The following is a 57,671-nucleotide window of genomic DNA, read 5'->3' as shown; positions in this document are numbered from 1 at the left end:
TGTTCGACGCGGTGGACGCCATTCCGTGGGCCGGTGCGCGCGAGTACGCGACCATCTCCAACATCAGCGATTACGCCCTGCACGCCGGTCATGCCGATTGCGGGCAGCAGACGCTGCTGCTGATCGCCCTGTTGCGCTTGAACGGTGTTCCCGCGCGCTGGCAGTCCGGCATGGTCTATTCGGATGATGCGGTCGGCTACAACAATCTGCACGACTGGGGCGCGGTGTATCTGGCGCCGTATGGCTGGGTGCCGATGGATGTCACCACCGGGCGGCTGGACAGCCCGCAGCCGGCGTTGCGCGATTTCTATCTGGGCGGGCTGGATGCCTATCGCATCGCCTTCAACGACGACTACGGCCAGCCGCTGGTGCCAGCCAAGCAGCACGTCCGCTCGGACACGGTCGACTCCCAGCGCGGTGAGGCCGAGTGGTCCAGCGGCAACCTGTACTTCGATCAATGGAATTACGACGTCCAGTCGCACGTGGTGCCACTGGAGGTAAAGCGGTAAACGGCGGTATCCACGATTCCACATCTGCAGGAGAGAGCAGGGAATGAATGCAAAGCGATTGAAGCGTGCGGCGTTGTACGCCGCACTCGGCGTGTGTCTGGGCAGCCTGGTGCCGATGGGCGTTTCGGCACAGAACGTCAGTGGTGCCGTGGCCGGCCGTGCGACTGCCGGTGACCAGGTGACGGTCGTCAGCAACGGCACCGGCCTGACCCGTACGGTCACGGCCAGTGCCGATGGCAGCTACCGCCTGGGCCAGTTGCCGGTCGGTGATTACCAGCTGCAGCTCAGCCGTGATGGCCAGACGCTGGGCGAGCCGTTCGCGGTGAGCGTGGCGGTCGGCGGCACCACCACGGTCAACCTGGCCAGCAGCGGCGATGTGGTCAACCTCGATGCGCTGCAGGTGATCGGTGCCCGCGTGGTCAACCGCGTGGATGTGTATTCCACCGAGACCTCGTTCAACGTCAACCGCCAGGAGCTGTCGCGCCTGCCGGTGGCGCAGGATCTATCGGCGGTGGCATTGCTGGCACCCGGCGTGGTCGGCGGCAATTCCTCGTTCGGTGGCCTGTCCTTCGCTGGTTCCTCGGTGGCTGAGAACGCGGTCTTCATCAACGGCCTGAACGTCACCGACATGTACACCCGTCGTGGCTTCTCCAGCGCGCCGTTCGGCTTCTTCAACGAATTCCAAGTCAAGACCGGTGGCTACTCGGTCGAATTCGGGCGCTCCACCGGCGGCGTGATCAACGCGGTGACACGCTCGGGCACCAACGAGTTCCAGGGGGGCGTGGAAGTCACTGCCGAACCGAGCGCGCTGCGCTCCAGCCCGCGTGATCACTTCCACCGCGACGGCACGCCGCATTCCTATGCCAGCCGCGACAACAGCTCGTTCCTGAAGACCAACGTCTGGGGTTCCGGCCCAATCATCAAGGACAAGCTGTTCCTGTTCGCGATGTATGAAGATCGCGACGACACCGGCCACAACACGTCCTCCGATGCGCTGACCTGGTTCAAGAACAAGAGCGACAACGGCTTCTGGGGCGCCAAGCTGGACTGGAACATCAACGACAACCACAGCCTGGCGCTGCTGGCGTTCTCCGATGAGGGCGAGATCACCAACGGCTCGTACAACTACGATTGGGATGACGATCAGATCGGTGCGTGGGGCGGCGATTCGATCACCGAGACCGGTGGCAAGAACTGGTCGGCGACCTATACCGGTCACTTCGGCGAGAACTTCACCGCGCGTGCCATGGTCGGCGAAAACAACCAGCGCGCCTTCACCAACTCCTCGCTGGATGAAGCGTGCAGCCCGGTATTCACCGATGCCAGCTACGCGTCACGTCTGGGCAAGCTCAACGGCCTGCGCCCGGGCTGCCACCCCACCGGCGCCGCCGTTGCCGAACGCGACGACACGCGTGAGGTCGCGCGGTTGGACTTCGAATGGCAGCTGGGCACGCACCTGCTGCGCTTCGGTGTTGACCGCGAGCTGATGACCACCGAACAATCCACGCGTTACCCGGGGCCGACCCAGCTCAGCTACACCGCCTACGTCGCCCGGCCCGGCGATGAAGTGTGGGATGGCGCCAACGCCTATGTGCCGGCCGGTGTGACCGAAATGCTGCGCGCACGCAACCGCGTGTCCGGCGGCACCTTCGAGACGGAGGCCAACGCGTTCTACCTGGAAGACATCTGGAACATCACCCCGAACCTGATGTTGAACCTCGGCGTGCGCTGGGACCGCTTCGAGAACCGCACCGCCGATGGCGACGCCTTCATCAAGATGGACGACCTGATCGCGCCGCGCTTCGGCTTCTCGTGGGACATGAAGGGCGACGGCAGCACCAAGCTGTTCGGCAACGCCGGCCGCTATTACCTGCCGGTGACCAACAACATCAACGTCAACTTCGCCGGCGGCCTCACCGACGAGTACTCCTACTACGTGCTCAACGGCTGGCAGCAGCAGGCCAACCCGGTCACCGGCGCGCCGTACATGGCCCCGGTCATCGGCCAGCAGATCGGCCCGGTCGATACCCGCATGAACACCGGCGCGGCCGACCTGCGCCAGAGCGTGGACAAGGACTTGAAGGCGGTCTACCAGGACGAGTACATCCTCGGTTTCCAGACCATGATCAACCAGGCCTGGTCGTGGGGCGTCAACGCGACCTACCGCAAGATGGACCGCGCGCTGGATGACATGCGCATCAACCACACCCCGTGCGGCCCGACGGGCACCACCCTGTGGCCGATCGCCAACCCGGGCGAGAGCCTGACGATCTGGGGCGACTCCAGCATCGGCTGCACCACCGAGGGCTGGATCACCATCGACACCGCCAAGGATGGCTACCGCAAGGGCGGCAGTCTGGAGGTGGTGGGCTATTCCAAGCCCAAGCGCACCTACAAGGCGCTGGAATTCCAGATCGACCGCGCGTGGGATGAGAAGTGGCTGTTCAACGCGTCCTACCTGTGGTCGCGCAGCGATGGCAACTTCGAAGGTCCGGTCAATTCGGATACCAACTACGGCGACACCGGCATGGTCCAGCACTGGGATCATCCGTCCAACAACCAGCGCTATGGCCCGTTGTTCAACGACTTCCGCCATCAGTTCAAGTTCCGCGCCGCCTACGCGCTGAACGAGCAGTGGTCGTTCGGCACCACGCTGCAGGTGGTGTCCGGTGGCCCGATCACCGCCTTCGGCGTGATGTGGCCCAACGACACCGTGGCCGGCGGCAGCACCTCCAGTGAAGGCAGTGGCGGCGGTACCGGCTGGCTGTGCGTGGCCAACTGCTCGGGTGCGTACAACCAGCGCCAGTTCGAGTACAGCCCGCGCGGCGCCTTCGGTCGCCTGCCGTGGACCTGGACCATGGGCGCCAACGTCACCTGGCGGCTGCCGGTGGAGGGCATCGACCTGAGCGCGCGCCTGTCGGTCTACAACCTGTTCAACAACCAGACCGTCATCAACGTGCACCAGCGTTATGAAGCCCAGCCGGGCCAGGTGCGTGAGAACACCTTCAACACCGGCACCCGCTGGCAGGCCCCGCGGTACACGCAGTTGATGGTGACCTGGAACTTCTGATCCGGCCCGCACGGGGCAGGTGCCGACGAGGAGTCGGCACCTGCCTTTACCGCCATGCCGCGTGCACGCGCGCAACCGACCGCGGAATGGCACCTGTCTCCACCGCCATCCGGTAGGTACCGACCGTTGGTCGGTACAGCTTTCAACCGGCGGCCAAAGAAGCACGCCCTCCGGTCATGACGAGGGAACCCATGCCGTCACGCGCTCCAACACACAGTCGATCCCGCCTTCTCACGCTTGGCCTGGCCTGCACCCTGGCCATCGCCGCCAGCGCACGGGCAGCCCAGCCCACCGACACCTTCAATCGCCTGCTCGATCAGACGGTCGCCCACGAACACCTGCCGGGCATCGCCATGGCCGTCGTCGACGATGGCAATCCCGTCTTCATGGGCACCCGCGGCGAGCGCCGCGCCGGGCAGGGCGAGGCCATCAACCCGGATACCCTGTTCAAGATCGCCTCCAACAGCAAGGCGATGACCGCCGCGCTGCTCGCCCGGCTGGTCGACCGCGGTCTCCTGCGCTGGGACGATCCAGTCATCAAGTACCTGCCGCAGTTCCGCATGCATGACCCGTGGGTCACCCAGCAGATGCAGGTCCGCGATCTGCTGATCCACAACAGCGGCCTGGGCCTGGGCGCGGGCGATCTGATGCTGTGGCCCGAGCCGAACCGCTTCACCCGCCAGGACATCATCGCCGGGTTGGCCCATCTCAAGCCGGTCACCAGCTTCCGCAGCGGCTATGCCTACGACAACCTGATGTATGTGGTCGCCGGTGAAGTCGCCGCCGCAGCCGGGGGCAAACCTTACGATCAATTGCTGCGCGAGGAAGTCTTCTCGCCGCTGGGCATGGATCGCTGCCAGGTCGGCGCGTGGTCGGTCGTGGCGGTCGGCAACGTTGCCCAGCCGCACACGTGGAAGGACGGCCGCAACGTGGTGCGCGGTGCCGATGGTGACACCAGCACCGATCTGACCTCGATGGCCGCCGGTGGCATCCGCTGCAGCCTGCGCGACATGACCCGCTGGATGCAGGTGCTGCTCGATCCGGCGCTCGTGCCCGGTTGGCTGAGCACGGCGCAGCGCCGCGCGCTCTGGACCGCGCACATGCCGATGCCGCTGGGCGAGCGCCAACGTCGCTGGGACAACGCACATGTGTCCGCCTACGGCTACGGCTGGCGCGTGTCGGACATGGACGGCCAGTGGAAGGTGGCCCACACCGGCACGCTGTCCGGGATGTATTCCTCGCTCGCGCTGTTGCCGGACCGCAAGGTCGGTGTGGTGATCCTGATCAACAGCGACGCCGAGGATGCACGCACCGCGCTGATGCAGGCCGCGTTGAAGACCTACACCGCACCCGACGACTCGGCCGACGTGAGTCATTATCTGGCCCTGCTGGACCAGGAGCGCACCGGCCGCCGCGATGCCGGGCAGGTGCGCCCGGATACCGGCGCGCGCCGACCCGCCTCGCTTCGCACCACCGCCGACGCGCACGGCCGTTATCGCGATCCGTGGCTGGGCGAGGCGCTGCTGTGCCCGGAACAGGGACGCCTGCGTTTCACTGTCGCCAAGTCGCCCCTGCTGCGCGGCCAGGTCATGCAGCTCGGTGGGCGCTGGCTGGTGCAGTGGGATACGCTCGGGGCCGATGCCGAGCCTTGGTTGCAGCTGCAGCCAGGCGCGACGCCCGCCCTGACCTTGGCCGCGATCGATCCGGAGATCGACTTCAGTTATGACTACCAGGACCTGCACTTCACCCGCACCGGCGATTGCCCGTAGCGCGCTGCTGCTGGCACTGCTGGCACTGCTGGCCGGCAGTGCCCACGCGGCAGCGCCAGCGGTGACGATCTCGCCCGCCCGCGACATGGCCGAGGCCGGACTGGTCGACATCCGCATGCTGACACCGGCGATCGAACAGGACATCCGCTACGCCGGCCCCGACAACTTCACCGGCCAGCGCGTGCCCGGCTATGACGCGCCCAAATGCTATCTGCTCGCCCCGGTGGCGACCGCACTCGCACAGGTGGAGGCCGACCTGCGGGCAGAGGGCTACGCGCTGCGTCTCTACGATTGCTACCGCCCGGCTCACGCGGTGACGGCCTTCGTCGCCTGGGCGCATGATCCCAATGAGCAGTCGCGCAAGGCCCTGCAGTACCCGGACATCGACAAGCCGGCCCTGCTCGGTGACTACATCGCCGAGACCTCCGGCCACAGCCGGGCTGCGACGGTCGATCTGAGCCTGCTCGATTGCCGCGACGGCCCCTGCGCGCCCGTGGACATGGGCACCGACTTCGATTTCTTCGGCCCGCGCGCGCATACCGATGCGCCGGAGATCAGCGAGGCCCAGCGCAGCCACCGCCAGCACCTGCGCCAGGCGATGGCACGGCATGGCTTTGCCAATTACCCGATGGAGTGGTGGCATTTCACCCTGCAGCCCGAGCCGGCGCCGACCACCGCCTACGACGTGCCGGTCCGCTGAGGCGCACCGCTACACTGTGCGCTGACCGCCGGATCGGACCACGATGAACCTGCCGCTGCACTTTGGATTGCTGGGAACGCTGGAGGCAGGGCTGATCGCGCTGTTGGTCGGGCTGCTGGTGTATGCGCTGTGGCATCGTCTGTGTCGCTGGGCAGGCTGGACCGACGGCCATGCGATCGGCTGGGCCTGCGTGATCGCGGTGGTGGCCTCGGCCGGCATCGATGCGTGGAATCTCTTCTATATGGGCATGATGCGGCTCGAGTCGCCGCTGTATGCGCGGTTGTTCCTCGCCGGTATCCATGATCCGAACGAGCTCGGCTCGCGCGTAGTGCTCGAGGTGGCCGGTGCGATCGGCGGTGTTGCACTGGGGTGGCTTTTGTTCAGTTCCCGCTCAGGCGAAAAAAACAGCAACACCGCGTGAGATTGCGTTCGCATCCGGTTAAATTCCCGGTCAATGAATGGGCGTATTACCAACCGCTCACCTGTGGCTAACCACTGCGGTAATGCACGCGTTCGCGCAGGTGGTTAAGGCCGCGTGCGCAGCGCGGTTGAGGGGCAATATCGATTCACAAACGGGGTGGCAGTGTGGGGCCGTGCGGAAACAACAGGCCGCGCAATACCTACCAAGGAGACCACCCCAATGACTATTCGCAACCGCAAGCCCCTGATCGCCCTGATCGTCGCCGCAGGCAGTGTGCTGGCCATTCCGGCGATGGCCCAGTCGGCACAGCAGAGTGCCGCGCAGGCGCAGAATCAGGCCGCTCAGGCACAGCAGGCGGCAGCGCAGGCGGGCGACGCAGCAGATACCGCTGCCAACGCCGCAGCACAGGCCTCCGCGCAGGCCGGTGGTGGCGGTGGCCAGACGTGGGCCAGCGTCGATACCGACGGCAACGGCACCATCAGCAAGGCCGAGGCACAGGTGAACGCGGGCCTCGCCCAGGTGTTCGACCAGGCCGACACCAACAAGGACGGCGAGCTCTCGCCGGACGAATACAAGGCGTACGTGGCCGCCCAGCAGGGCAAGCCGGCCGGCAACGGTGCCCAGCAGAGCAAGTAAGGACCGGGGACACCGGTAGCGCAGTGAGGGGGAGAGGGCGGCTTCGGCCGCCCTTTCTTTATGGGCCGCCGGGGTGGGGCCGCTGGGCCGCTGTTGGTATCCTTGGCCGATGATGACTTCCCTGCCCACGCCGCAAGGCGCTATCGGCCTGGTTGGTTTTGACGGTGATGACACGCTGTGGAAGAGCGAGGATTTCTACCGCAAGGCCGAGCAGGACTACCTGGATATCCTGTCGCGCTACATCGACGTGCACGACACGCAGACCGCGCGCCACCTGCTGGAAGTGCAGCAGCGCAATCTTGGCGTGTTCGGCTATGGCGTGAAGGGCATGACCCTGTCGATGGTGGAAGCCGCCATCGAGATCACCAACCAGACCATCAGCGCCCGCGATCTGCAGCAGATGCTGGACATCGGCCACGACACCCTGCGCCACCCGGTCGAGCTGATCGACGGCGTGCGTGAGTCGGTCACCGAGATCGCCCGCGACTACCCGGTCGTGCTGATCACCAAGGGCGACCTGTTCCATCAGGAGGCCAAGATCAAGGTGGCCAACCTGCGCGACCTGTTCCCGCGCATCGAGATCGTCTCCGAGAAAGACCCGGAAACCTATGCCCGCGTGCTGGAAGAGTTCGATCTGCCGATCAAGCGCTTCGTGATGGTCGGCAATTCGCTGCGCTCGGATATCGAGCCGGTGATCACCCTCGGTGGCTGGGGTATCCACACCCCGTACGCAGTGACCTGGGCGCACGAGACCCAGCACGGCGTGGCCGATGACGAACCGCGCATGGTCGACGCACCGACCGCCTTCGACTGGCCGCAGGCCCTGCGGACCATCGAAGCCAAGGCCGCACAGGCCGGATGATGCGTGCCGGCCTGCTCGCGCTGCTGCTGATGCTGCCCTGGGCAGCCATGGCCGAGCAGACCCCGGAGAAGTCCGCCGCCTACGTGGTGGACACGGGCGATGCCTGGGTCGACACCCAGTTGCAGGACATCAACCACTACGCAGAGCGCTACCCGGACAGCTTTCTGGATGAAGTCTCGCGCTATGCCGGCGTCTCGCGCGGCTACATCGCTGCGCTCATGCACACCCACGGCTGGCAGGCCGGCGACATCTACTTCGCCTGCTTCTGGGCGCATGTGATCGAACGTTCCTGCCGCGAGAGCGTGCAGACGTGGTCGCGCACGGTACCGGAGGACGGTGAGGCCAAACGCTGGGAAGCGGTAGTGGCCCAGCTGCCGGTCACGCCGACCAATCTGCACTGGCGCGCCTTGCGCCACGCCATCGTCGCCAGCCATGACCACTGGGACCGCCCGGTGACGCTGGACGCGACGTTGCAGCGCCAGCTCGGCAACCGCGAGCAGCGCCAGCGCGCGGCGAGCAGTCCCACGTCGCCCGCGCGCTGAGGGACTTCTTTGTTGCTGTGCAGATCGCGGTAACCCCTGCCCTCGGCGACAATGCAGCGCTTGCTGCACCTTCCCCCGTGATCCGTTGCCGAGTACGTCATGAGCACCGACCGTTTCGTTTCACCCGACGATATCCGCAGCCTGTTCGCCCAGGCGATGTCCACCATGTACCGCACCGAGGTGCCGCTGTACGGCACGCTGGTCGACCTGGTGGCCGAGATCAACGATGCCGTGCTGACCGCCCATCCGGCGCTGGCCGAGCAGTTGGACCGCACTGACGAGCGCGCCAGGCTGGACCAGGAACGCCACGGTGCGATCCGGGTCGGCACGGCCGAAGAACTGGCCACGCTGGGCCGCCTGTTCGCGCTGATGGGCATGTACCCGATCGGCTACTACGACCTCTCGGTGGCCGGCGTGCCGGTGCATTCCACCGCCTTCCGCCCGCGCACCGCGCAGGCGCTGGCGCGCAATCCATTCCGCGTGTTCACCTCGCTGCTGCGGCTGGAGCTGATCGAGAACGCCGCGCTGCGCGAGCAGTCCGCTGCCATTCTTGCCGAGCGCCGCATCTTCACCGACACCGCGCTGGCCTTGATCGCGCAGGCCGAACGCGACGGCGGCCTCGACGAAGCCGATGCGCGCCGCTTCGTCATCGAGGCGCTGGAGACGTTCCGTTGGCATGGCGACGCCACGGTGTCACTCGATACCTATCACGCGCTGCATGACGCGCACCGGCTGATCGCCGATGTGGTCAGCTTCCGCGGCCCGCACATCAATCACCTGACCCCGCGCACGCTGGACATCGACGCTGCGCAGGACGGCATGCTGGCCCGTGGCATCGACGCCAAGGCGGTGATCGAAGGCCCGCCACCGCGCCGCTGCCCGATCCTGCTGCGCCAGACCAGCTTCAAGGCGCTGGAAGAAAGCGTGCACTTCCCGTCAGGGGATGCTGGCGATCCCGGCACGCACACCGCGCGCTTCGGTGAGATCGAACAGCGGGGCCTCGCGCTGACGCCCAAGGGCCGCGCGCTGTATGACCAGTTGCTTGCGCAGGCGCGCGACAGCGGTGGCGCCGGCAGCACCGGCCAGGATTACCCGACACGCCTGGCCGCGGCCTTCACCGCCTTCCCGGACGACCACGACACCCTGCGCCGCGAGGGCCTGGGGTACTACCGCTACGCACTGACCGACGCCGGTCGTGCCAACCCGGGTGCGGTGGGTGATCTCCCGGCCGAAGCGCTGATCGCCGCCGGTCTGGCCAGCGCCGACCCGATCGTCTACGAGGATTTCCTGCCGGTCAGCGCCGCGGGCATCTTCCAGTCCAACCTCGGCGGCGACGAACAGCGTGCCTACGCCGCACATGCCAACCGCGATGCCTTCGAGCAGGCGTTGGGCATGACGGTGGAGGACGAGTTCACGATCTACGCGCGGCTGCAGGCCGAATCGCTGGCAAGCCTGCGGAGCCGCTGACGGCCCGGATCGCTGACTACTCACGGACCGTCCTACGGGTAGTGCCGGCCGCTGGCCGGCTCTTCATATACCAAACGCGCATCCGGGCTTGCGGACGGTAATGCGTGGAGCCGGCCAGCGGCCGGCACTACCAGGAAACAGAACGCCCCGGTCCGTGCATCGCAACACGGAAACAGAACGCCCCGGTAGGTACCGACCGTTGGTCGGTACCGTGCAGCATCAGGCCTTCATCGTCCCGGTATCCAGCCACCGCTGGTGCCACGACAGCGCTTCGGGCAGCAGATGCGGGGTGTGCTTGCCATAGCTCTCGCGGCTGGCACGGTCGAAATAGTCATTCAACTGATCGCGGAAATCCGGATGCGCGCAGTTGTCGATGACCACCCGCGCTCGCTTGCGCGGGGTCAGGCCGCGCAGATCGGCCAGGCCCTGTTCGGTGACGATCACCGACACATCGTGTTCGGTGTGATCCACGTGGCTGACCATCGGCACGATCGCCGAGATGCTGCCGTTCTTCGCCGTCGAAGGACTCAGGAACGCGGACAGGAAACCGTTGCGCGCGAAGTCGCCCGAGCCGCCGATGCCGTTCATGATCCGGCTGCCCATCACGTGGGTCGAGTTGACGTTGCCGTACAGGTCGGCCTCGATCATGCCGTTCATGCCGATGCAGCCCAGGCGCCGCACCAGCTCCGGATGGTTCGAGATTTCCTGCGTGCGCATGATGATGCGCTCGCGGTAGAAATCGATGTGTTCCTTGAAGGTCTCGTTCGCCTGCGGGCTCAGTGCGAAGCCGGTGCAGGAGGCGTAACTCAGCACGCCATCGCGCAGCAGATCGAGCATGCCGTCCTGGATCACCTCGGTGAACGCGCTCAGATCGCGGAAGCCGCTCTTGGCCAGCCCGGCCAACACCGCGTTGGGAATGTTGCCCACGCCGCTCTGCAGCGGCAGCAGGTTGGCCGGCAGGCGGCCCCTGGCCACTTCGTGCTTGAGGAATTCGATCAGGTACTGCGCGATCTGCTCGCTGGTCGTGTCGATCGGGCTGAACGGACTGTTGCGGTCCGGGCCGTTGGTCCGCACCACGGCGACGATCTTGTCCGGGTCGCAGCGCAGCGCGGTCTCACCGATGCGGTCGTTGGCGTGCACCAGCGGGATCGGCTTGCGGTGCGGCGGCAGCGCGGTGCCGTAGTAGATGTCATGCATGCCGTCCACGCCGGCCGGCTGCCATTCGTTGACCTCGACGATCACCTTCTTGGCCAGGTCCAGCCAGGTCTTGTTGTTGCCCACCGAGGTGGAGGGCACCAGCGAGCCGTCCTCGCGGATCGCCGAGACCTCGATCACCGCGGTATCGATATCGCCGTAGAAGCCGAACCACACGTGCTGGGCGACATGGCTGAGGTGGATGTCGATGTAATCCAGCTTGCCCTCGTTGATGCGGTTGCGCGCATCCGGGTCGCTCTGGAAGGGCATGCGCATCGCGATGCCATCGGCCTTGGCCAGCGCGCCATCCAGCTCCGGCGCGGTCGAGGCGCCGGTCATCAGGCTGATCTGGAACGGCAGGCCCTGGGCGTGCACCGTTTCGATGCGCTGCGCCAGCGCGACCGGCACCGCCTTGGGATAACCTGAACCGGTAAAGCCGCTCATGGCGACGGTTTCACCCGGCTGGATCAGGGCGGCGGCGGCTTCGGCGGAGACAACGCGGTCACGCAGACGCGCGTTTGCAATGCGATCGACAGACATGACGACAACGTTTTTGGGGGGATCTCCATTATCGGCGATCCACGCAGGGGCAGGGGTTCTACCTTGGTGGGATGGCGTTTTCACATCTGCGCCTCCCTGTTCAGGTTTGCGGCCTACTTCTGTACCCGCAAGTATTGTTTTGCAGTGCAGCGTGCAAGTTCGTCGCCGACCCTAGAAGATCGACCTGCATCCCGACGTGGGGGAGGGAGCAGAGCCCGCTGGCAGTTCGCTGCAAGCGGGCTTTTTTATGTCCGCCGTTCGGGCAAAGCACGCCGCTCCGCTCCGCCTGATGCCTCGCTACGCGTCCGTTGGTTCCCGCGCGTCACCGGCATGGCGCCTGGCCGGGAAACACCACGCCGCGATGCCACATAATCCCCTCATGCCGATTTCCGACCTCGCCGCGCCCGCGCGCGTCCCCGACGCCCTTGTTCCCCTGGTTGATCGCGCCCTGGCGCGCTTGGCCCTGTCACTGACCGATGGAGGCCACTGGCCGCCTCCCGGGCCCGTGCTGGACACCCTGCGCGCGCTGGCCGTCACCAGCGATTTCGCCATCGACACCCTGTGCCGCCAGCCGGCGCTGTTGTCGCATCTCACTCAGGAGGGCTGCCCACCGCTGCCCCTACCGGAACTGGATCCACTGCAGCCCAGCGAATGGCAGCAGCGCCTGCGCCGCTACCGCACCGCCGCCTCCACCCGCCTGATCTGGCGCGACCTGACCGGGCAGGATGACGTGCCTGCCACGCTTGCCGGTGCCACCCGCTTGGCGGAGGAGTGCCTGCAGCTGGCTCTCTCCGCGCTGGAGCAGGAATTCACCGGCCGGCATGGCGTGGTCCGTGCGGCGGACGGCAGCGCGCAGCAGCTGGTCGTGTTCGGGCTGGGCAAGTTGGGCGGTGGTGAACTCAATTTCAGTTCGGACGTGGACCTGGTCTACGCCTACCCGCAGGGCGGTGAATCCGATGGCGCACGCCCGCTCGCGGCCGAGGAGTATTTCGCACGCCTTGGCCAGCGCCTCGCGCGGTTGCTCGATGACACCACCGTGGATGGCTTCAGCCACCGCGTCGATCTGCGCCTGCGTCCCTTCGGCAATGCCGGGCGCGTGGCGCTGTCGTTCGCCGGCATGGACCAGTACTTCCAGCGCGAAGGCCGTGACTGGGAACGCTATGCCTGGCTGAAGGCGCGTGCCGTCGCCGGTGATATCGCCGCGGGCGAAGCGTGGCTGCAGACCCTGCGCCCGTTCGTCTACCGCCGCTATCTGGATTTCACCGCGCTCGATGGGCTGCGCGAGATGAAGGCCGCGATCACCGCCGAGGTCTCGCGCCGCGAGATGCACGATGACATCAAGCGTGGCCCCGGCGGCATCCGCGAAATCGAATTCCTCGCGCAGGCCCTTCAGCTGATCCGCGGCGGCCGCGAAGCCCCACTGCGCGAGCGTCGTCTGCTGCACGCGCTGCCGGCGCTGGTCGCCTCCGGCCAGATGGCCGAGCAGGACGGCGCCGACCTGCTGCATGCCTACGGGTTCCTGCGTCGCCTGGAAAACCGCCTGCAGATGCTGCGCGATGCACAGACGCATGCGTTGCCCACCGACACCACTGACCGCCTGCGCATCGCCAGCGGACTCGGTTACGACGACTGGGACGCGCTGGTTGCCGCGCTGGATGTGCAGCGCGAGCGCGTCAGCACCGAGTTCGCCGCACTGCTCGCACCGCGCCGTGGCCAGGCCGCGCCGGATGCACTGGCCAGCTACTGGCGCGGCCTGCCCGACAACGGCAGCGCCGAGGTACTGGCCGAGGCCGGCTTCTTCGATGCCGGCAGCGCCGATCAATCGCTGCGTGATTTCGCGCAGAGCTCCGGGGTGAAGTCCTTGTCCGATGCCGCGCGTGCGCGCCTGGACCGCGTCCTGCCGGCGCTGCTGCACGCCGCCACGCGCTCACCGCAGCCGGATGCCGCGCTCAAGCGCGTACTCGGCCTGCTGCAGGCGATCCTGCGCCGGACCAGTTATCTCGCCCTGCTCGACGAACAGCCCAGCGCATTGGCACGCCTGGTCGACGTACTTGCACGCAGCGCATTGCTTGCCGAGCGCCTGGCGGCGTATCCGCTGCTGCTCGATGAACTGCTCGACGTGCGTGTCTCCGGCCCGATGCCGGATGCGGCGGGCATGCAGGCCGAGTGCGCTGTCGCGCTGACGATCGATGATCCCGAAGCCGCGCTGCGCCTGCTCAACGAGACCCGGCTGGCGCTGAGCTTCCGGATGGCGATGGCCACGCTGGATGGTCGCCAGCGCGCGGTCGATACCACCCGTCAACTGGCCGAGCTTGCACAGGCGGTGGTGGTCACGGTGCTCGCGCTGGTGCAGGCCGACATGCAGCGCCAGCACGGCGGCATTCCCGGCGGGCGTTTCGCGATCATCGGTTACGGCAGCCTGGGCGGACTGGAGCTGGGCTTCGGCTCGGACCTGGATCTGGTCTTCCTGCACGATCACCCGGCCGATCAGGACAGCAGCGACGGCCCACGCCCGCTGGATCCCGGCCGTTGGTACGCGCGCCTGGCGCAGAAGGTGATGGCGATGCTCGGCGCGGTCACCGCCGCCGGCCGCCTGTACGACATCGACGTGCGTCTGCGCCCGGACGGTGGCAAGGGCGCGCTGGTGTCCTCACTGGCCAGCTACACCGAATACCAGCGCGAACGCGCCTGGACCTGGGAGCACCAGGCACTGGTGCGTGCCCGCGCCATCGCCGGCGATGACTCGCTGTTGGCCGACTTCGAACGGGTGCGCGCGCAGACGCTGGCGCGCCCGCGCGACAACGCCGTGCTCTACACCGACGTGCTGAAGATGCGGGCGCGCATGCGTGCCGAGCTGGACCGCAGCGACGCCGCACGGCTCGATCTCAAGCAGGGCGCAGGTGGCATTGTCGATCTCGAATTCCTGCTGCAGACCGGCGTGCTCGACAGCGCCGTTACGCACCCGCAGGTGGTGCAACCGCGCGATACTCCCAGCCTGATCGATGTGCTGGCCGACATCGCCTGGCTGCCCGGCGGCACTCGCGATGGCCTGCACGAGGCGCACGCGGCGCTGCTGGATGTGGGCCTGGCCTGCACGCTGGACCGCCGCCCGCGCCTGGCGCCACCGACCCCTGCATTGGAAGCGGCACGCGCGATGATCACGGCGGCAAGCGATGCGGCGGGGTTGCCGTTCCAGGTGCGGATCGACGTCGTCAGCTGACGGCGGTTTGCACAGTTATGGACCTCGCACCGCTCTGGCATGGGTAGTGCCGGCCGCTGGCCGGCTCCCATGAACTCTGCTGAGCCGGCCAGCGGCCGGCACTACCCATCGTGATGCCCGACCGATAGCGATACCCGGCCGATAGCGATGCCCGACCCAGGGCGATACCCGACCGCCAGCGCTACACCGGACGATCGGCGCCCGATGTCACACCGCGCGCGGTGCCATCTTCCACAGCAGCGCGCGGAACGGCGCCAGCAGGAACACGCCGATCGTCAGCTTCACCGCCAGATCGCCCAGCGCCCAGCTCACCCACGGCAGGCTGGAACCGGCGAAGGCGATGCTCCAGAAAATCGTCGTATCCAGCGTCGCGCTGCAGGTGGTCGCCACCATCGGCGCGCGCCACCAGTGCCCGCGGCGCAGCCGGTCGAACACGGTGATATCCAGCAGCTGCGCAGCGATGAAGGCCAGGCACGAGGCCACCGCGATCCGCGGCGTGGCGATCCAGATCGACAGCAGCACCGCCAACGCGAACCCGGCCCAGGCCACCCGCCGCGCCGCCGCTGGCCCAAAGCGGCGGTTGATCAGGTTGCTGACCAGGAACGCCACCGGGTAGCTGAAGGCACCCCAGGTCAGCCAATCGTTGATCGGGTACTGCACCAGCACGTTCGAGCCCAGCACCACCGCGCCCATGGCCAGCACTGCCAGCAACAGCGAGCGCGGGGTCAACGGGGCAAAGGCGATGGCAGGACGCGCGGACATGGCGAGCCGGGGAAGTCGGGGGAAGCGGCGGATTATCCGGGCTTGTCCGGCCGAGGGCCAGCCCGGGACGGTTCAGTCAGAAGCGTTCGCTCATGCTGGTAGCCGCCGCATCCTGGGTCGGCAAGAACGCCAGCGCGGCGCCTTTGGCATCGGCCACCATCCAGCCCGCGCCGGCCGGGGTTGGGGTGAACGCCAGCACATCGCCCACCTTCACCCCTGCCGCCGGGTTGTCGGTGCGCGCCGGCCAGGCCACCACGGCCGGGGCATCCGGAGCCTGCGGGTTCTTCAGCTCCACCTGGTAGCTGCCGTCGGGCTGGTGCGCCACGCGCTCCACGGTGAGCGGCGGTAGCGGGCCGGCCTTCTGCCGCTTCGCGGCCCTGGCGGTCAGGTTGTGCGGCATGGAGGCGTCATGCAGTTCGCTGACCCCCAACGCGCTGAGCCAGACCGGTGCGGTGATCACCGCCAGGCTCACCACCGAGGTGGTGAGGACGCTGCTGGTGACCGGCGAGGCATTGCTGAGGTTCTGGGCGCTGACCGGCAGGCTGGTCGCGAGCAAGGCCAGCGCCAGCAGTGGCGCAACGGCAGGACGGGATATCCGGTTCATTCAATAGCTCCGTGAGACGGTGGACAGCAAGGGGTTACCAACGTGCACTCGGCTGCGCCGCCGCCGCATCGATGGGCAGGAAGGCCAAGGCCGTGCCCTCGGCCGTGGTCACGGTCCAACCGGCGCCGCCCTGGGTGGGTGTCAGCGCCAGTACGTCGCCCACCGCCACCGCGGCTGCCGGGTTGTCCTCGCGCGCAGGCCAGGCAATCACGGCCAGCGCGTCCGGTTCCTGCGGGTTCTGCAGGGCCATTTCGATGCCGCCTTCGGGCGTGCGTTCCACCTTCTCCACGGTGAGCGGCGGCAGCGGCCCGGCTTTGCCACGTGCGTCCTTGGCCGCGCGGCTGCGTCGGGCCGAAGCGTCGCTGGCATTGCTCAGGCCGGCTGAAACCAGCCACACCGGTGCGGTGACGACCACCACGCTCACCACCGAGGTGACGATGACGCTGCTGGTCACCGGGTGATTGATGCCTACCACCTGCGCGGGCGCGGGCAGGCTGGCCGCACACACGGCAATGGCCAGCAGCGGTGAAACGACTCTGCGCGAAACACGTGTCATCGAAGATCCTTCTGATGTCTCAACATAGGTCCGCAGTATGCCCGCTGGCACGCTGCCCGCCGCTGACTCACGGTTTGGGGGCGGTAATGCCTTTCACCGGCACATGCGGCACGACCAGCTCCTGCTGCAGGCTGCTGCGCAGTTGCAGGAAATCAAAGATCGACTCCACCGTCACCACCGAATAGTTGCCGGAAATACGCTCGCTGGCCGGGTGGTCGGTAACGGCTGCATTGGGCACGAAGAAGCGCGCGCCGAGCCGCTTGGCCACGCCGATGTGCAGCGTGCTGGGTGTATACATGTGCCGCTGCAGCCATTGCTGCGCCTGGGTACGGTTGACGATCAGAGTGCGCTCTTCCACCTGCGCCATCGCCGCGCCCAGTACTTCCAGAATCCACTGGTTGGAATTCTGGTACTCGGTGCGGAACGGATACGCCACCACGCTGTAGCGCGCTTCATGCAGCGCCTTTGCCTGGATCGCCGGCTGGGTGAGCATCGCCTTGAGTGCATCGCGCAGCGCAGGCGTCGGCACGCCGATGCGCAGGTCGGTGTGGCTGGACGTCTCGCCGATGAAGGTGGCCACGCCCTCGCGGAACAAGTGCGACTCGGCGGTCTTGCACGGATTGAGCAGGTGCACCGCGCGCCACTGCCCATCGTCTTCGCGGAGCAGGAAGGCCAGATGGCTGTGGCGCAGGCCGTACTTGCTCAGGTCCTGGCCACCGCGGGCGATCAGCACTACGTCCACGCCATCGAGTGCGTCCAACGCGTCGGTGGTGGCCAGGGCCACATCGAACATGGAGGCCAACGCAGCCGGCGTGGGATAGCGTTCGGTGCACTGCGGTTCGGCGTGTGCAGTCAGCGCAGCGCCCAGCAGGACACCACACAGCAGAACGGGGCGCAGGCGCTTGATCAGTGCAGCGAAGGGTACGTCCATGTCACACAGTCTCCGGCGGCACCGGCCGCGGCCGCATCATAACGCTGTGCGATGCCGTCAGGCCTGAATCCCCAACCGCGCACGTACTTCATCAGCAACGCGCGTGGTCTCGCGCAGCGGCTCGATGCGGCCCTGCGTCTGCCAGTCCAGCCACCGCGTCTGCAACCGGCCGCGTTCGCGCAGCGCGTGCTGGAAGTGCGCGAGTCGCCCGTGCGCCTGGTCGGCCAGGGCCACGGCGACCGGCATGCGCGTGGCACACGCTTCAGAGAGCAGGTTCACCGAATCCGGCGAGACCACCACGCGGTTGGCCCAGCCGAGCAGCCCGGCATACGGGTTCACGCCGTCGCCGCCATCGCCCCAGATCACATTCGGCACCTCGGCAAACGCGCTGCGCAGCGCGCCGACCAAGGCCGGTGGGGTACGTCGCGAGGTGGTGGCCAGCAGGCTGCCGCCTTCCTCGCGCAGCTGGGCAGCGAGCTGCTGGAACACCTGCACCATGTCCGGCTCATGCCACGGGGCATGCGGGGTCGGCCCGCCGACCAGCAGCGCGGTGCGTGGGCCGGGCAGGGCGCTGAACGCTGCAAAGGCGGCACGGCCGCAGGCCAGCCAGTCATCGTTGACCGGATTGAGGCTGCCGAGCAGGGTGAGCACGTTGCTGCCGCGCAGCCGGTCATGCTCAGGCACCACCAGCAGGTCCCACTGGCGCGGGTTGAGGCGAGGGTCGAGGATCTGGACGACTTTCGTGCCACGGCGGCGCAGTTCGCGCAGGGCGCCGGCCGCTTGGCGGCCACAGCCGACGGCCAGCTCAGGGGCGTCGGCGGCCAGGGCTGCAAAGGCGTCACCGTAGCCATTGGCGGCGCCCGGCAACCACCGCGGGGCCAGCCAGCGCCAGGGCGCGCGCGGGGTGAGCACCAGCGGACGATGCGCCCCCAGCTTCAATGCCGTGGCCAGGGCCACCGCCTGCCGCACATTGCCGGCACGGCCGTCAGTGATCGTCCAGGGCGGACTCCATCGTTTCACGTATGGCATTAATTCGTTTCAGTCAGGCTGGGTGTTGCAACTGTCGCGACACTCTACACTGCCAGCCTTCGCCGATCGCGCTGTCGCCCTGCCACGGTAGCCGATGCGCGAACGATTCCCCTTATTTCCGGAGGCTTCATGTCCCACGTCTTTGACGATGCTGCGCTCGATCAGTTGTTCCGTACCGCCCGCACCCAGAACGCCTTCCTTGATAAGCCGGTCGACGACAGCCAGCTCAAGGCGCTGTACGAGCTGCTGAAGTGGGGGCCGACCGCCGCCAACGGCAGCCCGGCGCGCTTCGTGTTCGTGAAATCCCCCGAAGCCAAGGCCAAGCTCGCCCCGGCCCTGTCCGAAGGCAACCACGACAAGACCCTGGCCGCCCCGGTCACGGTGATCGTCGCCTTCGACGAAGACTTCCACGAGAAGCTGCCGTTCCTGTTCCCGCACACCGATGCCAAGGCGTGGTTCGACGGCCCGCGTGAAGGCCGCACCGAAGGCGCATTCCGCAATGGCAGCCTGCAGGGCGCCTACCTGATCCTGGCCGCGCGCGCGCTGGGTCTGGATGCCGGCCCGATGTCCGGCTTCGACAACGCCAAGGTCGACGAAGCCTTCTTCAAGGGCACCGCGATCAAGTCGAATTTCCTCGTCAACCTGGGGTACGGTGACGCCTCGGGCCTGTTCCCGCGGCTGCCTCGCCTGTCCTTCGACGAAGCCGCCCGCATCGCATAAGCGTTACCGCCGGATCGTGGCCCGTCCGTGCGGATGGGCTGCATGACCTTTGCTTCTTTTCCCTTCGATTCGAGAGAGACCTGACATGACCATGACCCGCAAACTGCTGCTGCCGCTCGCCCTGACCCTGGCCATCGCCGCCTGCTCCAAGCCGGCCGACGAAGCCGCTGCTCCGGCCGCTGACGCGCCGGCCGCCACCGAAACCGCCGCCCCGGCTGCGGACGCCGCCGCTGCCGCCCCGGCCGCCGATGCGATCCAGATCGCCTCGGGCACCTACAAGCTCGACCCGACCCACACCGACGTGCTGGTCCAGTGGAGCCACTTCGGCTTCTCGCACCCGACCGCGCATTTCGGCAGCGCCGAAGGCACACTGGTGTATGACGCCGCTGACGTGACCAAGTCCACCGTGGAAGTGAAGCTGCCGCTGACCGGCCTGAACAGCTTCACCGCCAAGTTCGACGAGCACCTGAAGAGCGCCGATTTCTTCGACGCCGCCAAGTTCCCGGCCGCCACCTTCAAGAGCACCAAGGTGGAAGCCAACGGCACCAACAAGCTGACCGTCACCGGCGACCTGACCATCAAGGACATCACCAAGCCGGTGACCCTGGATGTCACCATCAACGGCGGCGGCGAGCACCCGATGGCCAAGGTGCCGGCGGCGGGCTTCGATGCCACCACCACCATCAAGCGCAGCGATTTCGGCGTCGGCGCGTACGCCCCGAACGTCAGCGATGAAGTGAACATCCGCATCACCACCGAGGCGACTGGCGAAAAGCCGGCTGCCTGAGTTTCTCCTCACTCGTCGTGAGAAGGCAGAAAGCCCGCCAATTGGCGGGCTTTCTTTTTGTGCGACCGCCGATCGACACACGGTAGTGCCGGCCGCTGGCCGGCAACCAGGAATCCCGCCGAAGCGCAGCCACGCATGGCATGGCTCTACCATTGACGGGAGCGGGGTAGATCCACGCCATGCGTGGATATCAGCGCGATCAACCCGCCGCCACCTGCGCGCTCACCTTGCCCAGCCACAGCGTGGTGAAATCGGTCGGCGTGCGCCGTGCCGGCGCGGTCAAGCCGCTCTCACGCAGGAACGCATGGGTGGCCTGCGCAAAGGCCTGGCGGGCCAGCAGCGCGGCCTGCTTCACCGAGGCCTGCTGCTTGCGCAGCTGCACGATCTGCAGGCTCGGCTTACCGGGCATCGCGTACTTCTGGTAACGGCGAAGCTCATCGGCGACCAGGTCGATATCGATGTTCGCCTGCACCAGTGCCGCCTGCGCGCGGGCCAATGGCACCAGCGCGGTGCGCAGCTGGGCGATGTTCTCGCCCACGGAAGGCGCCAGCGCCGCCAGGGCGGCATCCAGCGCGGGATCGGCCCGCTCGGCGCGGTCGATCAGATCGGTCAGTGCCGAAAGAGGAGAGGCTTGCATGAAAGGCACCGGCACAAAACGCGATTGTCGCATTCGCGGCCGGTGCCCGTCGCGGGCTCAGTCGTCGTGGTGTTCGCTGCCGTGGGCCTTCCAGTAGCCGGTGGAGCGGATCCAGTCCTTCGGCACGCCCAGGTGGCCCTCAATGTACTTGCGCATCATCCGGGCCCGGCGCGATTCGGCCGCGATCCAGTAGAAGGTGTCGCCGTCCGGCTCCTCGAAATCGGTCAGCACGTCTTCCAGCAGGGTGCTGGTGGCGGCGTCGAAGCCGTTGCGCTCCAGCCACGAGATGCGGATGCGGTCGTCCTCCGGCAGTTCCTGGCGATCGCCGGATTCCGGGATCTCGATGTAGACATCGGCATTCGCGCCGTCCGGCAGCGTCTCCAGCCAGCGGCCGATGGCCGGCAGCGCGGTCTCATCGCCGATCAGCACGTAGGTATCGAAGTCATCGGCAGTCATGTGCGAGCCACGCGGGCCGCCCACGGCGATCGCATCGCCCGGCTGCGCGTTGGCGGCCCAGGTCGAGGCCAGGCCGTCGCCGTGCATGACGAAATCCAGCGCCAGCTCGTGGGTCTCCAGATCCCACCAGCGCGGGGTGTAATCGCGCGAGGGGGAGGGCGTCTGGCCTTCCGGGTAGCGCGGGCCTTCCGGGGTCATCGTCGGGACCACGAACTGGCCCTCGGCGTTGGGGAAGAACAGCTTGACGTGGTCATCCGGCGAGGGCGAATCGAAGCCTTCCAGCGCCTCGCCACCAACGATCACCCGGCGCATGCACGGGCTGATCTCTTCGGTGCGCAGCACCTGCAGCGGGCGGAACTTCACGGTATGACGGAGCAGTCGGTTTTCATGCAGAGCCATGGGCAATACCTGGATCAGTGCCGCAGCGCGGCGTTGAGAAAGAAGGACCTGGCGGGCGGTGGCTGGCTGGGTCTGAAACGAAGAAGGGAGGTCAGCGGCCCTGCGCACGGATCCGCGCGGCGGCCTCGCGCAGCGCCTCGGCCACGGCAGCAGCGTTGTCATCCTGCCAGCGGCCGTGGCACAGGCCCAGCGCGTGCTTGAGCTCGCGCAGCGCATCGCGCACGGGCGGCGGCAGGTTGGCCTTGGTGATCGTGCGCGCGCTGTCGCGTACCCGATGCACCGCTGCATCGACCTCGTCGCGCTGTGCCTCCAGTTCGGCCAGGCCCAGCGCGCTGAGCGCGTACCGCTTGCGCCCACCGTCCTCGACCGCGCCAACCCAGCCGGCGGCCTCGAACTGCGCCAGCACCGGGTAGATCGAGCCGGCACTGGGTGTGTAGACCCGCACGAACATGTCACTGATCAGCTGGATCAGCTCATAGCCGTGGCGCGGCTGGTCGGCGAGCAGGGACAGCACCAGCAGGCGCAGGTCGCCGCGGCTGAGGGGCCGGGCGGTCAGCGGGCGGGCAGGGCGGTCGAGGTCGCGCGGAGAGGTCATTTCGATATATCGAATGCAGTGGCGTAACGATATATCGAAAACTCCGGTTCGGCCAGCACTGGCGCATGCATGGCAGGAATGCGTTCAGGTCAATTCCTCCTGTGACGGTGCGTGCTCGTGGTGGAACACTGCGCGCTCTCATAGCCAAGGAATGCGGCCGATGATCCACGCCGATGTGCGCTCCAAGGCCGTCGCTTCGCGCACGATCCGCGCCAATCGCCTGCGCCGCAGTGCCTGCGCTGTCCATCGGTGTCCTGCTGACGCGCCGGTGTCATCGCCACCGGGCAGGCTGAAATGCAGCGTGGAACCTTCCGGCGCGGCCCTCGCGCTGTCGCCTGCTGTCCTTCCGGACACGCCGGGATGGTTCCATACGCAACCGTAGCGAAGTAAGCAAACCCCTTGGTGCGCTACACTTTGCGGCTAGAAATCTAAAACAGTCGCGCGCGTGCGTGCGGTCATGGGAGCGCAAATGAACTGGTTGAACGAGGTGCTGAACAACGACCCGAATCCTGTGGAAACCCAGGAATGGATCGAGTCGCTGAAGGCCGTAATTGATGTCGAGGGCCCCGAGCGCGCGCATCAGCTGTTGGAAGGCATGGTGGAACTGACCCGTCGTTCGGGTGCTTACCTGCCGTTCTCTCCCACCACCGAGTACGTGAACACCATCGCGCCGACCCTGGAGGCCAAGAGCCCGGGCAACGCCGAACTGGAATGGCGCATTCGTTCCATCATCCGCTGGAACGCGATGGCGACCGTCGTGCGCGCCAACCGCAAGCCGGGCGACCTGGGCGGCCACATCGCCTCCTTCGCCTCCGGCGCCACGCTGTATGACGTGGGCTTCAACCACTTCTGGCGCGCCCCGAGCGAAGACCACCCGGGTGACCTGCTCTTCATCCAGGGCCACAGCGCCCCGGGCATCTATGCGCGTTCCTTCCTGGAAGGCCGCATCGACGAAGCCCAACTGGACAAGTTCCGCATGGAAGTCGACGGCGGTGGCCTCTCCAGCTACCCGCATCCGTGGCTGATGCCCGATTACTGGCAGACCCCGACCGTGTCGATGGGCCTGGGCCCGCTCGCCGCGATCTACCAGGCGCAGTTCCTGCGTTACCTGGAAAACCGTGGCCTGATCGAGAAGTCCGACCGCAAGGTGTGGTGCTTCATCGGCGACGGCGAGAGCGATGAGCCGGAAACCCTCGGCGCGATCGCGCTGGCCGGCCGCGAAGGCCTGGACAACCTGATCTTCGTGGTCAACTGCAACCTGCAGCGCCTGGACGGCCCGGTGCGTGGCAACGGCAAGATCATCCAGGAACTGGAAGGTGTCTTCCGTGGCGGCGGCTGGAATGTCATCAAGCTGCTGTGGGGCGGTTACTGGGATGCCCTGCTGGCCAAGGACACCAACGGCGTCCTGCGCAAGCTGATGATGGAAACCGTCGACGGCGAATACCAGAACTGCAAGGCCTTCGGTGGCGCGTATACCCGCGAGCATTTCTTCGGCAAGTACCCGGAAACCGCTGCGATGGTCGCCGGCCTGTCCGACGACGATATCTGGCGCCTCAACCGTGGCGGCCACGATCCGCACAAGGTCTACGCCGCCTACCACCAGGCCGTGAACACCAAGGGCATGCCGACCGTGATCCTGGCCAAGACGGTCAAGGGCTACGGCATGGGCAGCGCGGGTGAAGCACTGAACCCGACCCACCAGACCAAGAAGCTGGACGACGATGCCGTCCGCCACTTCCGCGACCGCTTCAACATCCCGGTGACCGACGCACAGCTGGCCGATGGCCAGGTGCCGTTCTACCACCCGGGCCCGGATTCGCCGGAAGTGAAGTACCTGCAGGAGCGCCGTGCCGCCCTGGGTGGCTACCTGCCGCAGCGCCGCCGCAAGGCGACCAAGAGCTTCAACGCACCGAAGCTGGAAAGCTACGAACGCCTGCTCAAGAGCAGTGGCGAGCGCAGCTACTCCACCACCATGGCCTTCGTGCAGAGCCTCAACATCACCCTGCGCGACAAGGAACTGGGCCCGCACATCGTGCCGATCGTGGCCGACGAAGCCCGTACCTTCGGTATGGAAGGCCTGTTCCGCCAGATCGGCATCTACGCCCCGTTCGGCCAGAAGTACAAGCCGGTCGATGCGGACCAGCTGATGTTCTACCGCGAAGACCAGAGCGGCCAGGTGCTGCAGCAGGGCATCAGCGAGCCGGGCGCGATCAGCTCCTGGATGGCCGCCGGTACCAGCTACTCGGTCAGCAACGTGCCGATGCTGCCGTTCTACATCTACTACTCGATGTTCGGCTTCCAGCGCGTGGGCGACATCGCCTGGCAGGCTGCGGACATGCGTACCCGTGGCTTCCTGCTCGGCGGTACCGCCGGCCGCACTACGCTGAACGGTGAAGGCCTGCAACACGAAGATGGCTTCAGCCATATCGTCGCCGGTGGCATCCCGAACGTGCGCAGCTATGACCCGACCTTCGGCTTCGAAGTGACGGTGATCCTGCAGCACGGCACCAAGGCCATGATGGAAGATCAGATTGATGAGTACTACTACATCACCCTGATGAACGAAAACTACACCCACCCGGAAATGCCGGAAGGCGCGGCCGAAGGCATCGTCAAGGGCATGTACCTGCTGACCGACGCCGGCAAGCCGAAGAAGGGTGAGCTGCGCGTGCAGCTGCTGGGTTCGGGCACCATCCTGCGTGAAGCCATTGCTGCGGCCGAGCTGCTGGACAAGGACTTCGGCGTCACCGCCGATATCTGGAGCTGCCCGAGCATCAACGAACTGCGCCGCGATGGTTTCGATGCCGAGCGCTACAACCGCTTCCACCCGGAAGCCGAACCGCGCAAGGCCTACGTGACCGAGCTGCTGGAAGGCCGCCAGGGCCCGGCGATTGCGGCGACCGACTATGTGCGTGCGTATGCGGACCAGATCCGTGCGTTCGTGCCGATGTCGTACACGGTGCTGGGCACGGATGGGTTTGGTCGTTCGGATACCCGTGCGAACCTGCGTCGCTTCTTCGAGGTTGACCGGTACTACATCGCGCATGCCGCGATTGCGGCGCTGGCGAAGGAAGGGAAGATGACGGGTAAGGATGTTGCGAGGGCGATCAAGCAGTACAAGATTGATCCTGAGAAGGCTAATCCTGTCGGGGTTTAACTAGTAATGTAGAGAATGGGGGCGGCTTAGTAGGCCGCCCTTTTTCTTTTCTGCGTATGAGATAAGCTGAACGTCCAACGGATGCATCCGAACGCGGCAGGGGGCCGAAACATGGATGTTGGCTGGCAGCAAGAACTCACCCGTTTGCTCTCGACTGATGAACTCAAGATCGGCGTGCTTCTAGCGTTGTGGGCGGGAGCGGGAACCATTCTGCTGGGTCTAGGAAGAGCCGCACTCTGGATCTTTTCGAAATTCCGCGACAGGGCAATTCAAAGGAACTTCGCATCCGCGTCCTTTGGTCAGGAAGAAGTCGACGCCGCTCTCCGAGGGTACGTGTTCCATCAGGGAATGCGCACTGACCCCAGTGCGAGAATTGAGTTGGCGGACGCGCTCTCGATGCGGACAAATAGCCTATTCGAGATGCTTGACGATGCGGTACTATCAAATGAATCTAATAAGTACGTATTCATATTTGCCGATTGCGGGATGGGCAAGACGACATTCCTTATTAATTATTTCCATCGGCGACGTACAAAGTTAAAGCGGAAGGGGCATTCAATGGCTCTAGTATCCCTGTCGCACTCCGGCTACTTGGACGAGATAAATGCTATCCCGCCCGACGAACGTCCAAAGACCGTACTCCTTATGGATGCCTTCGATGAGGACCCCCTAGTTCTAGAGGGAGTCACCAAGCGGTTGGATCTCCTTGTAGCGATGACGTTGGCCTTTAAATCGGTAGTTATCAGCTGCCGAAGCCAGTTCTTTGCTTCGATCAACGAGATCCCAATTGGTACTGGAGTGGTCAAAGCTGGCCCCACGCCTGCTGCCGTGTCAAAAGAGCATGAGTTCGGCCGAATCTACATTGCGCCTTTTGATGACAAGCGCGTAAGCAAGTATTTACGCAAAGCTTTTGGCATTGCATCGTGGCTCAAGAGACGTCGGGCGAGGGAGATGTTGGAACGCGTGCCTTCACTTGTCATGCGACCTATGCTTCTCGCACATATCTCTGATGTACTGGAGGAAGAGAATAGATCCTCCATGATGTCGCAGTCGGATATTTATCAGGCGATTGTCTCGGCGTGGGTTCGCAGGGAGAGTCGCTGGGTAGCGGACAAGCCCTTGCTTGACTTCTCAAAGCGATTGGCACTCGATATCTATCAACGCAGGCATGATCGCGGCGGCGAATATTGCACAAGAGATGAACTAGAGAGTCTGGCGAAATCTTGGGACATTAAAATCAGGCCTGAGTTTCTCACCGGCCGTTCACTGCTCAACAGGACGGACGACGGGCGTTGTAAGTTCGCACATCGCTCCATTATGGAGTACTTGGTTGCGACAGCTGTATTAGAAGGGCGAGCGAAAGGCTCAGTGGAACTCACAAGTCAAGTCGCAGCCTTCATCTTTGACCAGATCATCATCACCTATGACTTTCCCGAAGGCTGGCTAGATCAGAACGCGCGCGTAGACTTCGCAGAGCCGGAAGTCAGGCTAGGCTACCCGACAAACTACAATCTCTACCATGAAAGTGTAAATGAGCTCGATCCTGCTGCGGTGTTCGGCATGTGGGTCACTGATGAGCTTGGTACGTCCGACAGCCTTGGTGAATTCCTTCAGACAATGATCTCCCAGCTCAGCGGGCAAAGGCTCGTTGGGGATGTCAGAATTTCCGTCGCGCCCGGTGAAGCGGGATCGTTGGTCGCATACGTCTCTGTTTGGGGCGGCTCTGATGCTGTACTCAGCAGACTAACTATTTCCAGTCGTTCGTGGACGGCAGTTGTTGGCGACGGCTGGCTTGGGCGGGGCTTCTACAATGTGATTGCCCGGCCGGTGGTCCGAGGAGGAAGAGTTGAGGATCTCTCGTTCCGAGTTGCGACTCTTTGTAATTTCCCCACCGACTTCATTAAGGTGGACGCCGCAGATTGCTGCCAAATCGCGTCTGTCAGCCCTGGAGGTGCTGCGAATGGTGTCATTCTTAGATTAATCGTCGGAACTGACTCTCTGGGCCCATTAGCACCCTTCGGCATTCTAAAGGGTGGCGGATCTTGCTACCCCGATGGGAAAAAATATCGTCGTCTAAACCGACGAGAAGTCATTCCCAGCCCAGATCTGATCAGCAGAGAGCATTTTGCTCAGCCATTGCCATTAGTTTCAGCCGCAGAGAGATGGCCAACTGGTAAGCGAAACTAAAAGCAAGCGCTCGTAGCAAGGGGCGTGGGCGTATGGGATAACCGCACCCAAAAACTAGATTAAAGTGGTCGCTTCGCGGTCGCTAACCAATACATTATATGGAGCGATGGAATGATCCATGCAGAGGAAATGAGGAATTCTCTCGACGTTGCCCTGCCTAGACTTGAGCTGAAGGCTCGAAGCCCAATTGGCGAAATCCAAGCTTCTGTATGCGGCGAAGTGCGTGGTGTCGCGAACGTCACCATCTTATCAGAGAGAGGGGGGAGGATTCTTAGTGCGAGGGTGGCGCTCGGAGCGTATGAAATAGTGTGCTGCTTCCGGAAAAAGCACAAGACGGAGGGCGCGACCTATGAGATCCACGCGCCTGACGCTGAAATCGCTGATGGTGAACTCAGGTTCGGTAGCTCTGCTAGCTGGGAGCGGCATCCAGCTTCTCGTGCCCTCGAAGATGAGAGGTATGCTGATGACGTTACCAGAAGCTGGGTGGCCCAGCCGACCTTGGTAACCGAGGAGATCGATGAACACGGAAGCATTGTAAAGCCGGGTCTTCGTCCACCTCAGGTAGGTGCGATTCACGCATTAGCTGCCCACTGGAGCGTTAAGAGTGTTCCTGCAACCGTGGTATTACCGACTGGAACGGGCAAGACGGACGTAATGATCTCAGCCTCAATGCTGGTAAGAAGTAAGAGGACACTTGTCCTAGTCCCCAGTGATGCTTTGAGGACTCAGATTTCAGATCACTTCAGAAGTCTCGGAGTTCTCCGGATGGTTGGAGCAGTTAGCGACGAAGCCAAAAATCCGGTTGTAGCAAGGATGACAAGGGCACCCAAGAATGCTTGTGATCAACACTCACTCATGGCGGCAAACGTGATTGTGTCAACAACGCAGCTGGTCCAAGGGTTGGGTGTGGAGGATCTTCAGCGATTCCTCGGAGGCTTTGAACTCATTGTTTTCGACGAGGCGCACCATGTGCCCGCTCCTTCTTGGGCAAAGGTACATGGATGTATCAATCGTAAAACGAAGGTACTCCTTGTCACCGCAACTCCGTACAGGAATGATGGAAAGCGGCTTCCTGGGGAGATCATCTATCAGTTCCCTCTTAGGATGGCGCAGCAGCAGGGCTACTTCACAAAAATCTCAGTAACACGTGTTCACGAGGAGGGCCGCGAAGACGCAGATGCAGCGATCGCGCGAGCGGCAATTCAACAGCTCCGCAGCGACCAGATTATTGGATACACACATTTGGTACTAGCGCGGGCGAGCTCGAAGGACCATGCAGACCTTCTCTTGGCCGAGTACCTAAAGCAAGGCTGTGAGTTGAACCCAGTTGTGCTGCATTCTGACCTACCTAAGGACGCTCAGAGATCAGCTGTCCGTGGGCTTAGGGAGGGGATCAATCGCATTGTAATCTGTGTTGATATGCTAGGTGAAGGCTTCGATTTGCCTTCGCTAAAGATCGCGGCGATGCATGAGGTGCATAAAAGCCTTCCGGTAACTTTGCAGTTTGTAGGCCGATTCACCAGAAGCTCAGGAGCGGTGGGCGGAGCCACAGTCATCCTTAACATGGCGGAGCCCATGGCTGAGACGGCAATCTCCGAATTGTTCAACGAAGATGCGGACTGGAACGAGATCGTTCCCGAACTAAGCGCAAGCGCGATCAAAAGCCAAGAGGATATTCAGGCCTTTACGAACTCCATGAGGGATTTGGTTAAACCGGAGGACGTTGTCTTTGACCTCGCATCGCTAGCACCAAAACTGAGTGTGTCCATGTACTCCGTAGACGGATTCCAGCCTGGAAGATTATCTGGTGCGCTTGGAAAAAACTCTGTCATTCACCAGAGCTGGATAAGTTCTAACAAAGATCTCCTAGTCGCCATAACCCGGGATCTGGCGTTCCCTGACTGGACTGCGGCTAAGGGGGCGGCAGGTTTCACTTGGAATCTGAGTATTTTTTCGTTCGATGAAGATCGACGTCTCATCTACGTGAATAGCACTCTGGGACAGAGCAAGATCTCCGCGATTGCGCGAGCATTGGGTGGGAGGGACTCTAAGCGAATCGCTGGCGAGAGAATGTTCAGGGTGTTCCATGGGCTTCACAGGTCAATCCTTCAGAACGTTGGACTCTATAGAAGGGGGAATATTCGGTTCCAGATGCTTGCAGGTGTAGACATTGGAACGCACGTCTCTAGTGCAGTTCAGGCGGGTAGCTCAAAATCCAACCTATTTGCTACCGGCTACGATGACGGAAAGAAGGTAAATGTAGGCGCCTCTTTCAAAGGTGGAGTCTGGTCGATGTCTCCAACTTCAATTCCTGACTGGCTCGCTTGGTCAAACAGGATTGCATTAAAGCTCTCTGACGACACCATTCCAACAAACACCTTTCTGCAGTTCGCCATGATCCCCGTCGAGGTCACGGAAAGGCCGCAGGTAGATATCTTTACATGCGTACCTCCCGATGAGCTTCTTCCAGGCGACTATTACGGGGAACGGAAAATATCGGTGTATTCAATTTCGCGATCATATAATCAGCTCGACCTTGACTTCAGTCGGGTGACGGTCAGCGATACGGACGTGCTTCTTGACATTGTTGTCGACGGTGTTCACGTTACCACCTACAGCATGATGTGGGGAAAAAAATTCGCAGTTTCACATTCTAGTGGGCCAAGAATCAGGGTGATGGAAGACGGCCAAGAGATTGATATGGGGGATTTCCTGTCGCTGAATCCTCCGGCACTCCTCCTGGTTGATGGGTCCGAGCTGGTTGGTTCCGTGCATCTAAAGCACCCGGGTGCCTCCCCATACACATTTCTCCCCGCATCGATACTTCCGTTGAATTGGGGTGCTACACCAATAACGCTTGAATCGAAATGGAAGAACGGCGTCAAGCGACCAAATTCTGTTCAAGGCTACATGATTGATCAATGTATTTCCGCAGGCACGTATGATTTTGTTATAGATGACGATGATTCCGGAGAAGCCGCCGATATCATTACTATCACCGAGAAGGAGGCTGAGAGAGAGCTCCACGTCACTCTGTTCCACTGTAAGTACGCATCTGGCGCAATTGCGTCCGCCAGATATGGTGATCTATATGAAGTCTGTGGTCAGGCTGTCAAAAGCTGCCGGCTACTAAACAAGCCGGCGGAGCTCCTCGCGCACGTCGCAAGACGTGAGGGCAGGCTTGGAGGGCGCCCCACGCGCTTTGAGCTTGGAGACCTTGCATCTCTTAGCGCGCTACAGGGGCGCGTGTCGAGTTACCGAATGCGCTTGAGCATCTGTGTGGTCCAGCCGGGCTTGTCAGCTAAAGCGCTGAGCTCTGAGCTTTCCGCAGTGCTGGCTGCTGCCGATGGATTTGTATTGGAATTTACGGGGCGTCCGCTCCAAGTTTACGGTAACGATTAAGGGCAGCGTCCCGCCAAGATTGAGTGGCGCGGCGGTTTTGAGTCCAATCCCCAATGACAAGGGGATTGGGCGTGAAAAAGCACTTTTCCGAAGAGCAGATCATCGGCTTTCTGCTCGAAGCTGAGGCCGGCATGCCGATCAAGGACCTCGGTCGCCGACGTGGCTTCAGCGAGTCCTGGTCCTACCTGTGGCGCAGCAAGTTCGGCGGCATGAACTCGCGCGACGCCAAGCGGCTCAAGGACTTGGAGGCGGAGAACACGCTTGAAGAAAATACTGGAAAAACAGGTCTTCGAGAACGACGTCATCAAGGGTGCGTTAAGAAAAAATGGTGACCGCAGGCGCGCAGGATGCTGGTGCGGAGCATGGTCGAAAAGGGGCTGAGCGAGCGGCAAGCGCTGACTGTCGTACGGACGAGCGGGCTGCGTTACGAGTCCAGGCCGAACCACAACGGTGAGCTACGCGAGCTTGCGCACCCGCATAGACGCTATGGCGTGGGCATGATCCATCTGACGCCGCGACAGAAGGGGCTTTTCGTCAACTACAAGCGAGTAGAGCGGCTGTACCAGGAGGCGGGCCTGCAGCTGCGTCGCAAGAGGCGCGAAGAGGTGCCTATAGGTGAACGGCAGCCCCCTGCTGCGCCCGTCTGCTGCCAATCAAGTGTGCTAGATGGATTTCGTGTTCCCCCGTACCGCGGAAGGTCGGACAATCAAGTGCCTCACCATCGTTGACGATGCCACCCACGAAGCCGTGGCTGTCGAAGTGGAACGGGCCATTTCCGGGCAAGGCGTGTCCAGAGTCCTGGATAGGCTGGCAGTGCAGCGCGGCTTGCTGCAAGTGATCAGGACAGACAACGGCAAGGAATTTTGCGGTAAGGCGATGGTGGCATGGGCCCACGAAAAGGAGTTGCCCTGCGTCTGATCGAGCCGGGCAAACCGAACCAGAATGCTCAAGGCGAGACCTTCAACGGGAGGATTCGGACTCTAAAGCACGCCGGTACTCAGGCCGGGGGCGTCGCTCCACGCAAGAGCACTGACTAATCGGCAGGTATAGATAGAACTTTAGAGGATGGATTACTCATGTGAACTGGTGCTTCGAAGACGACGTCGCGGTGGAAGGCCAGGTAGTCCTGCTGCCGTTGTGAAAATGCTCCATACCTTTGACCACGCCTTAGAGCCAGCCCCAATCCCGCCTCCACCTCCGTGGGAAGATTGCATGCAACGAGCAGCTTTCCATTGTTCTCAAAGCTTATCCAGCCCTGGTCAAAAAGCAGATCCGCATGGGGGGCTAGCAATAGCCCGTTTTGTCCGTCAATTCGCTCATCGGCTTGGCTACTTGCCCATGGCTTGATGTGGCTAGCGCGTAGGAAGCGAAGGTCTTCAATTCCGGTAAGGCGACAGCCCTTCTCGAAGCTAACCAAGCGTTCGCGGAACAGCCTCTGCTTGGTCCGAACTTCTACCAGTTTCGTCTTAGTTGTTTCCGGCGCATCTATGGTTGCCTCTGCCTGAGCGACGACGATTTCGTCCCCAAAAAATCCAAATCCCTCGCTGGCCTCAATAGACTGCAGCCGAAAGACGATCGCATTCCGCAGATCGCCTCTAGTGTCCGGTGTATTCGGTTGGATGTAGGAGGAGAGAGCTACGAACTCCCCCAAATACCGATAGGGGCGCCCTTTACCCATCATCTGGAAGAGGATCAGCTTCTTGCCATCACTCACATGATGCTCAATCGCGCGATTCCCACCGGCGTAGCGCATGTCGCCACTTCGACCTTCACCGAAATAGTGAAAGACCTCGTCGTCATCCCAGAAGTCGCGGTAGCCATGTGAAATACCTGCCTCGCCAGTGAACGCGATGATGACAGCATTGTTCTTTGGCGTAGAGATGCCGCCCTGCTGTTGACCACCAAGCAGGGCGTGGACCTGCGCCTGTCGGTTGTAGAGAGCACCAAGCTGAAAAGGCAACTTCACTCAGGACTCGCATATCGATAGAAGGATGCGAAATATGCTACCTCAATCAATCATGGCGCCGTGATAGGCGCGCCATTTTCCCCAATTCCTCAGGCTACTGAGGAGATCCCAGCGATCCGACGAGCTTGGCTGCCCATCAACTGCTCAGCACCTGCCTCGATGGCGGCCAAAACGTATCCACCCGACAAAGTTCATAGTCCTCCCCAAACGCCAACGCGGCCTCTCTGGCCGGCAAGTCCGAGTAGCACTCCAACAGGTACTGATCCATGCCCGCATCCGCATGGTCAATAGCGAAGAAGCCCAACATGGCCTCGTCGAACGCCTCAAGCCAATCACCGTCAATCCTGGTCATCTGCAGTCCTCCCGATAGGCCAGAGAGGATGCCGCCACGCCGTCCTAAGGTCTGCGACTGAACCGGGCCAGTTGCGTCGCACCGTAGACGCCGCCAAGCAACCCCCGTCAGATCAACAGGAACAAGCGATTTCCGATCCGCCACACCAACGCGCATGGTGTTCATCGGAGTGTAGAAACTCTTCTAGCCACAAGATGTTGGACGTGCCTTTGTCGGGAGGGTGGCTAATGCAACACCCCCCAGGGGAAATACGCCCGCCGGTTGTGGCTAGACCGTTTCTAACCTCCCTACGCCCTTGCCATCCCGGCAAGGGCAAGCCCTGCAGGACGTCCAACATGTTGACGCCGTGGGAGGACGAACCCGATGACGCGCGTCCCAACCGCAAACCCTACGCCCACCCCGCATGCAGCTACCGCGTAGGCGCGCTGACGTAACCGGACCGCGAAGAGTGCGGTCCCGTCGAGATTTTTCCTTACCTCAAGCTGCGCGGCCGCTGGCTGGACAAGCTCGGCTTCGACGTAGGCGCTCGCCTGAAGGTGGAGGCCACGCACGGCAGCGTCATCCTTGCGGTGGTGGAGCGGCCCGTGCCGGTGGTCAAGAGGATCCCCCGCAAGTTGCAGCGCCGCACCGGCTGAGCACCGAGCCCACCCAAGTGCATCCGTGCTGCATACCGGGTTCGACCAGGGCCCGCCGGTGTTCGCGTTTGATGCTGGGCTGAAGTTGTGGGTGCTGCCGTTTGATCTGGAGCAGGGGAAACTGGAGGTGCCAAAAGGGGCTGCAGGTAGTAGCGGTGCACGCCATGCCCGCAGCCCATCCTGCTACCATTCCCCGCAAACCCAGCCAGCCCACCCAGCGCAGACAGATGCGGGGCCGGCCGTCACATGTACGGCCCAGCGAGCCAGGACACCCTCCCGTGCCCCTTCAAGGAAGCTCGCATGTACCGCAATTCTGTAATCCGTTCGGCCGCTCTGGCCCTCGCCATCTCCCTGAGCCTTGGCGCCCCGTCCGCGTTCGCCGCTGACCAGGCCACCGCATCCGCCAGCACCACCGCCGTCCAGCGCAAAGCCGTCGCCCAGGGTCTCTATGAGCTGGCCTTCAGCCCCAAACAGAATGCCGTGTTCGTCGCCTCATCGGGTGGCTTCGGTGATGCCGCTGGTCCGTCCCAGGTCCTGCGCCTGAACCCGGATACCTTGGCCGTCGAAACCGCCATCCCGCTGGAGCGCAAGGCGTTCGGCGTGGTGCTGGACGACGCCAACAACCGCCTGTACGTCGGTAACACGGTCGATACCTCGGTCACCGTGGTCGACACTGCTGCCAACAAGTCGGTCGGCATCGTGCAGCTGATGGAAAAGAAGGTCGGCAAGGACGGCAAGGCCGCCTACACCCACGATCTGCGCGAGCTGGTCGTCGATGGCGCCAACAACCGCCTGTACGTCACCGGGCACTCGGGCGAGGGCAGCGTGCTGTTCGTGGTGGACACGAAGTCGCTGAAGGTCATCAACACCATTCCGGGCCTGGGCAATGCCAAGGCGCCGGGTCTGGCGCTGGATGCCAAGGCCAAGCGTGTATACACCTCCAACCTGCTGGCCGAGGTCGTCACCGTGGGTACCGACACCGGCAAGGTCGAGCAGCGCTTCAAGGTCAGTGCGGAGCAGCCGATGAACATCGTGCTGGATCCCGCCGGCAAGCGCCTGTTCGTGACCGACCAGGGCTCGGAGATGATCCGCAAGTACCAGGCCAGCAGCTCGGGCTTCGAATCGAAGCATCCGGGCCAGCGTGTGCTGGTGCTGGACCGTTCCACCGGCAAGGAACTTGCCAGCATCCCGACTGATGCCGGTCCGCTGGGTATCCTGCTGGACGCACCGCGCAAGCGCCTGTACGTGACCAACCGCGATGGTGGCACGGTGACCGCGTACAACAGCGACACCTACAAGCAGGTGGCCACATACGCGGTGCCGACGCACCCGAACAGCCTGGCACTGGATGCCAAGAAGAACGTGCTGTACGTGACCGTCAAGAACGGTGACAGCGAGCCGAAGGGCAGCGAAGAGTCTGTTGCGCGGATTGCGCTGTAACTCTCTGCGGCTAGAACAAAAACCGGCCGCACTCTGCGGCCGGTTTCACTTTTGCACTCAATGTCGCATTCTTTTGGCCTGCTCGGCCCGCGTCAGCGTGTGGTGTGTCTGAGCTACCGAGCAAACTGCGTGCCCGTGTGAGACCCGCAGCGCCTGGGAATGCACACATCCATGGAGGTGTTTACAAACCTCGATTGGTGCACGATGCAGGCCACAAATACTTGGCCGCTGTCGGTGAACGCCCCTGAGAAGTGTTTGACGTCTGTGTAGGTGCAACGACCATTGTCGACGCCAGCAGTAGCTCGTCGTTGGCCCCCTACAGAGCTCTGCATCCTCATTTCACCAGTAGAGTGATAGGTAACGCCGACGGGAACCTGCCCGCTAGGTGCGGTCGTTGTAACCCAGTCAACACTCCTAGGAGCTCTCTGATGACCAAGCTCGCCATCCGCGGACTCTCCTTCACACGCCCAGCCACTAGCTGAGCCGCCTGCAATCCCGTCACCTGAAGAGGGTGTCATGCCAACCGATTCGCAGATCGCCTGGTGATACAGTTTCGTCGCTTCTGTTTGCTCATCGTAACGATAGATAAGGCGACCAAAGCCATCCGATTTCAGCAGCTGATCGACGGCCACAGATGCTCCATTGAAGTCGCTCCACTGACTACGTCTGATGACGTCAGTATCTCTATTGGCATCGGTCACAAACTGATCGGTGCTAGATGAAGACTCGGCAGCTGAGGCCTGCGCAGCCATAGCCAACGATACTAAAAATGCTACTGCAACCCTTTTCATCCTCATGTCGAAACCTCCACGTTTCGTTGAATGGAGGTGTGAGGTTCGCCGATGCCTAGACCTATATCAGTGATCAAGGTCAAATGCCAAAGATCTTCAGAGTTCTCCCACCTTGGCGTTGCTCACAGCAGTCGATCCTGAAGCTCATGAAGCGAGTTCGGTTTTCAGCGGCTGCTATCAAATGGCCGATCACCACTTGCAATCTGCTCGGTGCTAGACAGCCCATCGGTCATGCGATACCTCGAGCGATGCGCGAAAGACAGGCGTGCCCGTGCACGCCGCAGAGAGGAGCGATACGGTGCAGCTAAAGAGGGAACTGCGTGGCGGGCGATGGCGACGAAGGCCATCGCACCGATCAGCGTCAACCTTGGGCAATGCGTCCGCTCAGCGCCTGCCGGCGACCGCACCACGCTGGGTGAGGTAGTCACGGACGCGATCGTTCCGTGCCTGGTTCAGCGGTGAGCGCCATTGCCCGAAATCGGCCACAACGCCCAGGTTGACATCGGCACCGTGCTCGACCAGATAGGCCACGGTCTCTACATCGCCGGAGCGCGCAGCGTTGATCAGCGGTGTTTCGTCCAAGGCGACGATGCGGTTGACGTCGGCCCCGGCGCCGATCAGACGCTCGACGAGCGGCAAATGACCGCGACGTGCCGCAGCGATCAGTGGATTGCCATCGCCGCGCGATGCCAGGTCGGGCTGCGCGCCGAGAACCAGCAGGGCGTCGACCATCGCCAGTTCGCCTTGCTTGGCGGCGATGATCAGCGCGGTGCCGTCGCCACTGACCTGCGTGTCCACGGCAACACCCGTCTTGACCAGCTGTTGCACGCGGGAGATGTCGCCGTTGCTGGCCGCGCTGAGCAGTTGCTCGGCGTGCGGCGAGACGGTGCGCGACGTAGTGGCGGTTTCGTTCTCTGCAACGATGATCGCGTTGCCCAACCGCGGCGTAGCGGCCACGGTGACACCAACATGCGCGACCAGCGCAACCGCACACAGTGCGCCCCAGCCGAAGCGCGTTGTCCAGCGGGTCGAGCGCGTGTCCAAGTGGAGCAGCCCATCGATGCGCTGGCTCAAGCCACTGCGGGTGGCGGACATGCCGACGGCCAGTGGCGCGCTGCGCCCGCGCTGTGTCATCAGTCCGGCGATACCGGCCAGCAGGGAATTGGCATAGCCGGGGCCACTGCCGGTGCGCAGGGCCGCCTGTTCATCGCACGCCATCTCGCGGGCGAGATCCAGCCGACGGCCCAGCAGGTGCAGGAACGGGCTCCACCAGTACACGGCGAGCAGTGCACGCTGTGCAGCCGTGATCCACAGATCATGCCGACGAACATGCGCGGCTTCATGCAGCAGCAGATCACGCAGCGCGGCCGGGGGCAGGGTGGATGCCATCGTGGTCGGCACCAGAATGCGCGGCGACCACAGGCCAACCACCATCGGGCCCGGAGCGATATCGGATAGTGCAACGCTGGCACCCGCAGGCAGTTCTTCACCCAGCAGTGCTTCGTGCTGGGGCGACTGCCGCGCGCAGCGATGCAGGCGACGCGCTTGCCAGGCGCCTTGGCCTAGGCGGCTCAGGCCCCAGAGCGTGCCGAGCAACCAGATCAGTACGGCGCCGTGGAGCAGGGTCGGCGTGGTGGAGGCGGGGATCGTGTTGGTGATGCCGTCCACTTTCTGCGAGACAACCGGTACTGGAGCCTCGGTCGCTAAGGGCAGTACGGCCTGCTGCGCGACCTCAACAGTCGTCGGCGCGGTGCGAGGCAGCAGCACCAACAGCGGTGACGCCGCGGCCAGCACAAAGGCCGCGCAGAGCGCCCAGGAGCGCGCTTCAGCACTGAGCCGGCTGCGCCCTACTACAAGGGCGGCCAGCGCGAACAACAAGGCGCTCTGCCAGAGGTGTTGCACGGCCATCGTCGCCACGGCTTGGGTCCAATGCACGGTCATTTGGGCGTCCTCGAAGGAGATGCGTCGTCCACGCGCTGCTGCAGCGCTTTGAGCTCGTCAGCGTCCATGTCGTGCTCATCGATCAGGTGCTGGGCCAGCACGCTGGGCGAATCGTTGAAGAAGGACTTGAGCAGATTCTCCAACGCCTGTTTGCGCGCCTCGCTGCGGGTAATCGCGGCGCTGTAGATGAAGGCGCGACCCTCGCTGCGATGGTGGACCAGGCCTTTCTTGTCCAGCACCTTGAACATGGTCAGCACGGTCGTATAGGCGACCGGCTTCTTCCTGGACAGCTCATCGGTGACCTCACGCACGGACGCCTCCTTCTTCTTCCAGAGCACCTCCAGAATGCGGCGTTCGGCGTCGGTCAGGGCAGGCGATACGGGGCGGGCCATGGCTATCTACTGGTTCGTTAGTTGACGCCCGCATCGTGCGCCCGACGGATCGGGCATGTCAACTATGTAATTAGTAATGGCCGGCCTGCGCGGCGAACCATGGCTCCGCCGCGGCCACGTCGCCGGCACGCATCTATGGGGTGTCATGGCCACGCAACAGCGCGTAGCTGGCACAGCACTCGCTCTCCGGCCGCTGCCGCAGAGCAGCACGCAATGCCGCATGGGCTGCAGGATGCGCACCAAGGCCATGCAACAACAACGTAAGTGCCAGCCCACAGCAGGCGTTTCCGGACGCGCTGGGTTCCACTCGATGCGCAGCCTCCGGCGTGATCTCATGACAATCCATGTACCGGCTCCCACCCTCGACGATGCCCCATCGCAACTATCGTCCTGAGGTGTCGCAGATCCTGAGATCGTGGCCTCTGATTCATCCCTCTCACCCCTGAATGCCCCGGCCGGTATCAGTCAGCCCTGTGCACGTCACGTCAGCGACATCGCGCTTTCTTTCACGGCTCACCCAACCCCGTCTCCCTAGGATCGAACTTCATTCCCCATCGCTCCAAGGAGTTCCCATGGCTGCTTCCCGCGTTCGCCTGCACGTTGAAGATTCCGGTGGTACCGGCCGCCCGGTAGTGCTGATCCACGGCTGGCCGCTGTCGGCCGAATCGTGGAAGGCGCAGGTCCCCGCGCTGCGCGAGGCAGGCTACCGTGTGGTGGCCTATGACCGCCGTGGTTTCGGGCGCTCGGACAAGCCGGCCGATGGCTACGAGTACGACACGCTCGCCGATGATCTGGCCGGTGTGATCGAGGATCTGGACCTGAAAGACGCCACCCTGGTCGGCTTCTCGATGGGCGGTGGTGAAGTGGCGCGCTACGTCGCCACGCACGGCGAATCACGCCTGCACAGCGTGGTCTTCGCCTCGGCGGTGCCGCCGTACATGCTCAAGACCAGCGACAACCCCGAGGGCCCGCTGACGCAGGAAAAGGCTGATGAAATGCGCGAAGGCCTGGAGAAGGACCGCGACACCTTCTTCGATGGCTTCACCAAGGATTTCTTCAGCGCCAACGGCGAGCTCAAGGTCAGCGAGGAGGAGCGCCAGGCCGCCATCAAGCTCTGCCAGCAGTCCGACCAGACTGCGGCGCTGGGCTGCATGAAGGCCTTCGGCACGACCGACTTCCGCGGCGATCTCAAGAAGGTCACGGTGCCGACCTTGGTGCTGCACGGTGACAGCGATGGCACGGTCCCGTTCGAGGGTTCGGGCAAGCGCACCCATGCGGCCATCGCGGGCAGTGAGGTGGTGGTGCTGAAGGACGCGCCGCACGGCTGCAATGCCAGCCATGCCGATGCGTTCAACAAGGCGCTGCTGGACTTCCTGAAGAAGTAAGTCGCAGGTCGTTCTTCGCAGTACGCGCCCGGCACGTTGCGATGACGTGTCGGGCGTTCTTGTACGCTGCACAGACCAAGCGAAAGTGCAGCGCTACGCCACACGAGACTACCCATGCGCCAGACCCAGACACCGCCCTGGAAGAAGCCCAGTCCCAATGGAAAGAAAAAGTCGCAGCCGCTCTCCGAGGCGCAGAAGGATGCGGCACGTCAGCGCGCCGAGGAGAACGGGCGGCGCTATCCCAATCTGGTTGACAACATGTGGGCGGCCAAACTGCCACGCGGCAGTTGACCAGCTCCTTGCTCAGCGCTTGACCGCGAGCACCCCGTCCATCGCCAGCTCGGCCTTGAAGCCTGCCTTTTCCAGCCGCTTGGCGACCTCGCGCGGCACATCGCGGCCGCTGGTCAGTTTGTTCGGCGCACCGGTGTAGTGAAACATCCGGCCGCCCTTGCGGATGACGCGCGCGAGCTGGTCGTAGAACACCTGTGAGTACAGCTCGCCAGCGATGCCGAAGCGCGGCGGATCGTGCAGAATCGCGTCGACCGAGGCGGTCTCCAGCCCTTCGATTTCCTGCGACACGTCACCCTGGCTCAGCGCCAGCCGACCGCCGCTGCTTTCCGCGTCCGGATCGGGCGACCACGGATTGAGCGTGCGCAGCCACAGCACATCCGGATTCTTCTCGAACGAGCGGATACGGGTCACGCCACCTTCCAGGCAGCACGCCGCGAAGTAGCCCAGGCCGCCGCAGGTATCCAGCACCGTCTTGCCGGCCGGTGCGATCAGCGCGACCTTGCGGCGGGCATCCTCAAACGGGGAGACCTGCGCGCTGGGCAGCATCTTGATGCCGTCGATCTCGAAGGTCGGCGCGTCCCAGTCGGTCGGCACGAGCTTGATCAGCGCCGAGCCAAAGCGCGAGATCGCCAGGAATTCCTCGCCGTCCCAGTAGTACAGGGTGCGGTCCTTGGTCTTGCCGGGATAGGCGTAGGTTTCACCCTTCCACTGCCAGTGGTCGGCCGCCAGCGTGGCGGTGCCGGTGGAGCGGCCGAGGTCGAGCGAGCCGGTCCATTCGCCGGTGCCGGCATCGCGGGCGCGGGTCAGGCTCTCGGCGAGCGGGCGGGTCAGCAGGGGGCCGGTGTAGTGGGGCACGGGATCTCAGGCCGCGGCGCGAGCGCCAGACGGTATGGCAGTCAGGGGTGGGCATCGTACCTGAGAAGCCGCTGGCCGGCCGTCATGCAGCCCCGAGCTGCGAGGATTCCGACCCACGTGTGCGCGGGTATCCGAGGCGCCGGCAGGGAGTGCGCTGATCGAACTGCGCAGGGACGCTTCGGATACTTGGGTCATGTCCTACGACCACATCCTCTGGCCGACCGGTACCACCTATTTCTTCAGCGCGCACCTGCGCGATCGCAGCAGCAGCCTGCTGGTGGAACAGGCGCAGATCCTGCGGCTGGCGTTCCGGGTGGCGCAGCAGGCGCGGCCGTTCCGGATCAACGCGATCGTGGTGCTGCCGGACCATCTGCACGGCGTGTGGACGCTGCCGGAGGGCGACGAGGAGGGCCATCGCCGCTGGGCGCAGGTCCAGGCGATCTTCGACCGCCAGTTGCCGATGGCCGATCCACGGCTGCAGCTCCGGCGTGATCGCAGCCTGCGGCCACTGTGGCACAACGGCTTTCGCGAGCATCGGATCGTAGATGCCGAGGACCTGCAGCGGCATGTGGCCTACGTGCACCACAACCCGGTCAAGCACGGGCATGTGCGTGACGCGACGCAATGGCCGTACAGCTCGATCCACCGCGGCCGCCGCGAACCGGGGGAGGGCAGCTGACGTATGAGGATGGGGGCTTGCCCGCGGAGGCGTGCGGCAGGCGGTATCGGGGGATGGGTGTCGCGGACCGGGCTACTGGTGCGGGCGTGCGGTGGGCCGCAGCCGGCATCAGTGGCCCGGTAGGGGGGGGGGGGCGCGAAGCATCTTGGCGATCAGGGGCATTTCACCGGGAACACCGGCCCGGCACCGATCAGGACCAGTGCCATGTAGTCGCTGTCCTTTGCTTTGCCTTTGAGTGTGGCACCGGGGTTGAACTTGAAGATGCCGAAGCCGCCACCGGGGCGCACCAGGGCCTTGTTGATCTGGTCGGCATCGTCGCGGAAGAACTGGGCGATCTCTGCGCGGCTGGATTCCTGCAGCGGCGTGGCGTCGCGCTGCCATTGCTCATCGCGGTTGAAGGACACGTAGTACTGGCCCTGCTGCTGCTCGATCCGGAACTCCGCCGGCTTGCGTGCGTGGGTGGCGTAGCAGCCGAGCATCGGATCGGAGGAGAACACGCCGGCGCTGTTGTCCTTGCCGCAACCGGTCAGCAGGACAGGGGACAGGAGGAGCAGGCTGGAGAACAAGCTGGGCAACAAGCGCATGGCGGTTCCTGTCGGCGGATGTTGAGGGCATTGTCCAACACGGCATGAAAAGATCCCGTCTGTGTGCACCGCGGGCGATGGTGTACGGTGACGCGATTCTCAGGAGACACCCCGTGCTGCCAGATTCTCCGCAAGCGCCGCGCTCACCATCGACGGCGCCGATTTCGGCTCAGCGATTCCCGCTGCTCGGCCTGGCCAGCTTCATGGGCCTCCCCGTCGGGGCCGCCGCCGCCCACATCGCCACTGCGGCCAACCACGGGGTCACCGCGGGGGCCAGCACCACAGGTGTCTCCATCGGCGTCCTCGCGTCAGCGGCCGTGGGCCTGATCGCGACGGTCGGCTCGCGCGTGCGTCAGGAGCGCTGGCCGTGGCTGGGGATCGTCGGCGCGGTGTTCAGTGCCGCGCCGCTGGTGCTGTTCCTGGTCGGGATGATGTTCAAGCACTGAGGCAGCCAGTGAGGCACGGCTGCCGACCTGGCCACTCCGTGCGATGGTGCGTCGATCAAGCAGGCAGCGCCGCATCCAGCCGGTGCACTTCCACCGTGACGTGCACCAGCTCTTCATGCACAGAGAGCGCCTCGCGGATCTGATCAGCATTGAGTGGATCAGCGCTCACCAGGCTGGCCACGACCGCGTACTTGCTGCGGCCAACCTGCCACACGTGCAGGTCGGACAGCTGCGCCGACCACGGGCCCTGTTCGATCACCTCGCGTACCTCCGCCACCACCGGTGCGTCCATCTGCGCATCCAGCAACACGCGGCTGGTGTCGCGCAGCAGGCCGATCGCCCAGACGGTGACCAGTACTGCGCCCACCAGGCCCATCACCGGGTCCAGCCACGCTGCCCCCCAGACCTTGCCGCCGATCAGCGCGGCGATCGCGAGCACCGAGGTGGCGGCGTCGGCGATGACGTGCAGGTAGGCCGAGCGCAGGTTGAGGTCCTGGGTGCCATGCGCGCCGTGACCGCTCTGCTCATGCGCGTGGTGGTGCCCATGCCCATGGTGGTGGCCATGCGGGTGATGCCCGTGGTCATGGTGGTCGCGCAGCCACCATGCGCACAGCAGATTGACCGCCAGCCCGACCACCGCGATCGCAATGGCCTCGTTGTAGTGGATGGCACTGGGCACGAACAGCCGCTGCCCGGACTGCACGGCCATCAGCAGCGCGACGCCGAGCAGGGCAATGGCACTGGTGTAACCGGCCAGGATCTCGACCTTCCAGGTGCCGAAGGTGAAACGATGGTCGTGTGCATGGCGGCGTGCGAAACCGTACGCGAACACAGACAGCCCCAGCGCCAGTGCGTGCGAGCTCATGTGCCAGCCGTCGGCGAGCACGGCCATGGAGTTGAACCACCACCCGCCAATGATCTCCACGATCATCATCGCCGTGGTCAGCCAGAGCGCGCGCTGCGTGCTGCGTTCGGCCAGAGGATTGCCATCGTCGAAGCGATGGGTGTGGCGGCGGGCGTCGGCGGCAGCGTTGAGGATCATGGGGCAATCCAGCCATTGGACTATACCCCCATAGGGTATATGCTCCGACCCCATGTCGCACGTTCAACATCACCGCAAACCCTTGCTCGCCCGGGTCCGCCGCATGGCGGGCCAGGTCGCCGCACTCGAAGCCTCCCTGCAGTCGGCCGAGGCCGATTGCACCGATGTCCTGATGCAGGCCTCGGCCGTGCGCGGGGCGGCACACGCACTGTTGATGGCGCTGCTCGATGAGCACCTGCAGGAGCACGTGGTCGGCCCGGACGATCCGGTCGAGCGCGCGGCCGAGGCCCAGGTGCTGGTCAAGCTGCTGCGCGCCTACGGCAAGTAGGCGACGCAGCGCTCGCCCCGGCTCAGTGCCGGTGCCGCCGCCAGGCGTTCCACACATGCGTGCTGGCCAACAGCAGGCTGCCGACCACGGTCATCGGGGTTTCGGCCTCGTGGCTCGGCCAGCCCATGGCGCCGGCCAGCAGCAACAGCAGCCCGACCAACGCGGCGGCCATCGCGAGCACGGGCAGGCGGTGCTGGCGGTGCGCGCGCCACAGCGCGAAGCCGGTCACCGGCGCGGCAATCGCCACGAACAGGGCATGCACCCACTCGGCCTCGGCCCACACGCCCATCAGCGGGAGCATCGCCGCGAGCAGCGGCAGGGCCAGGCAGTGCAGCAGGCATAGGCCGGACAGCGCAATGGCGCCGGCGTCCAACAGGGCAGAGGATCGCTTCATGGGGCGTGGGGGTCTTGGTCTGTGAATGTTATATAGTAACATTTCAACTCCTCTCCAGACCTGCTCCGCCATGACTGCCTCTGCTGCCCTTCATGATTCCCGTCTGCCGGTAACGGTGCTGTCCGGCTTCCTCGGTGCCGGCAAGACCACCCTGCTCAATCAGCTGCTGCGCAACCGCGAGGGCCGCCGGGTGGCGGTGATCGTCAATGACATGAGCGAGATCAATGTCGACGCGCAGCTGGTCCGTGATGGCGGCGCGGCGCTGAGCCGCACCGACGAGACGCTGGTGGAGTTCAGCAACGGCTGCATCTGCTGCACGCTGCGCGATGACCTGCTGCACGAGGTGCGCCGGCTTGCGGCGGCGGGGCGCTATGACTATCTGTTGATCGAATCGACCGGGATCGCCGAGCCGATGCCGGTCGCGGCGACCTTCTCGGTGCGCGATGAGGCCGGCTTCAGCCTCAGCGACATCGCACGGCTGGATACGCTGGTGACGGTGGTCGATGGCGCGCAGTTCCTGCTGGACTTCGGCTCCAGCGATCGGCTGATCGATCGTGGCCAGCAGGCCGGTGAGGATGACGACCGTGGCGTGGTGAATCTGCTTGCCGAGCAGATCGAGTTCGCCAATGTGATAGTGGTGAGCAAGTGCGATCTGATCGATGACGACACGCTGCAGTCCACGCTGGCCGTGCTGCGCGCGATGAACCGCGATGCGCGGCTGGTGCTGTCCGAACACGGCAACGTGCCACTGCACGAGGTGCTTGATACCGGCCGCTACGACTTCGTCAAAGCCCAGCTGGCACCAGGCTGGATGCAGGCGCTGCGCGGGCAGCACACGCCGGAGACCGAGGAATACGGCATCACCAGTTTCGTCTACCGCTCGCGCCGGCCGTTCCATCCGCAACGCTTTGCGCGCTTGCTGGAGACCGGGCTGGGCAGCGTGATCCGCAGCAAGGGCTTCTTCTGGCTGGCCAACCGCATGGACTCGGTGGGCGAGCTCTCCAGTGTCGGTGCGGCCACGCAGACCTCGGTCGCGGGGGTCTGGTACGCCTCGCGCGAGCGCATGGAGGCGGGCCTGGAGAACACCGTGCCCGAGCTGCCGCCCACGCGCGTGCCCTACACGGATATCGGCTGGGCCCGCCAGCAGGCGGCGTGCTGGACCGCGCCGCTGCCCACCGTGGATCAGGTCGGCGATGCGGGCGAGTACCAGGCGATGCGCAGGCTGTGGCATCCCTGGTGGGGCGACCGCCGCCAGGAGCTGGCGGTGATCGGCGTGGCGATGGACGAGCACGCGGTGCGTGCCGAGCTGGATGCCTGCCTGCTCAATGATGAGGAACTCCGCGCTGGGCCGCTGTTGTGGCAGTTGCTGCCGGATGCGTTCCCGGCGTGGGCGCGCGCCTAGCCGAACGCTTTACACCGGCGTCAGCTGCCAGCCCTGATCAGATGCGCGCAGGGTATGGCTCAAGCCAACCGCCTCCAGCAGCGCGTCATCGTGCGAGACGATCATCAGCGTGCCGCGGTACTGGCTGAGCATCTGCTCCAGCGCGGTCAGCGAGGGCAGGTCGAGGTGATTGCCGGGTTCGTCGAGCAGCAGCAGCTGCGGCGGCGTCTGTGCGTACAGCACGGACGCCAGCGCCGCCTTCAGGCGTTCGCCACCGCTGAGCGTGGCCAACGGCCGCAGGCTGCGCTCGGCACCCAGGCCGAGCAGGGCCAACTGGGTGCGCAGCGTGCCTTCGTCGGCGACCGGATGCGCGCGTTGCAGCAGTGACAGGGCCGAGGCGTCATCGGGCAGCATCGTGAGCGATTGATCGAGCAGGGCGACGCTGGCCGCCACCTCGACGTGCCCCGACACCGGCACCAACGTGCCGGCCAGCAGCCGCAGCAGTGTGGATTTTCCGCTGCCGTTGCGGCCCTGCACGCCGATCCGCTGGCCGCGCTGCACGGTGAGATCCAGCGTGTTCCAGGGCGCCTGCACCCACGGCAGTTCGGCGGCGATGAGCTCGGCCACGCGCTGCGGCCCGGGCTGTTGGATCACCGGGGCGAGCAGGGCGATCTCGATGTCCTGCTCCACCTCGCCGGCAGCCTCGCGCACGCGCGCATCCAGTTCGGTACGACGCTCGTTCTGCTGTGCCTGCCAGCGGCCGGCAGTGTGCTCGCTGCGGTTCTTCATGCCACCGAGCAGGATCGGTGCCTGGTTGGCGGTGCGTGCATCGCGTGTAGCGCGCGCTTGCCGATGCGCCATCTTCTCGCGCTGATCGCGCAGCTCGGTCTGCTGCTGGCGACGCTCGCGCTTGCGCAGGGCCAGCTCGGCCTGGGCACTGCGCCGCTCGTCGTGTTTCTGATCGGCGTAGAGATCGTAGTTGCCGCCGTACTGGCGCAGCCCGCTTGGCGACAGTTCGACGATGCGCGTCATGTGCCGCAGCAGCGTGCGGTCGTGGCTGATCACGATCAGGCCGCCGCGCCAGCGCTGCAGCGCCTCGATCAGGCGCGTGCGGTGGGCGGCGTCGAGGTGGTTGCTGGGTTCATCCAGGATCAGCCCCTCGGCACCGGACAGGAACGCACCGGCCAGCGCGACCTGCATCGCCTGGCCACCACTGAGCGTGGCCGCCGGCCGTAGCGGATCCAGCGCGGGCAGCCCTAGCAGCTGCCATTGGGCCTGCAACTGCTCGCGGAGGTCCCAGCGCTCACCCACGCGGGTGAAGTCGTCCGGATCCACGCTGCCGGCCTCGATACGGTGCAGGGCGTCGAGCACCGTGCCGACGCCGGCCAGATCGGCGATACGGCCGGCGGGCACGCCGCTGTGCTGCGTGAGCAGGTGCACCGGCCCGCTGCGCAGGACGCGGCCGGCGGTGGGCGTGAGATCGCCACTGAGCAGGTGCGCGAGCAGGCTTTTGCCCACGCCGTTGCGCCCGACCAGGCCGGTCGGGGTGCCGTCGAAGGCGGCGGACAGTTCGGAAAACAGGACCCGGCCGTCGGGCAGGGTATGCGTCACGCGGTCGAGCGTGAGAGCGAATGCGGTCATGCGACCTCCATTGGATGCCAAAGACTCCCCTCCTGCGGAACAGGTGGGTGGAGACGGGCCGTCAGACGACGGCGGCATCAATGGCGCATGTAGGCCTACCTCGGCAACAAAGGCGGCTGGCTGCCGCGCGGCCAGTATAAAACCGCCCGCCGGCAGGGCGATGAACGCCGCCTGCTCAGCAGCTGACGCCGGTCAGCCGGGCGCTGATGAAATCGATGAAGACCCGCAGCTTGGGCAGCACATGGCGGCCGGAGGGCCACAGCAGGTAGAAGGTGCCGCAGGCATGGATACGGTCGGCCATCACCCGCTGCAGGCGGCCGTCGGCCAGTGCCTCGCGCACCGAGTGCTCGGGGATGTAGGCGATGCCGCGCCCGGCCAGCGCGAAGGCCAGCCGCGCTTCGATCGTGTTGCTGACCATCGACACCGGCAGTGCCAGCGGCGCTGCGCCCGGCGTCTGCGGCAGCGGCCACGGCTCCAGCTTGCCGCTGCTGGGGAAGCGGTAGTGCAGGCAGTCGTGGTGCAGCAGGTCCTCGGGCACGCGAGGCGTACCGCGGCGGGCCAGGTAATCCGGGGAGGCGACCAGGTAGCGCGGAAACACGCCGAGCTGTCGGGCGCTGAGGCGCGAGTCGGTCGGCGCGCTGACCCGCAGCACGGCGTCGAAGCCTTCCTCGATCACATCCACCAGCCGGTCATCGAAATCCAGCTCCAGGCGGATGCCGGGATACGCCGCCATGAACTCGGTGAGCAGCGGCAGCGAGATGTCGCCGACTAGCGGCAGGCTGACCCGCAGCACCCCCGTGGGCGCCTCGGTCTGCTGGACCAGCTCGTCACGGGCGGCGTCACGCTCATCCAGGATGCGCCGGCATCGGACCAGGAAGCGCTCGCCTTCGGCGGTGAGGGTGACGCTGCGGGTGCTGCGATGGAACAGCCGCACGCCGAGGGCCTGCTCCAGCCGCGATACCGTCTTGCCGGCCGCCGAGGCGGAGATGCCGAGCATGCGGCCGGTCTCGACGAAGCTGCGGGTGTCGGCGACCTGCACGAAGGTCTGCAGGTTGCCAAGGTTGTCCAGGGCTGACATGGGCACTTGCACGGGGAAGAGAGCGGTCACTGTAGCGGCCGGCAACGCGTGCGGGGGCTGGGAGGGATGCCCAGGGCCGCAACGCTGCGATGCGGGGGCGGCAGGTTCTGGTTCCAGACCTTGCGGGACAGGCATTCGAGCGATTGCGGCCACGCAGCTCCGGAATGTGCGGAGCGTCACCCCGCTGTTTCGACGGCGGCCCAACGCCTACGGTGGCGCTCCCCCTTCCCCTGGTGCCCCGATGTCTGCCCTCACTGACCTTCGCGATCTCTACTCCAACTGCGCTACGGCACCAACGCAGGCGCGCCCATGAGCGGGCACGCGGTCGATTCCAACGCCGTCCCCCTGCCCAACGCCGCCAGCCGGTTGCCCCTCGGCGGGCTGCTCGCCCTGGCCTGCGCAGGCTTCATCACCATCCTCACCGAGGCATTGCCAGCCGGCCTGCTGTCGCCGATGAGCGCCGATCTCGGCGTCAGCCGTGCGCTGGTCGGGCAGTTGGTGACGATCTACGCGCTGGGCTCGCTGGTCGCCGCATTGCCGATGACCGCACTGACCCGGCGCTGGCCACGCCGCCCGTTGATGCTCACCGCGATCGCCGGCTTCGTGGTGGTCAACACCATCACCGCGATGACGCACCACTATGGGCTGATGCTGGTCGCGCGCTTCTGCGCGGGCATCAGCGCTGGCCTGCTGTGGTCGCTGGTGGCCGGCTATGCCAGCCGCATGGTGGTGCCGCAGCTGCAGGGCCGCGCGATCGCCGTGGCGATGGTCGGCACGCCGCTGGCACTGTCGTTGGGCATCCCGGCCGGTACGTTGCTCGGCCAGACCATCGGCTGGCGCTGGGCATTCGGATTGATGTCGCTGCTCAGTGTCAGCCTGCTGGTGTGGGCGCGGCTGGCGCTGCCCCCGCTGCCGGCCCCGGGCGCGGCGGCGCAGCAACCGCTGGTCAGCGTGCTGCGCCTGCGCGGCATGCGGACCGCACTGCTGACGATGTTCCTGTACGTGCTGGCGCACAACGTCCTGTACACCTACATCGAACCGTTCGCGGCGCTGTCCGGCGCGGCGGTGTGGCTGGATCGTCTTCTGCTGGTGTTCGGCGTGGCCGCGCTGGTCGGCATCTGGATCACCGGCCTGCTGGTGGACCGCTGGCTGCGCGCGCTGGTGATCGCCAGCACGGTGGCCTTCGCACTCTCGGCAGTGGCGTTCGGCCTGTGGCCGGGCTCGCCGTGGGTGCTGGTGATCGGCACGGTGGTCTGGGGAATCTCCTTCGGTGGCGTCCCCACGCTGTTCCAGACTGCCGTGGCGCGTCGTGCCGACGAGGCCGGGGACATCGCGCAGTCGTTCGTGGTGACCGGCTGGAATCTGGCCATCGCGCTGGCGGGCATCGTCGGCGGCGTGATGCTGGAAACCGTCGGTGAACGCTGGCTGCCAGCGGTCCTGCTGGTGCTGCTGCTGGCCACGTTGATGGTGGTGCTGCGCCAGCCGCGTGCCTGGGCGCCGATCACGCACTGAGCCCAGCCGCCGCACCCGGCAAGGTGGAGCGCGATACCCGGCGCTATGCTGGGGCCGGGTATCGCGACGGGAGCAGCGGGTGCGCAAGGGATTCTTTCGATGGGGTGTGCTGGCACTGCTGTGCCTGGCCGGTATCGCGCACGCGGCCGAGCCGGAGCGGCGTATCGCGCTGACCATCGACGACCTGCCCTGGCAGCGTCTGGACGAACGCGCAGAGCCCGCGCTTGCCGCCCGCCATGCACAGTTGATCGCAGCGCTGAAGCGGGCCGACGTGCCGGTGGTGGGCTTCGTCAACGAGGTCAAACTCGAGGTGGATGGACGGGTGCAACCCGCGCGCGTGCAGATGCTGCGCGACTGGCGCGATGCCGGGTTCGAGCTGGGTAACCACACGTTCGGCCATGTCGATCTGCACGCGATCGGGCTGGCTGCGTATGAGCAGGACATCCTGCGCGGTGAGATGACGCTGCGCCCGTTGCTGGCCGAGACCGGGCAGGCACCGCGCTGGTTCCGGCATCCCTATCTGCGTGCCGGGCAATCCCCGGAAGAACGTGCCGCGCTGGGCGTGTTCCTGCAACAGCACGGCTACCGGATCGCGCCGGTCACCGTCGACAACAGCGAGTGGATCTGGGCGTTCGCCTACGACCGGGTGCGCGATACCGAGGCCGATCCGGTCGCGCGTGAGGCCCGCCTGCGCCAGCTGCGCCGCGGCTACGTGCCGTACATGCTCAACAAGCTGGACTATTACGAGCAGCAGGGGCAGCAGCTGCTGGGCCGGTTGCCTGCACAGGTGTGGTTGATCCACGCCAATGCGCTCAGCGCGGACTGCGTGGAAGAGCTGGTCGCCGCCACGCGCCGGCGCGGCTATCGCTTCATCCCGCTGGAGGCGGCACTGCAGGATCCGGCCTACCAGCATGCCGATGGCTACAACGGCGCCGGGGGCATCAGCTGGATCCAACGCTGGGCGATGGCCGAGGGCAGACCGAAGGCTTTCTACGCTGGCGAGCCGCAGGTACCGGCGTGGGTAATGACGCTGGCGGGGATGGAGGCCGAATAGGCAGTCGGCTCAGCCGGGCTCGTCGTTGCCGGGTTTCTGCATGTCTTCCGGCGCCTGTCCGTACTGCTGCTTGCGTTGCTGGTGGAAGGCCACGAACTCGTCCGGCGGCAGTGCCCTGGAGAACAGCCAGCCCTGCCCGAACTCCACCTGGCGCGCCTGCAGGTAGGCCAATTGCGCGGGCGTTTCCACGCCTTCGGCCACGGTGAACAGCCCCAGCGTCTTGGCCATGTCGATGATGTGCGAGGTGACCGGGCTGGTGGCGCTGTCGGTCCCGATCGCATCGATGAACGACTTGTCGATCTTCAGCGCATCCAGCGGCAGTTGCTGGAGGTACTGCAGGCTGGAATAGCCGACACCGAAGTCGTCGATCGCCACGCAGTGCCCCATCCGCCGTGCATTGGCCAGGCTGGTACGCGCCCGGCGGATATCGATGAAACCGCGCTCGGTCGCCTCCAGCCAGATCTGCTGGGGATGGATGCCGGTGCCCTGCAGTTTGGCGCTCAGAACCTTCAGCGCCCGTCCGCTGCTGACATCCTCGGCGGCCAGATTGATCGCGATGTGCGCGCTGCGGTCCTGCACCAGCAACGCGCGCATGTCCGCGATCACGTGGTCGATGACCTGGTCGGTCAGCGCCTCGATCAGCCCCGCCTCCTCGGCGAGCGGGATGAACAGATCCGGCCGCACCAGGCTGCCGTCGGGACGACGCCAGCGCACCAGCGATTCGGCGCCCACGCAGATGCCGGTATCCAGCTCGATGATTGGCTGGTAGTGCATGAAGAACTCCCGCCTGCGGACGGCCGTGGCCAGTTCGCCGCGCAGCGACAGCCGCCGTCGCGACAGCCACACCACGCCACCGATCGCGGCCAGCGCGCCCAGCACCCCCAGCGGAATGAACTGCCCAATCTGGTGGCGGAATGCGGCGACCAGATCGGTGCGTGGGGCGGTGGCGATGGCCAGCCATTCCTGGTCCTGCGCGGTGGCATACAGCGTCTGCCCTTCGATACCGCTGGCCGGATCGCGCAGCAGCCGCTGCAGCAGGGCCTGGTCCTGGATGTCCTGCTGGGCGATCAGCCGTCCGTCGGGGCTGGCGACGGCCAGCCGCACGTTGGGATCGACGATGACATCGATCAACCGCGCCGGGTCCATCAGGATGTCGTAGTGGCCGTAGCTCAGGGCCATCAAGGGCTGCTGCGGCGTGCCGGCGAGCGGACGGATGTCCAGGGTGATGCCGGCGCCCTCGGCGGTGACATAGGCCGGTGGGGGCTGCACGACGCCCGGGTCCATCGGCCCCCACGAGGTGCAGGCCAGTCGGCCGTTCTCGAAGTACCCGATCTGCTCGGCCGAGTGGGTGCGCATCACCAGCCCGCGCATGAGCTGCAGGTGCTCGGGCGAGCAGGGCACCAGGGTGCTGCGATTGAGTTCGCGCAGGGTGTTCAACGCGCCCTCGTAGGCGCGGTGCGCGCGCTGCAGGGTGCGCTCGGCGGTGGTCTGCAGCCGCACCTGTTCGAACTCGCTGGCCCGGCTCCAGGTGAAATAGAACACAGTGGCGATCGGCACGAGGGCGCCGAGCAGGGCCAGCAGGATGGTGACGGCAATGATCCGGGCGCGGTTCAAGCAGATCTCGATGCCTCGTCGAAAGGGGGGTCCATGGCAGCCCGGCGGGCCAGGGCAGTCGCGGCCCCGAGCCGCTATATGACCATCAGTGCGCGGGGATTGAAACCAGGGCTTTGGGATGCCGCTGGGCCAGGCGGCGTGGCCGACGACAGAGCACGGACGAAACCGGCTGTTTCCGTCACCCGTCCCTGCCGCCGGACACCTCGGTCGCGCGGGTGATCAGCCCGGTATTCACCTTCGGTTCGCGCCTTCGGCCGGATGATCGCGCCGCACCCTTCCGTGCCCCGATCCGAGCCTGATGAATCCGACCTTGCCTGCCGCGTTGGCCCTGGTGTCGTTGCTGCTGCCTGGCCTGGCATCGGCGCGCACGGTCTATCGCTGCGTGCAGAGCAACACCGTCAGCCTGGCCACGGCGCCAGAGCCGGGCTCGAAATGCACCCCGCAGCAGATCGACGACAACGCGGTGCAGACCCCCAACCTGTGGGGCAACATGGGCATCTTCAGCGGCACCCTGTACGAACGTGAGCAGGACGGTGCACTGGTCTACTCCACCCGCAACCTGCCGGGCTCGCGGGTGTTCCTGAAGTTCACCGTGGCCACGCCCCCGGGTGAGCCGGCGCACGAAGGGCTGGGCAAGGTCGGCACGCCGCAGTTGAACCGGCACGCCAAGCAGTTCAAGGCGGCAGCCAAGGCCACCGGTGTGGACGATGCCTGGCTGCGCGCGATCGCCCATGCCGAGAGCAATTTCGATGCCGGTGCGATCTCGCCCAAGGGTGCGCAGGGCGTGATGCAGCTGATGCCCGATACCGCGACCGAATACGGCGTGGCCGATCCGCTCTCGGCCGAGCAGTCGATCAGTGGCGGTGCGCGTTACATGAAGGCGCTGCTGCGGCGCTACAAAGGCGACCGCGTACTGGCTGCGGCCGCGTACAACGCCGGGATCGGTGCGGTGACGCGCTACAAGGGCGTGCCCCCGTATGCCGAGACGCTGGCCTATGTGGAAAAGGTCAGCGCGTTGTACGTGCGCTACCGCGAAGCGATGGGGTTCAAGGTGGAGACGCCGGCGAAATAGGGGCGGTGCTTCAGGCGGTACATCCTTCCTTGGCGTCAGCCCCGATTGGAACCGGAACGTGGCGTCCACACAAGGCGCTGTGGTCATGCAGGGTTTGCAGGCACGCCACGAGCCGCTAAGGTCGGGTCCCCAACAGCAGCAGGCAAGGACAGCGATGACGCGCGGACGATGGGCAATGGTGGTGCTGATAGCAGCGCTGATGGCGGCGGCCTTGTCATGGACCTTCCTGCGCGAACCGGCCGCGCCCGCGCCGCCGCCGGGCCCGGTGGCGACCGTGCTCGGCTGGACGCCGCAGTTCAGCGTGCTGGCCGGCGACGGTGTCGGTGGCAGCACGGAAGGTCCTGCCGCCCAGGCGCGCTTCGCCGATCCGTACGGCCTGGCCGTGGACGCGCACGGCGTGGTCTACATCGCCGATGCCGGCGACAACAACCGTATCCGCCGCGTCCACCCTGACGGCCGCGTGGACACGCTGGCCGGGCACGGCGAGGGCTGGCGCGATGGCGCTGCCCTGCAGGCGCAGTTCAATACACCGTCCGGCATCGCGTTGGATGTAGCCGGCAACGTCTACGTCGCCGACACCGGCAACCATGTGATCCGTCGCATCGCGGTGGACGGCACCGTGAGCACGCTGGCCGGTGATGGCCAGCGGGGCTTCGTCGATGGGCCGGCCGCGCAGGCGCGCTTCGATGGGCCGATGGGCGTGGCCGTGGACGCCGACGGCCGCGTGTACGTGGCCGATACCTACAACGACCGCATCCGCGTCATCGAGACCGATGGGCGGGTGCATACCGTCGCCGGTGGCGAGCGCCCAGGGCTGATGGAGGGCAGCGGCGCGTCCACCCGCCTGGATACGCCGGTGGCGCTGGCGTTGGATCCGCAGGGCAACCTGCTGATCGCCGACCTGTTCAACAACGCGATCCGCCAGCTTGCGCCGGATGGCACGCTGAGCACCCGCGTGGCCGATGGCGGCCTGCTCAGTGGTCCGCTGTCGTTGGCGGTGACCCACGACGGGGTGATCTATGCCAGCGACATCAACGGCAAGGTGGTACAGATCTCGGCGCAGGGTCATCAGCTGGCCTTGGCCGGCGTACCGCCGCAGCCGCGCTTCGCCCGGCCGACCGCACTGGCACTGGATGCCGAGGGCGGGCTGTACCTGGCCGATGCTGCGTCCTACCGGGTGCACCGGCTGCGTGCGCTGGCGGCAGGAGCGACCGCACCGCCGGCGCAGATCGGCCCGGCGCCGGACGCGCCGCTGCCGCAGACCGCCGGCCGTTGGCCGCTGGCCCCGCAGGACGGCTGGCATGAAGTGGTCGGTACGTTGGGTGAGGTGCGCGGCGACTTCAAGGGTGAGAGTCGCCACCACCTGCACGGTGGCTTCGACATCCGCGGCGATGTCGGCCAGCCGGTGCTGGCGATTGCCGACGGCAAGGTGGATACGCCGTTCGCGGCGTGGTCGGTCGGCGGCCAGGCCGAAGGCCTCTCGCTGGGCCGGCTCAAGTACATCCACATGAAGGTTGGCCGTGACCCGCGCGATCGTCCGTTCGATCCGCGCTGGCAGCAGGTGTTCGGTGAGGAGGGCAAGCTCGAGCGCATCCGCGTGCGTCGCGGCACCCGTTTCGCCGCCGGTGAAGCGCTGGGCAGCATCAACCGCATGGCGCATGTGCACCTGAGCGTGGGCGCCAGCGGCTTCGAGCGCAATGCGGTGGCGCTGGGCTTCACCGGCTATGCCGACACCTTCGCGCCGCGCATCACCGAGGTCGCCGTGCTTGACGATCTGGACCAGCCGATCAAGGCCGGTGCCGATGGCCGCGTTGCGATCCCCCGGCAGGGTCCTGGCGTGCAGATCGTGGTGGAGGCGTGGGACCAGGTGGATCGCAATCTGCCACGGCGCCGGCTGGGGCTGTACCAGGTCGGCTATCAGGTGCTGGATGGCCAGGGCCAGCCGCTGGCCGGCTACGAGCAGCCGCGCTTCAACATCGTGTTCAACCGGATGCCGCGCGAAGACAGCGCCACCCGGGTGGCCTACGCACCGGACAGTGGCATCACCGTGCATGGCAGTGCGGTCACACGGTTCCGCTACCTGGTCACCAACACCGTGCGCGATGGGCTGGTCGAGACCGGGCGCTGGCAGCCCGATGCGTTGCCAGCCGGCGACTACATCCTGCGTGGCAGTGCGCGCGACTACAGCGGCAACGAAGCGATCGGGCCGCGCGATCTGAAGATCACGCTGCTGCCCTGAGCAGGATCAGGCGCCGACGCGCACGCGCTCGGCGTCCATGTCGGCCAGCGGGCGCACCTCGATGCTGCCGAAACGCGACCACGGGAACTGCTGGGCGATGCGCATCGCCTCGGCGTGGTCCGGCGCGTTGATCAGATTGAAGCCGGCAAGCAGTTCGTGGGTCTCGGCGAACGGGCCATCGGTAATCCGGGCCTGACCCTGGCGCACGCGCAGCGTGCGCGCGCTGTCGACCGGCTCCAGCTTCTGCGCAAGCACCAGCGTGCCCTCGGCCTGCAACCGGTCGGCGTGCTGCAGGCAGTCGTGCATCAGGCGGTCGTACGCGTCGGCGGGCAGGGTCTGCAGCAGACCCTCGTCAATGTAGATCAGCAGAAGAAATTGCATGGCCGGACCGGGGTGGGCGGGGGAATCGGCATGATGCCCCAGCCCGCGCCCGCGGCGTGTTGCAACGCCGCAGCGGTGCCCTGTTCAGCGATGGAAGAAAGATCGGTCGGACCTGTCGATTTCCGCCCCGCTGGCACGTTGTATCCAGTGAACGGCCCGGGTTACGGGCTGGCACACAGGAGCATCCCGTGAAAGTCATGGTACTGGTCAAGGCAACCGCGGCCACCGAGGCCGGTCAACTGCCGAGCGAGCAGGAGATCCGCGCCATGGGCGCCTACAACGCGCAGCTGGTCCAGGCCGGGATCATGCTGGCCGGCGAGGGCCTGCACCCGACCTCGCGCGCCCGACGGGTGGCGTTCGGCAGCGAAGCACCGCGGGTCATCGACGGCCCGTTCGCTGACACCCGCGAGCTCGTCTGCGGGTTCTGGCTCTGGCAGGTGCGCTCGCTGGACGAGGCCACCGAATGGCTCAAGCGCGCCCCGTTCGCGCCGGGCGATGTGGTCGAACTGCGCCCGATCCTCAGCGCTGAGGATTTCGGCGAGGCCTTCACCCCTGAATTGCAGGCGCAGGAACAGCGTCTGCGCGAGCAGATTGGCAGCACCGACTGATCCCCCCGCATCCCTGGAGCATTCCCATGAAACTGATTCCGTTCCTTGGCTTCAACGGCAAGACCCATGAGGCCATGGCCTTCTACGCACAGGTGCTCGGCGGCAAGGTCACCTCGGAGATGAAGTATCGCGATATGCCACCGATGGAGAGCCAGGAGGGCTGTGGCGAGATGCCGCCGGAAACACTGGACCACGTCGCGCACAGCCAGCTGGAGGTGGGGTCGGCGGTCCTGATGGCGGCCGATGGCCCATCTTCCGAGGGGCAGGGCGGCACCACGATCAATATCGAGGTCGACTCGATCGACGAAGCCGAGCGCGTGTTCAAGGCGCTGGCCGAAGGGGGTGAGATCAAGATGCCGATCACCGAAACCTTCTGGGCCCATCGCTGGGGCTTTCTGATCGACCGCTACGGCAAGCC

The 57,671-nt window shown here is 65.1% G+C and carries 49 protein-coding genes and 1 pseudogene (2 of these 50 only partly in view); 29 read left to right on the top strand and 21 right to left on the bottom strand.

Going from position 1 to position 57,671, the window contains the following annotated elements:
* From K4043_RS14910 to K4043_RS14870, 9 genes are all read left to right on the top strand, one after another.
* On the top strand, positions 1-509 hold the 3' portion of the coding sequence (locus tag K4043_RS14910; protein ID WP_265309777.1) for a transglutaminase domain-containing protein. Its footprint begins 976 nt before the window's first position; 509 of the gene's 1,485 nt are visible here — the last part of the coding sequence; its start codon lies beyond the left edge, outside the window; the stop codon is at positions 507-509.
* Between the two features lie 43 nt (positions 510-552).
* Entirely contained in the window at positions 553-3,579 is a 3,027-nt protein-coding gene (locus tag K4043_RS14905) for a TonB-dependent receptor (protein ID WP_265309776.1), read from the top strand.
* Between the two features lie 191 nt (positions 3,580-3,770).
* Positions 3,771-5,348 (top strand): serine hydrolase domain-containing protein, encoded by a 1,578-nt coding sequence (locus K4043_RS14900; RefSeq protein ID WP_265309775.1) that lies wholly within the window; start codon positions 3,771-3,773, stop codon positions 5,346-5,348.
* Positions 5,349-5,433: 85 nt separating this feature from the next.
* The gene (locus tag K4043_RS14895; RefSeq protein ID WP_265309815.1) at positions 5,434-6,048 is read left to right on the top strand and encodes a M15 family metallopeptidase; all 615 of its coding nucleotides are present in this window, start codon (positions 5,434-5,436) and stop codon (positions 6,046-6,048) included.
* A gap of 43 nt (positions 6,049-6,091) precedes the next feature.
* Complete coding sequence (locus tag K4043_RS14890) at positions 6,092-6,469, top strand: hypothetical protein (protein ID WP_265309774.1); 378 nt, start codon at positions 6,092-6,094, stop codon at positions 6,467-6,469.
* 219 nt (positions 6,470-6,688) lie between these two features.
* Positions 6,689-7,105: an EF-hand domain-containing protein gene (locus tag K4043_RS14885; protein WP_070471524.1), complete on the top strand. Its 417-nt coding sequence runs from the start codon at positions 6,689-6,691 to the stop codon at positions 7,103-7,105.
* A gap of 109 nt (positions 7,106-7,214) precedes the next feature.
* Complete coding sequence (locus tag K4043_RS14880; protein WP_123731350.1) at positions 7,215-7,967, top strand: HAD family hydrolase; 753 nt, start codon at positions 7,215-7,217, stop codon at positions 7,965-7,967.
* Positions 7,964-8,509 carry a hypothetical protein gene (locus K4043_RS14875; RefSeq protein WP_265309773.1) on the top strand — a complete coding sequence of 182 codons (546 nt, stop codon included), beginning with the start codon at positions 7,964-7,966 and terminating at the stop codon, positions 8,507-8,509. The genes K4043_RS14880 and K4043_RS14875 overlap by 4 nt, the downstream gene beginning before the upstream one ends.
* A 99-nt stretch (positions 8,510-8,608) precedes the next feature.
* Complete coding sequence (locus K4043_RS14870; protein WP_265309772.1) at positions 8,609-9,976, top strand: VOC family protein; 1,368 nt, start codon at positions 8,609-8,611, stop codon at positions 9,974-9,976.
* Between the two features lie 219 nt (positions 9,977-10,195).
* Here K4043_RS14870 and K4043_RS14865 read toward each other — a convergent pair whose 3' ends face one another.
* A complete protein-coding gene (locus K4043_RS14865; RefSeq protein WP_123731347.1) occupies positions 10,196-11,710 on the bottom strand; it encodes an acetyl-CoA hydrolase/transferase family protein in 1,515 nt (504 codons plus the stop codon).
* 379 nt (positions 11,711-12,089) lie between these two features.
* Between K4043_RS14865 and glnE the strand changes: the two genes are divergently transcribed.
* The gene (glnE, locus tag K4043_RS14860) at positions 12,090-14,930 is read left to right on the top strand and encodes a bifunctional [glutamate--ammonia ligase]-adenylyl-L-tyrosine phosphorylase/[glutamate--ammonia-ligase] adenylyltransferase (RefSeq protein ID WP_265309771.1); all 2,841 of its coding nucleotides are present in this window, start codon (positions 12,090-12,092) and stop codon (positions 14,928-14,930) included.
* A gap of 207 nt (positions 14,931-15,137) precedes the next feature.
* Here glnE and K4043_RS14855 read toward each other — a convergent pair whose 3' ends face one another.
* From K4043_RS14855 to K4043_RS14835, 5 genes are all read right to left on the bottom strand, one after another.
* Complete coding sequence (locus tag K4043_RS14855) at positions 15,138-15,692, bottom strand: queuosine precursor transporter (protein WP_046272868.1); 555 nt, start codon at positions 15,690-15,692, stop codon at positions 15,138-15,140.
* 76 nt (positions 15,693-15,768) lie between these two features.
* Complete coding sequence (locus K4043_RS14850) at positions 15,769-16,296, bottom strand: hypothetical protein (protein WP_123731344.1); 528 nt, start codon at positions 16,294-16,296, stop codon at positions 15,769-15,771.
* A 34-nt stretch (positions 16,297-16,330) separates the two neighbouring features.
* A complete protein-coding gene (locus tag K4043_RS14845; protein ID WP_265309770.1) occupies positions 16,331-16,852 on the bottom strand; it encodes a hypothetical protein in 522 nt (173 codons plus the stop codon).
* 67 nt (positions 16,853-16,919) lie between these two features.
* Positions 16,920-17,783: a DUF2145 domain-containing protein gene (locus K4043_RS14840; RefSeq protein WP_265309769.1), complete on the bottom strand. Its 864-nt coding sequence runs from the start codon at positions 17,781-17,783 to the stop codon at positions 16,920-16,922.
* Positions 17,784-17,840: 57 nt separating this feature from the next.
* On the bottom strand, positions 17,841-18,812 hold the full coding sequence (locus K4043_RS14835; protein ID WP_265309768.1) for a mitochondrial fission ELM1 family protein: 972 nt from the start codon (positions 18,810-18,812) through the stop codon (positions 17,841-17,843).
* A 129-nt stretch (positions 18,813-18,941) separates the two neighbouring features.
* On the opposite strand from K4043_RS14835, the gene K4043_RS14830 reads away from it, so the two are divergent.
* Both K4043_RS14830 and K4043_RS14825 read left to right on the top strand, forming a co-directional pair.
* Positions 18,942-19,532 (top strand): malonic semialdehyde reductase, encoded by a 591-nt coding sequence (locus K4043_RS14830; protein ID WP_265309767.1) that lies wholly within the window; start codon positions 18,942-18,944, stop codon positions 19,530-19,532.
* 85 nt (positions 19,533-19,617) lie between these two features.
* Entirely contained in the window at positions 19,618-20,319 is a 702-nt protein-coding gene (locus tag K4043_RS14825; protein ID WP_123731340.1) for a YceI family protein, read from the top strand.
* 199 nt (positions 20,320-20,518) lie between these two features.
* Here K4043_RS14825 and K4043_RS14820 read toward each other — a convergent pair whose 3' ends face one another.
* The 3 genes from K4043_RS14820 to K4043_RS14810 form a co-directional block, all read right to left on the bottom strand.
* A complete protein-coding gene (locus K4043_RS14820) occupies positions 20,519-20,956 on the bottom strand; it encodes a hypothetical protein (protein ID WP_123731339.1) in 438 nt (145 codons plus the stop codon).
* A gap of 57 nt (positions 20,957-21,013) precedes the next feature.
* A complete protein-coding gene (locus K4043_RS14815) occupies positions 21,014-21,811 on the bottom strand; it encodes a siderophore-interacting protein (protein ID WP_265309766.1) in 798 nt (265 codons plus the stop codon).
* A gap of 91 nt (positions 21,812-21,902) precedes the next feature.
* The gene (locus K4043_RS14810) at positions 21,903-22,406 is read right to left on the bottom strand and encodes a PadR family transcriptional regulator (protein WP_265309765.1); all 504 of its coding nucleotides are present in this window, start codon (positions 22,404-22,406) and stop codon (positions 21,903-21,905) included.
* A gap of 469 nt (positions 22,407-22,875) precedes the next feature.
* Here K4043_RS14810 and aceE point away from each other — a divergent pair, with 469 nt between their 5' ends.
* From aceE to K4043_RS14790, 4 genes and pseudogenes are all read left to right on the top strand, one after another.
* Positions 22,876-25,563 (top strand): pyruvate dehydrogenase (acetyl-transferring), homodimeric type, encoded by a 2,688-nt coding sequence (gene aceE, locus K4043_RS14805; protein WP_123731337.1) that lies wholly within the window; start codon positions 22,876-22,878, stop codon positions 25,561-25,563.
* A 111-nt stretch (positions 25,564-25,674) separates the two neighbouring features.
* A complete protein-coding gene (locus K4043_RS14800; protein WP_265309764.1) occupies positions 25,675-27,750 on the top strand; it encodes a hypothetical protein in 2,076 nt (691 codons plus the stop codon).
* A gap of 111 nt (positions 27,751-27,861) precedes the next feature.
* Positions 27,862-31,152, top strand: a complete 3,291-nt coding sequence (locus K4043_RS14795) for a DEAD/DEAH box helicase family protein (RefSeq protein WP_265309763.1) — start codon at positions 27,862-27,864, stop codon at positions 31,150-31,152.
* 53 nt (positions 31,153-31,205) lie between these two features.
* Positions 31,206-32,129: pseudogene (locus K4043_RS14790) on the top strand (IS3 family transposase); the annotation flags it as partial.
* A 56-nt stretch (positions 32,130-32,185) separates the two neighbouring features.
* On the opposite strand, the gene K4043_RS14785 reads toward K4043_RS14790, so the two are convergent.
* Complete coding sequence (locus K4043_RS14785; RefSeq protein WP_265309762.1) at positions 32,186-33,118, bottom strand: HNH endonuclease signature motif containing protein; 933 nt, start codon at positions 33,116-33,118, stop codon at positions 32,186-32,188.
* Between the two features lie 136 nt (positions 33,119-33,254).
* Complete coding sequence (locus K4043_RS14780; RefSeq protein WP_265309761.1) at positions 33,255-33,470, bottom strand: hypothetical protein; 216 nt, start codon at positions 33,468-33,470, stop codon at positions 33,255-33,257.
* Positions 33,471-34,405: 935 nt separating this feature from the next.
* Here K4043_RS14780 and K4043_RS14775 point away from each other — a divergent pair.
* Positions 34,406-35,545, top strand: coding sequence for a YncE family protein (locus K4043_RS14775; protein WP_265309760.1), 1,140 nt, complete (start codon positions 34,406-34,408; stop codon positions 35,543-35,545).
* Positions 35,546-36,720: 1,175 nt separating this feature from the next.
* Here the strand turns inward: K4043_RS14775 and K4043_RS14770 are convergent.
* Together K4043_RS14770 and K4043_RS14765 are read right to left on the bottom strand one after the other, a co-directional pair.
* A complete protein-coding gene (locus K4043_RS14770; RefSeq protein WP_265309759.1) occupies positions 36,721-38,277 on the bottom strand; it encodes an ankyrin repeat domain-containing protein in 1,557 nt (518 codons plus the stop codon).
* On the bottom strand, positions 38,274-38,669 hold the full coding sequence (locus K4043_RS14765) for a BlaI/MecI/CopY family transcriptional regulator (RefSeq protein ID WP_265309758.1): 396 nt from the start codon (positions 38,667-38,669) through the stop codon (positions 38,274-38,276). Before K4043_RS14765 ends, K4043_RS14770 begins: the two co-directional genes overlap by 4 nt.
* A 572-nt stretch (positions 38,670-39,241) precedes the next feature.
* On the opposite strand from K4043_RS14765, the gene K4043_RS14760 reads away from it, so the two are divergent.
* Complete coding sequence (locus K4043_RS14760; RefSeq protein WP_265309757.1) at positions 39,242-40,054, top strand: alpha/beta hydrolase; 813 nt, start codon at positions 39,242-39,244, stop codon at positions 40,052-40,054.
* Positions 40,055-40,168: 114 nt separating this feature from the next.
* Positions 40,169-40,345 (top strand): hypothetical protein, encoded by a 177-nt coding sequence (locus K4043_RS14755; RefSeq protein WP_265309756.1) that lies wholly within the window; start codon positions 40,169-40,171, stop codon positions 40,343-40,345.
* Between the two features lie 12 nt (positions 40,346-40,357).
* On the opposite strand, the gene K4043_RS14750 is transcribed toward K4043_RS14755, so the two are convergent.
* A complete protein-coding gene (locus tag K4043_RS14750) occupies positions 40,358-41,200 on the bottom strand; it encodes an SAM-dependent methyltransferase (RefSeq protein ID WP_019185715.1) in 843 nt (280 codons plus the stop codon).
* A gap of 193 nt (positions 41,201-41,393) precedes the next feature.
* Between K4043_RS14750 and K4043_RS14745 the strand changes: the two genes are divergently transcribed.
* Positions 41,394-41,879 carry a transposase gene (locus K4043_RS14745; protein ID WP_123731328.1) on the top strand — a complete coding sequence of 162 codons (486 nt, stop codon included), beginning with the start codon at positions 41,394-41,396 and terminating at the stop codon, positions 41,877-41,879.
* Between the two features lie 152 nt (positions 41,880-42,031).
* Here K4043_RS14745 and K4043_RS14740 read toward each other — a convergent pair whose 3' ends face one another.
* Entirely contained in the window at positions 42,032-42,463 is a 432-nt protein-coding gene (locus tag K4043_RS14740; protein ID WP_265309755.1) for a hypothetical protein, read from the bottom strand.
* A 203-nt stretch (positions 42,464-42,666) separates the two neighbouring features.
* Here K4043_RS14740 and K4043_RS14735 point away from each other — a divergent pair, with 203 nt between their 5' ends.
* Positions 42,667-42,909: a hypothetical protein gene (locus K4043_RS14735; protein WP_265309754.1), complete on the top strand. Its 243-nt coding sequence runs from the start codon at positions 42,667-42,669 to the stop codon at positions 42,907-42,909.
* A gap of 55 nt (positions 42,910-42,964) precedes the next feature.
* Here the strand turns inward: K4043_RS14735 and dmeF are convergent, their stop codons facing one another.
* Positions 42,965-43,951, bottom strand: a complete 987-nt coding sequence (gene dmeF, locus K4043_RS14730; protein ID WP_265309753.1) for a CDF family Co(II)/Ni(II) efflux transporter DmeF — start codon at positions 43,949-43,951, stop codon at positions 42,965-42,967.
* 52 nt (positions 43,952-44,003) lie between these two features.
* On the opposite strand from dmeF, the gene K4043_RS14725 reads away from it, so the two are divergent.
* Positions 44,004-44,279 (top strand): metal-sensing transcriptional repressor, encoded by a 276-nt coding sequence (locus K4043_RS14725; RefSeq protein ID WP_123731326.1) that lies wholly within the window; start codon positions 44,004-44,006, stop codon positions 44,277-44,279.
* A gap of 22 nt (positions 44,280-44,301) precedes the next feature.
* Here the strand turns inward: K4043_RS14725 and K4043_RS14720 are convergent, their stop codons facing one another.
* A complete protein-coding gene (locus tag K4043_RS14720) occupies positions 44,302-44,673 on the bottom strand; it encodes a MerC domain-containing protein (protein WP_121042376.1) in 372 nt (123 codons plus the stop codon).
* 70 nt (positions 44,674-44,743) lie between these two features.
* Between K4043_RS14720 and K4043_RS14715 the strand changes: the two genes are divergently transcribed.
* Entirely contained in the window at positions 44,744-46,075 is a 1,332-nt protein-coding gene (locus K4043_RS14715) for a CobW family GTP-binding protein (protein ID WP_265309752.1), read from the top strand.
* 9 nt (positions 46,076-46,084) lie between these two features.
* On the opposite strand, the gene K4043_RS14710 is transcribed toward K4043_RS14715, so the two are convergent.
* Both K4043_RS14710 and K4043_RS14705 read right to left on the bottom strand, forming a co-directional pair.
* Positions 46,085-47,695: an ABC-F family ATP-binding cassette domain-containing protein gene (locus K4043_RS14710; RefSeq protein WP_265309751.1), complete on the bottom strand. Its 1,611-nt coding sequence runs from the start codon at positions 47,693-47,695 to the stop codon at positions 46,085-46,087.
* Positions 47,696-47,870: 175 nt separating this feature from the next.
* Positions 47,871-48,773, bottom strand: a complete 903-nt coding sequence (locus K4043_RS14705; protein WP_265309750.1) for a LysR family transcriptional regulator — start codon at positions 48,771-48,773, stop codon at positions 47,871-47,873.
* Between the two features lie 309 nt (positions 48,774-49,082).
* Between K4043_RS14705 and K4043_RS14700 the strand changes: the two genes are divergently transcribed.
* A complete protein-coding gene (locus K4043_RS14700) occupies positions 49,083-50,285 on the top strand; it encodes an MFS transporter (RefSeq protein WP_265309749.1) in 1,203 nt (400 codons plus the stop codon).
* 79 nt (positions 50,286-50,364) lie between these two features.
* Complete coding sequence (locus tag K4043_RS14695; RefSeq protein WP_265309748.1) at positions 50,365-51,339, top strand: polysaccharide deacetylase family protein; 975 nt, start codon at positions 50,365-50,367, stop codon at positions 51,337-51,339.
* Between the two features lie 9 nt (positions 51,340-51,348).
* Here the strand turns inward: K4043_RS14695 and K4043_RS14690 are convergent, their stop codons facing one another.
* Positions 51,349-52,953 carry an EAL domain-containing protein gene (locus tag K4043_RS14690; protein WP_265309747.1) on the bottom strand — a complete coding sequence of 535 codons (1,605 nt, stop codon included), beginning with the start codon at positions 52,951-52,953 and terminating at the stop codon, positions 51,349-51,351.
* Positions 52,954-53,251: 298 nt separating this feature from the next.
* On the opposite strand from K4043_RS14690, the gene K4043_RS14685 reads away from it, so the two are divergent.
* Together K4043_RS14685 and K4043_RS14680 are read left to right on the top strand one after the other, a co-directional pair.
* Complete coding sequence (locus tag K4043_RS14685) at positions 53,252-54,025, top strand: lytic transglycosylase domain-containing protein (protein ID WP_123731317.1); 774 nt, start codon at positions 53,252-53,254, stop codon at positions 54,023-54,025.
* Positions 54,026-54,179: 154 nt separating this feature from the next.
* Positions 54,180-56,264: an SMP-30/gluconolactonase/LRE family protein gene (locus K4043_RS14680; protein ID WP_265309746.1), complete on the top strand. Its 2,085-nt coding sequence runs from the start codon at positions 54,180-54,182 to the stop codon at positions 56,262-56,264.
* Positions 56,265-56,270: 6 nt separating this feature from the next.
* Here the strand turns inward: K4043_RS14680 and K4043_RS14675 are convergent, their stop codons facing one another.
* The gene (locus K4043_RS14675; RefSeq protein ID WP_265309745.1) at positions 56,271-56,645 is read right to left on the bottom strand and encodes a YciI family protein; all 375 of its coding nucleotides are present in this window, start codon (positions 56,643-56,645) and stop codon (positions 56,271-56,273) included.
* 188 nt (positions 56,646-56,833) lie between these two features.
* On the opposite strand from K4043_RS14675, the gene K4043_RS14670 reads away from it, so the two are divergent.
* Together K4043_RS14670 and K4043_RS14665 are read left to right on the top strand one after the other, a co-directional pair.
* A complete protein-coding gene (locus tag K4043_RS14670) occupies positions 56,834-57,253 on the top strand; it encodes a YciI family protein (protein WP_265309744.1) in 420 nt (139 codons plus the stop codon).
* Positions 57,254-57,279: 26 nt separating this feature from the next.
* Positions 57,280-57,671, top strand: partial view of a VOC family protein gene (locus tag K4043_RS14665; RefSeq protein WP_265309743.1) — the 5' portion only. It continues 31 nt past the right edge of the window; the window shows 392 of its 423 coding nt (coding positions 1-392); its start codon is at positions 57,280-57,282; its stop codon lies off the right edge, out of view.

It is taken from the genome of Stenotrophomonas sp. SRS1 (assembly GCF_026130205.1).
Taxonomy (GTDB): Bacteria; Pseudomonadota; Gammaproteobacteria; order Xanthomonadales; family Xanthomonadaceae; genus Stenotrophomonas; species Stenotrophomonas rhizophila_B.
The sequence above is the reverse complement of the archived record's forward strand: the minus strand, read 5'-3'. Positions and strand labels throughout refer to the sequence as shown.

Bases quoted from the DNA above. Each gene is read 5' to 3' on its own strand.
- K4043_RS14905 (WP_265309776.1), top strand. From the start codon at position 553: ATGAATGCAAAGCGATTGAAGCGTGCGGCGTTGTACGCCGCACTCGGC.
- K4043_RS14900 (WP_265309775.1), top strand. From the start codon at position 3,771: ATGCCGTCACGCGCTCCAACACACAGTCGATCCCGCCTTCTCACGCTT.
- K4043_RS14895 (WP_265309815.1), top strand. From the start codon at position 5,434: ATGGCCGAGGCCGGACTGGTCGACATCCGCATGCTGACACCGGCGATC.
- K4043_RS14890 (WP_265309774.1), top strand. From the start codon at position 6,092: ATGAACCTGCCGCTGCACTTTGGATTGCTGGGAACGCTGGAGGCAGGG.
- K4043_RS14885 (WP_070471524.1), top strand. From the start codon at position 6,689: ATGACTATTCGCAACCGCAAGCCCCTGATCGCCCTGATCGTCGCCGCA.
- K4043_RS14880 (WP_123731350.1), top strand. From the start codon at position 7,215: ATGATGACTTCCCTGCCCACGCCGCAAGGCGCTATCGGCCTGGTTGGT.
- K4043_RS14875 (WP_265309773.1), top strand. From the start codon at position 7,964: ATGATGCGTGCCGGCCTGCTCGCGCTGCTGCTGATGCTGCCCTGGGCA.
- K4043_RS14870 (WP_265309772.1), top strand. From the start codon at position 8,609: ATGAGCACCGACCGTTTCGTTTCACCCGACGATATCCGCAGCCTGTTC.
- K4043_RS14865 (WP_123731347.1), bottom strand. From the start codon at position 11,710: ATGTCTGTCGATCGCATTGCAAACGCGCGTCTGCGTGACCGCGTTGTC.
- glnE (WP_265309771.1), top strand. From the start codon at position 12,090: ATGCCGATTTCCGACCTCGCCGCGCCCGCGCGCGTCCCCGACGCCCTT.
- K4043_RS14855 (WP_046272868.1), bottom strand. From the start codon at position 15,692: ATGTCCGCGCGTCCTGCCATCGCCTTTGCCCCGTTGACCCCGCGCTCG.
- K4043_RS14850 (WP_123731344.1), bottom strand. From the start codon at position 16,296: ATGAACCGGATATCCCGTCCTGCCGTTGCGCCACTGCTGGCGCTGGCC.
- K4043_RS14845 (WP_265309770.1), bottom strand. From the start codon at position 16,852: ATGACACGTGTTTCGCGCAGAGTCGTTTCACCGCTGCTGGCCATTGCC.
- K4043_RS14840 (WP_265309769.1), bottom strand. From the start codon at position 17,783: ATGGACGTACCCTTCGCTGCACTGATCAAGCGCCTGCGCCCCGTTCTG.
- K4043_RS14835 (WP_265309768.1), bottom strand. From the start codon at position 18,812: ATGCCATACGTGAAACGATGGAGTCCGCCCTGGACGATCACTGACGGC.
- K4043_RS14830 (WP_265309767.1), top strand. From the start codon at position 18,942: ATGTCCCACGTCTTTGACGATGCTGCGCTCGATCAGTTGTTCCGTACC.
- K4043_RS14825 (WP_123731340.1), top strand. From the start codon at position 19,618: ATGACCATGACCCGCAAACTGCTGCTGCCGCTCGCCCTGACCCTGGCC.
- K4043_RS14820 (WP_123731339.1), bottom strand. From the start codon at position 20,956: ATGCAAGCCTCTCCTCTTTCGGCACTGACCGATCTGATCGACCGCGCC.
- K4043_RS14815 (WP_265309766.1), bottom strand. From the start codon at position 21,811: ATGGCTCTGCATGAAAACCGACTGCTCCGTCATACCGTGAAGTTCCGC.
- K4043_RS14810 (WP_265309765.1), bottom strand. From the start codon at position 22,406: ATGACCTCTCCGCGCGACCTCGACCGCCCTGCCCGCCCGCTGACCGCC.
- aceE (WP_123731337.1), top strand. From the start codon at position 22,876: ATGAACTGGTTGAACGAGGTGCTGAACAACGACCCGAATCCTGTGGAA.
- K4043_RS14800 (WP_265309764.1), top strand. From the start codon at position 25,675: ATGGATGTTGGCTGGCAGCAAGAACTCACCCGTTTGCTCTCGACTGAT.
- K4043_RS14795 (WP_265309763.1), top strand. From the start codon at position 27,862: ATGATCCATGCAGAGGAAATGAGGAATTCTCTCGACGTTGCCCTGCCT.
- K4043_RS14780 (WP_265309761.1), bottom strand. From the start codon at position 33,470: ATGACCAGGATTGACGGTGATTGGCTTGAGGCGTTCGACGAGGCCATG.
- K4043_RS14775 (WP_265309760.1), top strand. From the start codon at position 34,406: ATGTACCGCAATTCTGTAATCCGTTCGGCCGCTCTGGCCCTCGCCATC.
- K4043_RS14770 (WP_265309759.1), bottom strand. From the start codon at position 38,277: ATGACCGTGCATTGGACCCAAGCCGTGGCGACGATGGCCGTGCAACAC.
- K4043_RS14765 (WP_265309758.1), bottom strand. From the start codon at position 38,669: ATGGCCCGCCCCGTATCGCCTGCCCTGACCGACGCCGAACGCCGCATT.
- K4043_RS14760 (WP_265309757.1), top strand. From the start codon at position 39,242: ATGGCTGCTTCCCGCGTTCGCCTGCACGTTGAAGATTCCGGTGGTACC.
- K4043_RS14755 (WP_265309756.1), top strand. From the start codon at position 40,169: ATGCGCCAGACCCAGACACCGCCCTGGAAGAAGCCCAGTCCCAATGGA.
- K4043_RS14745 (WP_123731328.1), top strand. From the start codon at position 41,394: ATGTCCTACGACCACATCCTCTGGCCGACCGGTACCACCTATTTCTTC.
- K4043_RS14740 (WP_265309755.1), bottom strand. From the start codon at position 42,463: ATGCGCTTGTTGCCCAGCTTGTTCTCCAGCCTGCTCCTCCTGTCCCCT.
- K4043_RS14735 (WP_265309754.1), top strand. From the start codon at position 42,667: ATGGGCCTCCCCGTCGGGGCCGCCGCCGCCCACATCGCCACTGCGGCC.
- dmeF (WP_265309753.1), bottom strand. From the start codon at position 43,951: ATGATCCTCAACGCTGCCGCCGACGCCCGCCGCCACACCCATCGCTTC.
- K4043_RS14725 (WP_123731326.1), top strand. From the start codon at position 44,004: ATGTCGCACGTTCAACATCACCGCAAACCCTTGCTCGCCCGGGTCCGC.
- K4043_RS14720 (WP_121042376.1), bottom strand. From the start codon at position 44,673: ATGAAGCGATCCTCTGCCCTGTTGGACGCCGGCGCCATTGCGCTGTCC.
- K4043_RS14715 (WP_265309752.1), top strand. From the start codon at position 44,744: ATGACTGCCTCTGCTGCCCTTCATGATTCCCGTCTGCCGGTAACGGTG.
- K4043_RS14710 (WP_265309751.1), bottom strand. From the start codon at position 47,695: ATGACCGCATTCGCTCTCACGCTCGACCGCGTGACGCATACCCTGCCC.
- K4043_RS14705 (WP_265309750.1), bottom strand. From the start codon at position 48,773: ATGTCAGCCCTGGACAACCTTGGCAACCTGCAGACCTTCGTGCAGGTC.
- K4043_RS14700 (WP_265309749.1), top strand. From the start codon at position 49,083: ATGAGCGGGCACGCGGTCGATTCCAACGCCGTCCCCCTGCCCAACGCC.
- K4043_RS14685 (WP_123731317.1), top strand. From the start codon at position 53,252: ATGAATCCGACCTTGCCTGCCGCGTTGGCCCTGGTGTCGTTGCTGCTG.
- K4043_RS14680 (WP_265309746.1), top strand. From the start codon at position 54,180: ATGACGCGCGGACGATGGGCAATGGTGGTGCTGATAGCAGCGCTGATG.
- K4043_RS14675 (WP_265309745.1), bottom strand. From the start codon at position 56,645: ATGCAATTTCTTCTGCTGATCTACATTGACGAGGGTCTGCTGCAGACC.